We start from the raw sequence: 57671 nt of genomic DNA, 5'->3' as shown, positions 1-57671 counted from the left end.
ATATTTCTGTTGTCTTTATTTTGTATTTCTGCTGCAAAGGTAAGGAAAAAGCCATGCAACTCGGTTGCAAAATGCGAAAAGGGCACGAACAGGAGACCTGTCGGTACACTCTATTCCAAAAATATGAATTGCGAATGATAGATTATGAATTAAAATAAGTATCTTTGCACAATACTATTGCAGGTACAGAACTATCGATGAGCGAAGATTTTGATATAAGAGAAGAGACACTGACAACTGCCGAAAGGGAATTTGAAAACGCACTCAGGCCATTGAAATTTACCGATTTCAGCGGACAAAAGAACGTGGTAGAGAACCTTGAGGTATTCGTCGAGGCGGCCAAGTATCGCGGCGAACCGCTCGATCATACCCTTCTGCACGGTCCTCCCGGATTGGGTAAAACCACATTGAGCAACATCATTGCCAACGAGTTGGGCGTGGGATTTAAGATAACCAGCGGCCCTGTGCTCGACAAACCGGGCGACTTGGCCGGCATCCTTACTTCTTTAGAGCCCAATGATGTACTGTTTATCGACGAAATACATCGTCTGTCGCCCGTCGTGGAGGAATACCTGTATTCGGCAATGGAGGACTATCGCATCGACATCATGATCGACAAAGGGCCTTCGGCCCGCTCCATACAGATAGACCTGAACCCCTTTACCCTCGTCGGAGCCACCACCCGCAGCGGACTGCTTACCGCTCCGTTGCGTGCACGTTTCGGTATAAACCTGCATTTGGAATACTATGAGCCCGATACATTGACCAAAATTCTGAAACGCAGTGCCGGTATATTGAAGGTACCCATAGACGATGACGCCGCCATAGAGATTTCTCGCCGCTCCAGAGGTACCCCCCGTATTGCCAATGCATTGCTTAGAAGGGTGCGAGACTTCGCTCAAGTGAAAGGAAGCGGGCGAATTAATACCGATATAGCTCGATTTGCGCTTAAAGCACTTAATATCGACCGGTACGGACTGGACGAGATAGACAACAAAATTCTGCTGACCATCATCGACAAATTCCGTGGCGGACCGGTCGGAATATCCACCATAGCAACGGCCATCGGCGAAGATACCGGCACCGTGGAAGAGGTTTACGAGCCGTTCCTCATCATGGAAGGCTTCATCAAGCGTACTCCCCGCGGACGTATGGCTACCGCATTGGCGTTCGAGCACCTCGGCAGAACGCCTTATGCCGGTGAATTTATGGAACCTAATTTATTCGGATAAAAATATGAGAACGGGTATATTTGTGGGAACTTTCGATCCTTTTACAATAGGACACGCATCGATCGTGCGCAGAGTTTTACCGCTGTTCGACCGTCTTGTCATAGGCATAGGCACAAATGAGCGGAAGAAATGTATGCTCAGCAGGGAAGAACGTCTCGACGCGATAACCGCTCTATACCGAGAAGAACCTAAAATTACGGTGAAGACATATACCGATCTCGCCGTAGACTTCGCCCGTCGAGAGGGAGCACAGTATATCGTTAAGGGCGTCAGAACAGTGGTCGACTTCGAATACGAACGCATACAAGCCGACATAAACCGCCGGATAGGCAACATAGAGACACTGCTTCTTTTCGCCGAACCACAGTTGGAAAGCGTTTCTTCGAGTATGGTGAGAGAACTGAAAAACTTCAACAGAGATATTAAAGAGTTTATTCCATGATAAGTTACAATGCGGATGGCGTGAGTATGCCGAAGATAAAGAAGCGAGAAACCACGGCTTGGATCAAAGCAGTGGCAGCGACTTACGGCCGTAAAGCAGGCGAAATAGGCTACATGTTCGTAGATGACGCGAAGATACTTGAGGTAAATAACCAATATCTGGGGCACGATTATTACACCGATATCATCACTTTCGACTACAACGATGGCGATACAATAAACGGAGACCTTGTGATTTCGCTCGATACAGTGCACAGCAATGCCGAGAAATTCAACAAAAAATACGAAGAAGAACTGCACCGCGTGATTATTCATGGCATACTCCATCTCTGCGGCATCAACGATAAAGGTCCGGGAGAACGCGAGATTATGGAAGCTAACGAGAACAAAGCGTTGGCATTACTACGCAGTTTGCAAGAAAAGAAATAGGTAGTTGTCTGAGAAAAACACGATACTCGTCTACAATAAACATCACACATGGCACCGGTGAAAGCCACAACGATGCTTGTTAAAAGAAGAAACCCCTCCTCTTTTTACTTATAAAAAGGAGGGGTGTTTCAATATAACATGTTCAAATAATAAAATGCCCGATGAAGTTATCGGGCATTTATATTCCACATTTATTTCTTGGTTACAGTAAGTACTGCGTTCTTCGGATCGGCTGAAAGGTCAAGCGTAAGTACGTAGGTATCGCCATCATTCAGTGTTGATCCATCTGCCAGATAGATATTTCCGTCATCATGACCGGGGGTACCTTCACCAATTATGAACGGAACAGGATTGCCCGTGACGCGATACTCGCTGCCCGCCTTGCCTTTAAACTCTACTCCCCAGCCCGCCTGACCGAAGAACTTGAAGTTTACCGAAGACGGATTAAGCTGCTTGCCAACAGTAAATGTTAGCTGATAAACTTTGCTGCGTATCTGCGCCATGCACAATGCATGGTCGGTATCCGTCCACCATCCCTGACCTTGTATGAATGTATAAGACGGTTTGGCCAGCCCATCGCTACCTATAATCCATACAGCTCCCGTTCCATCAGCCTGCAACTTAGCCGGTTCTCCGGCAGAAACAGCCCACACCTGCAATGCTTTCCGCGTGTAATTGGCCGTAATGTGATAGGTTCCGGTTACGGCATTAAACTTGTAAGTTCCATCGCCATTGCTTGTAAAGAAGTCGGGATCGTAGTACCAATCGTTATCTGTCAAAGCATCATCGCCGATAAACTTATAGTTATAACCCTGCACCAAATTGCCGTTGAAAGTATTGGCGGCTTCGGTAAGTACGATTTCTAAATAACCGGAATTAGGATCGTAAATCGGCGAATAAGCGTATGTAAGCGTATTGAACGTTACTTTAAAACTTCCCGAATGGGCATTTACAAACGATATGTTATCCGTAACGCCTTGCGTAACACCGTGATTACCCTCGCCGAAAGTAATTTCATTGCCGTTCGCACCCTGCTTTGGAGCAATGATATAACCCTGAACAGTATTTTTACCGAGGGAGTTTACTGTAGTTGAAAACAGGAAAGGGTTCGACGCATCGGGCAACATAGTATATCGAGTACCGTCGGATGTTATCAACGTAAGCGAGCCATAATGCGGACGGGTAAGCAGTATGTCGACCGTTTTCTCTGCCGTTGCGAAACGAATATTCTGCAAGGTAAGTTTCAACTGCGCATTGCCGTCGGGCACAACTTTATAATAAGGTACAAACAATTTCAAGCGGTAATCGCCTTCGGTCTTGGTTCTGACGGTCTGCTGCGCAACCTCTTCGTTGCTATAGAGTAGGGAACCTTTGAGCGTAGACAAAGGAACACCGCCGTTATCCGTACATTTCACATCAATTATAATACTGTCGCCGAACATTGCAGGAGCCACTTCTGCAACAGTAAGCACGGGAGATCCTTCACCTCCATCATCATCCTTGCTGCACGAGATTGCCAATAAAGTGCAAAGCAGTGCCATGAATAAATATCTTAAATTCTTCATATCTTCAAAATTCTATTGTTATTTATCCCATTTGCATGATACTACAGAGCCTGCCGGAACTCTGCAACGGAAATGATTTTGCCCGTCGCTGATCGTAACATTGCGGTCTGTATCGCCGGTATTCAGCATAATTACAGCCTTTGTTCCATCGGGGTTAAGAAATTCCACATGTGAGAAATCGCTCAATTGAGTACTGTCTGAAGTGACTCCGATGCGCACTGCGCCCGGATTAATCACGCTCGACATGTGGCATATAATAAAGTAATGTGAGTTGTAATGCAACTGCTTATATCCGTTTTGATCGATATCTACTGCCCCGAAACAAGTCTGGCAGCCTCCGTCAAGGTTAGGTCCCATCTTCTTGTCGAGCATTAAATTCCAAACCAAAACAGCTTTGCAATAGCGTGTAACGGTAGCAAACGTAACGTCGCGCATATCGTTGAGCAGGCGCGCCGTTAGGTTGCGTCCGTCGTTCCATGTTCCGATGGAGGTTTCAGAGAATATCAATTCTTTGGTAGGTGCCTTTGCATGAACGTCGTCGAGTTCCTCCGGACTCCCGCCATAGTTATGATAGGCAGCCCCTACTACATACTCCGAACCCTCAAAGGAGCTACCCAAAGCATTGTATATTTTTATGGGATAATCATTTTGGCTAAATGAATTGTCGTAATTAAAATTATGGTCGAAGAGATATATCTTCGTCTTCAGGCTGTTCTTCTTAAACGTTGCAGCCAGCACTTTTACGAAATCCGCCTCCTCTCTCCACGGGATATACGTCGACGCACAGTTCGCTTTATTCAACGGTTCATTCTGGGGTGACACGGCATAAATATCTATTCCGTTGTCTTTCATGCCTTGAATAAACTTCACGAAATAATCGGCATACGTCTGATAATAATTCGGATTGATATGCCCATCGGTCCATGAATCATGGGAAGTCATGCTTATCAAGTCCTTTACCTTCATCCATTTCGGACAAGTCCAAGGTGCTGCAATGATCTTAACGTTAGGATTGATGGCTAATATTTCTTTCAATATGGGGATTACATAGTCGGTCTCGTCTTTATAAAAACGGAAATTCTCCAATCCTTCTTTATCGCATAACGTGTATTCGGTACTTGAGAAATCGCTGCAACCGATAGAGATACGAGCGTAGCTTGTACCGAATCCTTCGGTAGTAGAATATGTACGTTTCAAGAAAGCGGCACGGTCTTCCGCCGTCATATGGAGCAAATTATAACAAGAGGAATAGGTAATGGCAAATCCGAATCCATCCATTGTCTGGTATGTTTTGCTCGGATCGATCCGGATTGTAGTAGGTGCCATGTTGCTTCCCGTATAAACATCCGCACTTGTCTGGTACAACATATCGGCACCATTCGATGTTGTCGTGAAAACAATAGCCTTGTTTGCTGCCGGCGTTAAATTGGGATTATCGGGATCTGTCTTATATTCTTCTAACGAAAGCGATGAACTGCTACACGCTGTAAGTGAGAAGAAAACGGCACTGATGGCAATGCCGAAAACCTTAAAATTATTTTTTATTGTAACCATATTCGTAATATATTAATAACCGGGGTTCTGTTGTAAATTATTATTTTGATCGATTGCCGCTTGTGGAATAGGCAACAGATATGAATTCTCATCATACATACGCTTCAACTCCAACCTACCACTGTCGCGAGTTTTCAATGTATTCATTACTTGTTCGACCTTGTTGTTTCGGCAAAGATCAAACCATCGTTCGCCTTCGAATGCAAGCTCGAGCCGCCGTTCATGTAATACGGTCTCGATCATTACGTCTTTCGAAGCCTTCTTATCCGCCGTCAGCTTCGGCAACTTTGCTCGCTCTCTTATCATATCCACAAGAGCCGCACTTCTTGTAAGGTTGCCCAAATAAGCTTGTGCCTCGGCTTCAATGAGAATAATATCGGCAAGTCGCAGGAAATACACATTATTATACCCCGAACGCAACTTATACATAAACGGATAATGATTTGCAGGATAATAGTTGCTCCACTTACAATCATAGTACACAACCGACTGGTTTAATCGGATTGTGTCGTTCTCATTTTGAAAGTCTTTTAGGATATCACGCGACGGTGTTACCCATTTAGCCCACGTAAAGCTATTATCATAGTTTTCAAGACAACGGCCATACATCCACGATTCCCAATTGCCGCCACCGGTTGTCCAATGAGCTTCTAATATTCCTTCGGAAGTGTTCCGCTTCACACAGTCTTTTGCAACGTCATCCCATCCCCACAATGTAACGAATTCCGGTTCGAGTTCCAATCCGGAGGTATTGATAACGTCTTCTGCATACTTTACGACTTTCGAATAATCTTGTTTAGGTTTCTCGGCATATACCTTGGCCAACATGGCTTGAGCCACTGTCTTTGTCAGGCGAGTTCTGTCCGTTTTGTCGAAATCGGGGGCATTTTCGACAGCGTATTCTAAATCATTTATGATCTGTTGATAGCATTCCTCCACAGTGGAACGTGGCGGAAAATAAGTGGGATATACTTCATGAATATTCTTTGAAGTGATGGTTTTGCCAACTGTTGTGATTACTGGAAACGAGCCCCAATACCTTGCCATCCTGAACATCATGAATGCACGAAATATCTGTCCCTGTGCTCTCATCTGCTTATATTCCGTATCGGTAATGTCTCCTTTTTCTTTCAATTCCTCAATACCGTTGATAAGAACATTGCTCTTAGCTATATCTTCGAGGTATCTATTCCAATCTCGCAGCAAATCGGGATTACCTCCGTCAAGAGAATTCGTTTCAAAGGGAACCACTTCTGCACCGGTAGTACCTACATAAGCATTGTCCGAATGGCAATCGGCAATCAATAAGAAATCGAGATGCAAGTGCTCCTGTCGTGAACGGAACACTTCGTATAAAACTTTTAATTGACTTTGTGCTGCTGCTTTATCAGCCAATACCGCCGTCGTTGTATCTGTCTGTTTGCCTTCCGTCAATTCTGAAGGATCGGATATCGGCTCATAATTCAGCGAACAACTGCCAAGCAAAGCCGTCAACACTCCTAGTATAAGTGTTCTGTTATATTTTGCTTTCATATCTTTTATCGTATTAAAATTCTACTTTTACTCCCATAACGAATGAACGGTTCAGGGGATATGTCCCCCAATCAAGACCTTGTACCGTTCCGCTATTACCATACTGATTAAGCTCGGGATCAAGTCCGGAGTAATTTGTAATAGTAAAGAGATTTGTTGCCGATACGTAAGGCATGAGTTTGGTAAGCCCGAATCTCGAGATAATAGAACGGGGTACATCGTAAGAAAGAGAAACGTCTTTCACTCTCAAGTAGCTGCCGTCTTCCAAATAATAGGTAGAATTATGCTGTACAAATCCCACCTTGGGTATATCTGTCTGCTGTCCGGGGATACGCCAACGGCTCAATACCTTGGTCGTTTGGTTCTTTCCGTCGTACATTCCCTCGGTTTCCATGCGCGAAGCATTATAAACATCATTCCCTACACAGCCTTGCAGTAAGATACTCAAGTTAAAACCTTTCCATCTGAAAGTATTCGTCATGCCGAACGTAAAGTCGGGATTCGGATCACCTATAAACGTTCTGTCGGAAATAGAAACCACTCCGTCTTTATTAACATCCCTATACATCAACTCTCCTGTTTCGGGATCGACGCCATCGGAAATATATCCATAGAAAGAACCCATAGGATGTCCGGGCGTATTCAACACAACATATTCATTAACAGTCTCCGATGTCATCGCATCATAATACTTCTGAGTAAGAGAGAGCTCTTTCAACTTATTCCGGTTAAACGAGATATTGAAATCGGTATCCCATGCAAATGTGCCCACGAGATTTTTCGAACTAACGGTGAATTCCCACCCTTTGTTTTCCATCGCTCCGCCATTATAACGGAGTATTCTTGCAGCAGCACTGCCGGCAGGAAGCGTTGCCGTCATAAGCATATCCTTCGTGTATTTGTAATAATAATCAATATATAAGGTGAGTCGGTTATTAAACATCGTGACATCTAACCCAATATCGGTCTGCGAAGTGGTCTCCCATGTTAACTCAGGAGCACTTAGCGTGTTCTGAACACGATTAGGAACAGCATTCGTATCATTCCCTGTTCCGAACCATTGCACACGCTCTATTCTGTAAGTTGCTAAGTAACTATAGTCTCCGAGTCCGCTTTGATTACCAGTCTGTCCCCATCCTCCACGCAATTTCAGGTCATTGAGCCACGTTATATCCTTCATAAACTCCTCGTTAGTGATACGCCATGCCGCAGAGAACGAGGGGAAATATCCCCAGCGATGACCGGGGGCAAGCTTCGAACTTCCGTCGGCACGCATATTAAAAGTGGCCATATAAGTATCATTCCAATTATATTGCATACGTGCGAAGTACGAAAGTATAGCCCAATCGGCTGCCGAACTCCCCGTTCCGTCCCAACTTATTTTGTTGGCAGCATTGAGTGTTTGTATGTCTGGTTTCGCATAGTTAGTGCCACTCATGTTGCTTTGACTCCATTTACTCGACGTCCACGAAGAGCCTATCATGGCATCGAAACCATGACGTCCGAAATTCTTTTTCCAATTAAGCACATTGTCAAAGGTAAGCAATGTGTTTGTCGACCGAGTATCGCTGCCGCTGCCTTTGGTATCTCTGCCATCGTGTGTCTCGAACGGATCGACAAATTCCGTAGCGACACCGTTCGCCCGATCCAGACTTAACGATGTTGTAAGATTGAGTTCCGGCAAAAATTTGATCGTTGCTTTACCCGTAGCTATTATTTTATTATACTTAGTTTTTGCGTTTTGTGTACGTGACAGGCTCTCCAACGGACTATCCATATTTACTCCATAAAAGGTTGTATAATACTGTCTCGGGTTCTCCGGATCCCATATTGGGGCGTATGTAGGTGTATTAATGATTGCTGTAACTACGCCGGCACGGTTAGATCCATTACCTGAAAAGATACCTACACCTTTCCACACATAATCAGAATAGGCAACACTTCCGTTTAATCTCAGCCACGGACGGATATCGTTCTCTACTGCAAGCCTTACGTTATAACGCTTAAAGTTCGATTTACCGATCACTCCGTTCTCGCCTGTGTACCCCCCCCCCAGATAATAGCGCAGTTTGTCGGTACCACTCGTAACGGAAAGTTGATAATCTTGCACGTTTCCTACGCGATATACCTCATCCTTCCAATCCGTACAATCTTTCAGATTATCAGGAAGATTTAACTTGGTAACACCACGTTCGTTCATTTCATTTATCAGCTCTTTGTACTGTACGGCATTTAAAGGCTCCCTATTATCACGAACCGTATTAAAAGCATAGTGTGCATTCAGACTTACTTTGGTAACACCGGCCTTGCCTTGTTTCGTGTTAATAATGATAACGCCATTGGCTGCTCTTGATCCATAGATGGCCGCAGACGAAGCATCTTTAAGAATATGTATCTCATCGATATCGTTTGCCGACAGGAAATCGACATCCGTCATCGGTACACCGTCCACCACATAAAGCGGATTATTACTTCCGTTCATAGAAGTTGTACCACGAACTCTGATTGTCGGCGAAGAACCGGGCTGTCCGTTGGCCTGTGAAACCATGATACCGGCAGCTTTACCTTGTATACCAGCAGTAGCCGAGACAATCGGACGCGACTCAAGATCCTTTGTCGATACCGATGAAACCGCCGTAGTTACATCCTTACGCCTCACCGAACCGTAGCCGATAGCCACAACCTCGTTAAGCATATTCACCTCACTTTTTAAGATCACTTTCATGCCATTGTCGGCTTTCTGGTCTTTTGTGGCATAACCGATGTAAGAAAAACGCAATGTTGCGTTACGTTCAACCTCGATGGAAAACCTTCCATCTACGTCTGTAACCGTTCTGTTTTGCGAACCAACTTCTGAAACAGTGGCTCCTACCACCGGTTCATGGTCGTCTCCCATCACCTCGCCGGTAATCCTTGTCTTCTGTGCCGATACGGATACCGAAAATAACAAGGCAAAACACAACAGCACAAAAGACCTGATTGCAGTTAGATTGTTTGTTGTCTTCATAAAGAACATGTTATTATTTTAAAGTTAATAGTTAGTCATTATCTTTCATTCGGGTAAGACATTGCATGTTACAAAGATAAACACAAAAGCAAAAAATTATACTTTCCTATATTATTTTGGTGGTTATTTATTCGATCATATTATAAATAAAGCACTGATAATCAGGAATAAAAACAAACATACTTTCTTTTAAAAAGTGGTAGAAAAACCGCTTCTTATCGGATAAAAAACACGTTCTAATCTTAACAAAACTTCTCTTTCAAACGCATACGCTACTTTATCCACATCTTTATTTCATACTCTATCGATACATAAAACGATACTAATTACAAGAAAACAAATAATACCGAAAATAATAAAGGACCATAAGTTTATCTATTTTCACTATCATTTATCATTACTTCCGTAACAATCTGCCTGTTAGTTTAACACAAATATTACAGATATGGCAGCATGACAATAGCATACTGTCATTGTTATTTCTTCCAGAAAATACCTTTCCGTTTTTTATATACCAAAGGTGTATGCCTTATACAAGATAGGTATATGCTCAACAGAATATAGGTGTAAGATAAACAGTTACCCTTCTTTAAAATAATGGCCGAATGTTTGTTCATATCAACCCCATTTACTATCTTTGCATTGAGCCTTGGTTTACAATGTCGAACTGCAAGGCATATCACAATATACCAGCCAAAACAAAATATTCAACCAATCTTCATTCACAATGAAATCGTTCTTCATACTTATCATATTTCTATGTTTACCATTACATTCAAACGCGCAAAACGAGAATATAAATAACCTATATCGCCAATTGGACGATGCTGTAGCCAACTCGGCCGTATTCGTCAAACAACGCGAAAAGCGAATTGCAACGCTTAAAAATTCCTTACAACAAACCAAGAACGCCGAAAGTATTTATCAACTCAACTTTCGTTTATTCGAAGAATACCGCTCTTTCATAAACGACTCTGCCATTGCATACATTAAAAGGTGCATTGACATTTCCCACAATGTCGGCGACAAACACCGCGAAACTTATTGTATGATTCTCATTGCCCATCAACTTACAACCGGAGGCATGTATTTCGAGGCATCCGAAATACTGGAAAAAATGAACAAAAGCATGCTTGGCAAAAGAGAATTGGGCATCTACTATAAAACCAAGAACTATCTTTACAATGAACTTGGATACCACAGTAATATCCCCGAAGTGCAGAAACAATACTACCGAAAGGCCTCCATATACAGCGATTCCATGTACTATCAGGTCAACCGGCATAGCATAGATTATCTCGAGGTAAAAGAAAGAACTCTTATTTACAATAATCAATATGCAGAAGCTCTCCACATAAACAACCAACTTTTGGGCATGGCAAAGCCTCTTTCTCACAAATATGCCATCGCCGCATATTATCGGCAATTGATATATGAGCACATGGGAAACACGGAAAGAATGAAATACTGGCTGGCAAAATCGGCCATCTGCGATATACGTAATGCCATTATGGACCAAGCATCGCTATGGACTTTGGCCCGACAACTGGATAAAGAAGGCGATATCGACCGCTCTTATCGATACATTAACTATGCATGGAATGCGGCTAACTTCTTCGGTACGCGCATACGTAACTGGCAAATATCGCCGATAGTCCACTATATCAGCAAAGATTATCAGAAAATCATCCGCAGCAAAAACCGCATTCTTTCCATTTTCACCGTTACTGTAAGTCTTATGTCGGTATTACTTTTGTTCCTGCTTTACTATGTTAACAAACAACGAAAGCATTTGGTGATGGCACGCAACACACTGAAAGAGGCCAACGAAAGTCTGGAACAACTTAACCGAAAACTGTCGGAAAGCAACCGAAAACTGGATGCTACCAACCATAAACTATCGGACACGAACCATAAACTCAATGAAAGTAATCGAGTAAAAGAGGCTTACATCGGACGATTTATCGGTATGTGCTCACTGTATATTGATAAAATGGATGACTTGCGTAGACAAATCAACAGAATGATGCTGAATAGGCAATACGAGAAGGTGATGCAGATCACCAAATCGGCCGATATCAAAAATAAGGAAATAGATGAACTCTATGTAAACTTCGATGCTGTGTTTATAACGTTGTTTCCTAATTTCGTAAACGATTTCAATGCACTTCTCAAGCCCAAAGACCGCATCCATCTGTCCAATCCTAATAAACTGACCACACCAATACGCGTGTTCGCCCTCATCAGGCTGGGTATAGACGACAGTACGAAGATAGCCGAATTTCTACATTATTCGGTAAATACCATTTATAACTACCGTGCCAAAATCAAGAACAGCGCCATCGGTGACCGAAATATGTTCGAGAAACAGATAAAAGAGCTGGGAAACATAAAAGATACCGAAACAACACAAGTTTTATAGACCATGCATTTATATCGTTTGGGCCATGCATATAACGAATTTATATGCATGGCCCAAACGACATAAACATAATATCTATAGCAGTTCGGAAAACAGTTTTATCGGCATTACCGCCATCAATGCCCTTATCATCTTTTCCATTTAACCGCTTTATGCAATAAAAATGGTTTATTCGCCTACCAGCTCCACCGCCTTTTGTACGATATGATTGCTGCGGTTCATGATCTGGAAATACTCGGTCATATCCCATAAATCGCGGGCTACAAGCGCTTTCATCTGCTGACGGAGCATGGGCAGAGTCTGCTTGAGTTCTTCGGGTGTCTTGGGTTTAATCTTCTGTTTCTCCGCTTCTATCAGCATTTCATCAATGACGGATTGCGGTATATCGAAGTTAGCATCAAAGTCTTTGAACGTCGGATACTTCTTCTTTAGTTGTCGGCGGTTGTTGTCGATGTATTTCAAATTAGCATTAATAATGATACTCTTTGCTGCTATCTGCCGATGGAATGGGGTATATTGGGCGGTATCTAAAGGTACGAAGAAGTCGGGCATGATGCCTCCGCCGCCGTAAACTACCCGATGACGGCGCAAAGTGTAATATTTAAGCGAGTCTGACAGATGTATGCTGTCTGCACTATATAACTCCCCGTGCTTAAATCTGTTCTCTATATCTTCGGCATAGCTCTTTCTATCGCCTTTTTCATAAGGCTTTTGGATGCATCTCCCCGATGGAGTGTAGTAATGGGCTATGGTAAGACGGATCATGGAACCGTCGCGGAATACTATCGGGCGCTGCACCAATCCCTTACCGAACGACCGTCTGCCTACCACTTGCGCGCGGTCTTGGTCTTGCAGAGCACCCGTAACAATCTCCGAGGCCGAAGCCGAATACTCGTTGATAAGCACAAACACCTTGCCCGTAAGCAGTTTTCCATTGCCTCTCGCACGGTATCCTTCGCTATTGGCACGGCGGCCTTGGGTATATACAATGAGATCGTTGCGCTGTAAAAATTCGTTGGCAATGCGGATAGCAGCCAGCATATACCCTCCTCCATTATCCTGAAGATCGAGAATAAGGTCTTTCATTCCGTTGCGTTTCAGTGAGTCTACGCCGGCCATGAATTCATCGTATGTGGTTGCTCCGAAGCTCCCGATACGGATATAGCCCACTTCCGGACGTATCATGTAAACGGCATCGATGGTCTTCACGGGTATTTTGTCACGCGTAACCGTGAAATAAAGCCTGTCTTTAATGCCACGTCGAACGATTTCAAGGCGAACCTTAGTGCCTTTCTTACCACGAAGGCGGCGCATTATTTCCTCACGTTCCATCTTTACACCTGCTATGGCAGTGTCGTTGACTGCCACGATACGGTCGCCGGCCAATATTCCTACTTTCTCCGAAGGGCCGTTCACTACGGGTTGGATAACAAGCAACGTGTCTTGTATCATATTAAATTGTACGCCGATACCCTCGAACGAGCCTTGCAAAGGTTCGGTTAACGCCTTGGTTTCCTTAGCCGTAGTGTAAGAAGAATGCGGATCGAGTTTCTCCAGCATGCCGCGTATGCCGTCTTCCACAAGCTTATTTTCGTCTACAGGTTCTACGTATAGATTGGCAATAGAGTCTTCTGCCGCTATTAATTTGTACAACGGATTTACGTCTTTGCCATTGATACGGATTTGAGAGATGGCAGACGATGCCAATAGAATGGTTATGGAGGTTATGAAAAATCTTCTCATAGGATGGTTGTTATAATTGGATAAATACCCTGAATACAATTTCTTTAGTCGATAGGAGCGGTGTCTGCATCGGGCAGATCTTCTTCTATCACAAGATTATCTATAATAAAATTCTGACGTTCCATGGTGTTCTTCCCCATGTAATATTCGAGCAGTTTCTGCACTTGGTCGTTCTTGTGCAGCGTAACCTGCTCTAAACGCATATCAGGACCTATAAAATGCGCGAATTCATCGGGCGAGATCTCTCCCAATCCCTTAAATCTGGTAATCTCGGGATCGGTTCCGAGGTCTTTTATTGCTTTCTGCCGTTCTTCCTCACTGTAGCAATAACGGGTGATAAAGTCGCTTTTTCGTTCGCCTTTTTTGAGCTTTGCATCAGCTTCTTCTATCACTTGTTTATCGCGTATCTTGGTTCTGCGGTTACGAACACGAAAGAGTGGAGTCTGAAGAACGAACACATGTCCTTTCTTGATGAGCTCCGGAAAGAACTGAAGGAAGAATGTAATGATGAGAAGCCGTATATGCATGCCGTCTACATCGGCATCTGTAGCTACTATCACCTTATTATATCTTAAAGTATCGAGACCTTCTTCGATGTCAAGTGCTGCCTGTAAGAGGTTAAACTCCTCGTTCTCGTAAACCACTTTCTTGGTTAGACCGAACGAATTGAGTGGCTTTCCGCGTAACGAGAACACTGCCTGTGTGTTTACATCGCGACTTTTAGTAATACTGCCACTGGCAGAATCGCCCTCTGTAATAAAAATGGAACTCTCTTCCTTACGGTCATTTTTGGTATCGGAGTAGTGTATTCGGCAGTCTCTCAGCTTACGATTGTGCAGATTGGCCTTCTTTGCACGCTCGCGGGCAAGTTTGGTTACGCCTGCCATAGCCTTGCGTTCCCGCTCGCTTTCCTTAATCTTATTCTCCATAACCTCGGCAACATCGGGATGAATATGTAAGAAATTGTCGACTTCCTTCTTCAAGAAATCGCCCACATATTTATTAATAGTCTCGCCATTCGGTGCCATTAATGTCGATCCGAGCTTGATCTTCGTCTGACTTTCGAATACTGGTTCCTCGACATTTATGGCAATTGCCGCCACTAAACCGTTACGAATATCGATGTATTCGTAGTTCTTGTTGTAAAACTCCTTAATGGTACGGGCGATATGTTCCTTGAATGCGCTCTGATGAGTGCCGCCCTGTGTGGTGTGTTGGCCGTTTACAAACGAGTGATATTCCTCTCCGTACTGGTTAGTATGGGTGAACGCCACCTCTATGTCTTCACCCTTGATATGAATAATGGGGTAAAGACCGTCGTTAGTCATATTGTCATTGAGCAGATCTTCCAATCCGTTGCGACTCAAGATACGCCTGCCATTATACATAATAGCAAGTCCTGAGTTCAGATAAGTGTAATTTCGGAGCATTGTTTCCACGATATCATCGTGGAACTGATAGTTCAGAAAGAGCGTATCATCGGGTTCGAAATAAATAAAAGTACCGGTTTCATCGGTCGATTTCGAAGTTTTATCGGTCTTCTTTTCACCACGTTCGAAAGTTATATCGCGCACCTTCCCCTCACGGAACGACTTTACTTCGAAACGGGAGCTCAATGCATTTACGGCTTTCACGCCCACTCCGTTCAATCCTACGCTTTTCTTAAATGCCTTGGAGTCGTACTTACCGCCGGTATTCAGCACGCTCACCGCCTCGACAAGTTTGCCCTGTGGTATTCCGCGACCATAGTCACGCACGGTAACCCGCAGGTTTTCCTCGATATCTATCTCGATTCGTTTGCCTGCATTCATCTTGAATTCATCGATAGAATTATCGATTACCTCTTTCAAAAGTACATATATACCGTCTTCGGGCAGCGAGCCGTCGCCCAAACGTCCGATGTACATACCCGGGCGAGTACGCACATGTTCCATATCCGACAGATGCCTGATATTCTCATCCGTATAAGATACGGACTGTATATCTCGGTTTTCGTTCAATATATTCTCGTCTGACATAAAATACTCCTACAGTTTTTTCCTATAACAACGGCGGCGCTTATGGTTTACAGGTTCCAGAGGGCCCCATTGGCTCTGCACATTTTCGTTGCTTTCCATCTCAACTTGGCTCTCTCCCCACTTGAAACCATAGGCCTGATAGCGGGGTATAAGGTCGGCAAACATCAATGCATTGGCGCCTTTCGCACGATATTCCGGCAATATGCCGAGCAAAAGCAAGTCTACCCCTTCGGTTTTATGAAACTTGATAGCACGTAACAAATGCCACCAACCGAACGGAAAGAGCCTTCCTCTATGGCATTTCTGCAAAGCACGCGACAGCGATGGCAGCGTTATACCCACCCCCACAATTTTCTTATCGGCATTCCAATCTTCGATAAGTGTTATCAAATTCAGATCTGCAAGCGGAAAGTACATCTTTACATACTGCTGTATTTGCTTATCAGACAGTTCGGAATAGCCATATAGGTCTTTGAAAGTAATGTTGATGATATCAAATATTTTCTTGCCAAGTCCGCCTTTTACCACTTCTTTCCGTGTGGGTTTCTTCACATGAAGGTTATACCTATCTTCGACCATCGAGGCTATTTTCGTGTATTTTTCGGGAACTGTCGGCGGTACTTCAAGGTAGAACTCCACGTAGTCGTTATCTTTTTCATAGTCCTCCATCGCCTCCATGTGCTCCGGATAGTACGGATAATTGTAAATGGTGGCCATGGTACCGAGTTTATCGAAGCCCCACGTAAGCATTCCCTCGGGATCCATATCGGTAAATCCGAGCGGTCCGACAACTTCATCCATACCTTTTTGCCGGCCGAAATCCTCCACTGCTCTGAGCAAAGCAGCCGAAACTTCGCGATCATCTATAAAGTCTATCCAACCGAAACGTACGCTCTTACGCTTCCATCTCTCATTCGCGCGATGATTTATAATAGCAGCAACGCGCCCACACAGCCGCCCTTCCTTGTATGCCAAGTAGTATTGAGCCTCACAGAAGTCGAAAGCAGCGTTCTTGTCCTTGCTTAGTGTGTTTACATCGTCGGTGTAAAGAGTGGGCACATCATACTTATTGCCCTTATAAAGGTCGTAATGAAACTCAATAAATGCTTTTAGTTCTTTCTTGTTTTCGACCTTCTTAATGGTTATTGATGACATTATATAATGATCTTAATAAAGCTTTAGCATACAAAGGTAGTCTAAATTGAGCGAATAACAAAGAAAAAAAGATTTTTTATTCTTATGCGTAAGACACAGCATTACCTATGAGGAATAAGACAATACTCGATATCCGTTTCAAATAAATAATGTGCCGACAGGAGATTTATCGGCACATTATTAGTGTTGAAAGCCGTTCACAGAACCTCTGCCACTATTAATCGGGCATCAACAGCCACTCACAGAGCCCTTCGCTAAGTATTCTCTTATTTCTTAAAAGCGCTTTTGTTAGATTTCGTTTCTGGCTTTCCTTTATTTGAACACTTGCTTTACAGGGCGACCGATCCACGATTGCGGAGGCGTAACACCAAGAATGTAAGCTACCGTAGCAGGCACATCGAACTGCATCATTACCTCTTTAAATTCGCCGCCTTTCTTCACGTTCTTGCCACATATAATATAAGGTGTAAGCATTTCTTCGAGAGATAATCCCCCGTGTCCCTTGTCCTTGCCACCGTGATCAGAGGTAATCATAATCACGGTATCATCATAGATACCGGCATCTTTCAAGGCCTGTACTAGTTGCCCTATACAAGTGTCTATCCGCTGCATAAAAGCAAAATACTCAGGAGATCCCCATCCTTTGATATGTCCAGTCTCATCCAGACCGGCATAATAGACAGTAAAGAAGTCTGGTTTTTTTGTCTTAATATAAGATATAGCTTTCTGAGTAAGAGGTTCACAGGCATTTCCGGGACTTAGGGTATATTCATGATACGACACTGTAGTAGAGTCGATGAGATAAGGAATGACGTCCCAATCACAGATACAGCCAGTCTCTACAGTAGGCTTTTGCTCTCGAATAATGGAATAGATAGTAGGACAAATCCCTCGACTATTTACTTCCACCGGAGGTATTTCCGGTTTTCTGGAGTTCCATTGGGTATATCCGTGCATTTCAGTGGATATTCCCATGAAAGTGGTAGCCCAGTTGATTGCGGAAGCCGAAGGTAGCATAGAGCGTTTCTTCATCGTGTAGCATCCGTTCTCCATCAGATTGTGCATGTTAGGAACATGGTCGGCTTGCTGAAAAGCCCAGGAAGCCCAACCGTCAATAGCTATCATCAGCACATGCTTAGCCTTAGGTTTCGCGGCTAAGTTAGGCATGACAGCCGATAAAAGAAATAAACAAATAATAATTCTTTTCATATAACCAGATTATTAATTAGGATATTATTGTTTTTATGGTATAAATTACAGAAGAAAACTCTTTGCTCATGTATGCTTATCAGACTAAAAGGAAAGAAAGAAAACAATTAGTCTACTACTGTAATTCTTTGAATTTCTTTCATCTATTATAATCCCACACAACTATTATTTTCTGTACAAAGATAAATAAAAAGGAAATGTATATCCAAATAATTTTACTGTTTTTTTACTTTTGAAAAATAAATTCACAAGTAAACATGCTAACAATATCCGGCGTGGGTATTATGCTAACAATTCTCAGGCGGTAGCTTTTGATACCTAATATACAGTGCGGCAACTCCCTTTGCGGGAACTTTTTCAAGACATATTGCATGCAACAGCATGGCTGCATGCAATTTTTAATTTGATTTCCTACACATTAGCAGCAGACGATTGCCAGTTGTATCGGTGGTAGCAAAGATATATATATCGCCTCCATCCTTCAACTTCAGCCGTTTACGTAGCTCTGCAACCGACATAGGAAAGTTTCTTACCGCAATATTGGCATACGAAATACCATTCAAGGCATGACGCAAATCTTTCTTGTTCATCGATGATACGGACAATATTCGAAAGCTCCTGCCGGGGAAACCGCTTAATTTATCTGTAGAAACGAATAGGTGCGAGTTGTGTGAAACGCTTTTCAGTGCATACGCAAGGCACAACTGTGCAAAACATCCGGTTTTCATGATAGAGACATTGGGCTCATACAGCCACATTCCCGCCGCTAAAGGAGCTGACAAAACGGGTACAGCGTTTCTGCCATCGACACGATACAAGTAATCGAAAACCTCGCTATTGTTCACGCAGAACACATGAACATCGCCCGCAACAACACGTTGCAGCACCAGCAGAAGTTCCCTACATTCGTTATTCACAGACACGATATGCACTTCGGAGACATTCTTCAAATCAGCTACAGCCTTGTGCCAGTCGAGCATAGGCGATAGTTTAACAAGCACATACCCTGCTTTCGTCACAAGTTCTTCGGCTATCTGCAGCACATTCGGCATACAGTCTTCGATGGCATACGTCTTGCTTCCCTGAAGATTTCGGCGTGCCGGATCGAGATAAATGATACCGGCAGACTCCATACCATGCAAAAACGCTACTCCGTCACTGCACATCACGTCTGCATAAGTCAACCCTAAAAGGGCGAAATTGTGGTTTGCCGCCTCGCATAGATGTTGCTGACGTTCCACATAACACGCATGAAAATCATCGAACAAATTGCTGTTTTTCAAGGATTTGGCAATAAAAGAAAAGTCGACGCCAAAACCTCCTGTCAGGTCTACAAAGTCATATTTTCGCCTTTTCAGTGTCTCTCTGTTGCCGCACAACCGCACAGACAATGCCCCTTTATACCGCGCCGCCTGCTCCGAGGAACACTGTTCCATCGATATATGCGGCGGATAAACAATACCTTCCACTGCCGCCCAAGAGGGCAATTTGGTGCGTGCTTTCTGCCTGCCTGCTATCTGTTCGAGCGCAAAAGGCATGTCCACATCGGGAAAGCGCGCCGCTCTGAGCGCCAAATCCCGCACATCCGCATTTGCAAAACGTTTGATAAAGCGCGTGGTGGCAGTATTTGTCATGAGAGTATGCGTACCGATTTCATCCGAAAGATATATTCAATCCCAGCGCTCCTGCTATGCGGAAAAAGGTCGAAAGCTGCATATCAACCTTCCCATTCTCTAAGGATGAGATGTATTCACGCTTCTTTCCGACCATTTCGGCCAACTGTTTTTGTGTTATATTCTGCCTCTTCCGCTCCTCTTTCAATAGCTCGGAATAATACCATGCCTTAGCTCTTGCCTCGAAATCCTCGCGTGACGGCGTACCCGGAAGGCCGTACTGTTCATTAAATCTGTCATCTGTTTTAGGAAAAGATGCTAAAACTTTTTCATTTATCTTCAACATATTTATTCCTTAATTAGTCAGGTAAATACTCCGCTTTCCTTATTTCAGCCCTGTATTGTTTACTATCTTTTTTCAAAAAACGAAACTTCTCTTATCTTCCTTCCCATCGCAAAGGTAAGCTATTTATTACATGTTCCCAAATTAAAGTAAGGAATTTATTACTTTCTATCAAGCAAGCGTCTACTCTATTACGCGGTAATAACGCTTGGCCTGTGCCCTTGTACAGAAATTGAAATGCCACCATTCGGTACGCAGAGGCATGAAACCGGCATAACGCATTACAGCTCTAAGAAGCTCACGATTACGTTTTGCCTGTTTACTAATACGCTTGTCGGCCACGAGTTGTGCCTCTTTATCGATGTGTGCCGCCGCACCCATGTAGTCTATCTTGGTACCCATATCGAGCGTATCGCCCTTTATATCGCATAAAGTTATGTCTACTGCCATGCCATAATTGTGCATACCGCCGCCGTGAGCGGGGTTGCTGACATAAATATTCTTAGGAGTGTTTTTCACTTGATCCCACATCTTTTGCTGGATAGACATAGGTCTGGCTGCATCGTACACCTTCAAACTAAGGTCCGGACGCAATTCCTTCAGCCGCTTTTGGGCACGTGCGAGTGCCTTAGCAGCCGTAGGATAAAGAAACGCCTCGCGCAAATCATCATAAAGTACAGTGCCGGTAAAATTATCGGGACGGGCATACATCAGCGATACGAAGATAGAAGGTTCCTCTTTCTTCACGTTCACATATCCCCTCTTTTCGAGCAACAACGCCGTTTTACTCAACTTCTGTTGAGCTTGCGCGAGGTTTATTCCTACTACGAAGAACAGGAATACGGCAATCGGTCTTACTTTTCTTTGCACACCTCGATAGCTTCCAAAGGATCATTTGTGGTAATATAATCCACACCGAGTTTCTTCATTTCTCTCATATCCTTTGCTTTATTCACCGTCCATACGTTCACATCCATGTCTAATCCATGAGCTTCATCCACCCAATGTGGGTTATCTCGAAGCACACTTAGGTGGTAATCGATGCCCGTTATGTTATCTATATAGAGCATAGCCGGCGTAATATCGCCATTCAGATAAGCCACACGAGCCTTCGGAGCACACTTCACAAGTTCTTTACACGCCTCAAGACTGAACGATATATACTCAACCTTTTTGGCTACGCCATACTTTTTAACAGCCTTAACCGTGGCACGTGCCGCCGCTCGATTGGCTTCTAACTTGTCATGTTTCTTAATTTCGATGATCAATTTCGTACGGCTTTTGGTCTTTTTCATTATCTGTAAGAACTCTTTCAGTTCGGGCATCTTCTCACCATTGCTCAAAGTAAGGTTCTTACACTGTGCATAAGTGGCTTTTTGAAGGGTAATACCCTTGTACGAAGGATCATGATTAACCATTAAATGCCCGTCAGTCGTAAGCCATATATCGGTCTCCGAACCGTAAATATTCAAATCAAGAGCGTTCTTGAGCGATGCACGCGAGTTCTGCGAAGCGCCTTCCGTATCCCAGTAACCACGATGAGCAATGACCTTAGTTTGCCCACATACATCCATTGCCATAAACAATGCCGCCATTAAGAAAATAAATTTAACTTTCATTGTATATTAGAATTTTAACGTTACAAAGATAAAAGTATTCGGGTGAACAGCAAAGAAATAACGCGAAAAAATACCGTTTACTGCTATTCCACCGAATATCTTCAGCTGCCATCTTGCTCGTTCGTCACTCTCGAACACTTTCACCGTGCAAAGCAGCCATCCCTCCTATCGGGCATAAATAGTACATCTACCGAACACAGAGCATGTGCCTAAGCGAAATAGGCATATCATATTCCGCAGCCGCTTGTACTATGTGTTTCCGGAAAATCGCGCCTCTTTTCATGCCGAAGATGCGAAGAAAGAGCGTATTTCCCAATACCGGCTACCGTCAGAAGCGATAAACAAGACCGACTTTTATTTCGAACGTGTTGGCTCTTACGTTCTCATGATACTTGTAATACGTAGTCCGAACGAAATAACTGCCGCTCATTTCGGCGCTGAACCTATCTTTCAATCTGAACACAAACATCGGATTTAACACCATGAGGCTCGCTATAGAGCGGTCGCCCTGCACGTTATAATACAACGGATCAGTAGAAGATAGGTCTTTAGTTTCGTATCCTTTCCAAGTAAAGATACGATAATAGTCTATATTGAGCACCATACGCAGCAAACGGGGGAACTCCATAACCGTGTTGGTTTTAAAGCTAAAGCCGCTTCCCATGTTGTAATCGCGGTCGATAACATTGTAATAATCGCTCTTAGAACCACCGAGCATGATGCCATCGAAGAAGATGCGTTGCTCCAAACGCGACAGGTTAGCCACGGCAGGAAAGCGGAATACAAGGCCCGGACCGAATGCCACGGCCTCTGAGATACGGTAAGGAGTGAGTGAAGTTCCGTCTTTTACGGGCATGCTATTATAGAAATTAAAGTGCTGGAAGATACCGAATTCGGTCTTAATTCGCTTTCCGGTAACCACAGGTGCACTCCATAACCGCCCTATCAGATGGGCACTGTTGAGCAAGGGCTGATTACCGCTAAGCCCAAGTGTGAGGTTTGCCGAAAAATAATCGTAGGGTTTGTTCGTTTCTTCACTAAATATATCGCCGTATTCCAAGTAAACATTCACATACGGATTATGCTCTCCGCGGAACAATCCCCCGTCATCAGCAAGGTATCTGTTACCGAACGAGAGCGATAACTCTACGGGTATCTGCCCGAAGTCGTGGTAAAGATAATTCTTGTTTCGCACTCTATAAGCCTCACCCCGTACCAGTCGGTTAAATCCTTGCATGGGATTCACGATGAAGGCGGCCGCTTCACGCAAGAAACGTCCTAATCCTTGCGTGCGATCATTAAGGATCATGCGGGATATTCTGTTGGTTATTTCGCCGAGACATGTACCCCCTAACGATGTTGCCATCCAATCATTGATGGCTGGGGGCTCACATTCGGCAAGCATCTCCCACATAAGACTGCCGCCTATAGCATAGGGCATCGACTCCCAGAAGGACAATCCGTTGCTGCGAGCCGAATTGAAATAGAGGTTTCCGTGATAGGGATGGGCGAACAAGTTGGTAGCAAAAGGATCGTTATCCCATACGAAACCCGTCTTGAAGTTGTTGCGTATAGTGTGGATATTTACCTGTGCAAAGTCTTCATTCATTATGAAACGATCGAAACCGAATACCAATGCATTGATGCCGGTTGCCTCGGCTGCGGCAATCCAATAGCGTTTCTTTAGAGGCAAAGCCATGCGTTCGTCGGTGCCGGGCTGTAGGGTATCGGCCGTTAAAGGATCGCCATTGAGCGAACGGTCCACCTTGTTACGTTGGTAACGGAACGAAAGTCCCACCTGTGCAATCAGCCTTTGTCGGTAATGTTCGTTATGGTAATAATGGCGAGTATCGCCATATCCCACCGATGCGAAGGCTCCCAATCGGCGGTTGATCTGGTAGTCGATATTGACATGTGCCTGCAGCGAGTAAAGTCTTTCGGGCTTATCAGTGCTGTTCCTTTCGAATGTTTCGATGTGATAGTAACCGATATCGCCGCTTACAGTCCACTTGGGAGAGAGACGGAAATACTGTCCGAGACGGTAAAAAAGCGTTCCGGAGAACTTACTGTCAAGTCCCATGTAGTGTGTTCCTACGCCTATTATGCTGTAGGTACTGCGGTTACGAAAGCGGAGTGCACCGTTCAGCTTCGACGTGTTGCCCGCGAATGCAAGGAAATCGATATCGGTTTGCGGATTAATATTGACAAGTCCGAGCTTTCGGGCCTGCGTATCGCGGGTGAAGTTGATGATGCCGACCTGCATGCCACGCGGGTGCGTCTGCGCTACATTGATAAATCCCAGCTGCAATCCATGCAATGTATCGGTGTAATTATAGGTTCCTGCCTGCACTCCATGTACATTTCCCGAGCTTATATTGGCAATGCCGGCAAGCTGTATGCCGCGTCCGACACCCATAGAAATATTGGTTAGGGCGCTTATCTGCATGCCTCGCAGCGGTGTAAGTAAGATATTCGAGAAACCGGAGAGCTGTATACCGCGCACAGATGCAGCTATATTAGACACACCCGATAACTGTAAGCCGCTTATTCGTCCTCCCACGGCATTGAAAAGGCCGCCTATTTGTGCGCCATGAGCATCGTTTTTCGTCGATGCCATAAGCAGTTGCAGCTGGAAACCGCTCAATGTATCGGCACGGCCCATAATCCCTACATTTGCATTTCGTACTGCAAGAGAGTCTTGAGAACGGTGCCCGATGGCGACAGATATATTGGGTATGCGGCGCTGAGCGACATTCGACAACGATATGAGCAACAGCAACAAAGCCATGAACAAGCGGATATGTTTCATACAAATACGGTTTAAAGACAACAGACTGTCTGTCTATTTAAATCAAAAGGCATGCCTAACGATAATATTCGGCATACCTAAATATATAGCTCTTTACCGACAAAAATAGTAAAATGAATTGATAAATACAAATTTCCGGCAATTTACATGAAAAAAATATGGTATATGCTGAACATATATGTGCCGTTATACGGATAAAAATAGGCGGAATGATAGAAATATCTTAAAGGTAAAGGGATAGAATGATAACGGCGCAAAAAGAGCTGGGCACAAGAATGTTTAAAACAGAATTACAGGATACGTTTCTTAGAATATCTGTCTAAAGCGCTTAGAGTAACTGTCTGCCCCTCTTAGATATGCTATCTGAGGGAGACAGACCTATAGTCTGCTGATAGAACAGTGATAATCAAGAGGCGATGGATACGTCGAGTTCGGGATATTTCCGGCGCAGACAGGCCAGCTTCTGCATGGTCTTTGCCATGAAATCTTTATATTCCGTGCTGTCCGGATCAAACGGTTTGTGCCTCAAGGCCTCCTTGATAGGTCGCCATTCTGCTATAAAACGTTCGGTCTCTTCGGCAAAATAACACGCGGAAAACCGTTCGTATATGTAGGCTACAGCTTGGTCGTTGGGGTGCAACATATCCTCTTTGTAGAACCTGTAGTCGCGCAATTCGTCGTTTACAAGTTCGTAGGCGGGGAAATAACTCACACAGTCGTAACGCTCAGCCAGCGCATCTGCCGCCAGCAGAAGGACGGCTTTCGAGAGTTGGCTGCCGTGATAACCGTATTTGCGATACCGTATAGGGCTAACGGTAACTATGACTTGTACCGCTGGATTGCGTTCTTGCAGCGCCTCTACGGCCTTGCAAAGGTAACGGGTACACGCTTCAACGCTTAAACTTTCCTCCTGAAAGAGGCTTTGGGGGCGCTTTTGGCAGTTGTCTACAATCTCTCCGGTCTCCTTAAATCGATATACGCGGTTGGTACCCAGTGTGAATATCGCCGTTCGAGGGGCCTCTCCGCGGTATCGTTCCACGGTGTGAAGAACGGAAGCCGGATTGTACATCACGCCGAAAGGGTTCACCTCGGCACGAAACTTCTCTTCCTGAAACCGCTTGCCCATACTTTCAGCAAAGCAAGAACCTACAAATAACATCCGTTCGAGCGGCTTTATCTCGAACTTTCCTTTCGGTATATCGACGATAGTTCTGAATTCCATACTGCAAAAATAAGGAAAATTCCGATGACAGCCTGCACAGAACGGATAAAAATACGGCCGTGGCAGTGCCGACGCCTCTACGGTTTGTAGAAACGATATACCACGGCCAGCTCTTTTCTTCGCGACAGATCGCCCGGATTGCTGCCCGGTTCACCTTCGGGAACCTGTAGACCTTGTCGGCCGTAATAAGCCTTCCAATAGTCGGTTATGCGGCCGTTACGATCATGAAACGACATGGGTATCGGCTTAAAAATAAGCTCTCCGTTGACATCTACATACGACTTTTGCACCAATTCGCTGCAATATATGCGGTCGTCATCGGGCATGAAATTGTAATCATACGGCTTGCCTAAGTGGGTTAGAGCGCGACTCACCGAGCGCGATACGCCCGTGGTATCGCGCAAACGGCTTGCCAATACCAGCGACAGGGATGCGTTACGGCTGTTGCGTTTCATAAAACTGTCGATCTCAGTCAGCACCACTCCTTGTCTTACAGCCTCCAAAGCATACGGCGAATTGCCACGATAATGAACGATGGCCACATGATCTATATTCAGATTTTCGGTGCCCTCGGTTACATCCGTGATAGCATTACCTTTGACAGCGATACAAAACAACAGGTCTCCCTCGCGCAACATGGCGTATTTGCCCGTACTTTCAACGGGTATATTTGTGCTGCATGCAAGCAGAAAAACCTGCAACAACAAAAGAAATATACGTTGCATAGTGTATTCGTTTAGACAGAAAAAGGAGTCGGCATAGGCGGTTTTCCGATGATTAACGGCCTTGCCGACTCCAGTATATTATTTATAAATCGATGTCGATAGAGCATCCTGCCGTCACCCAAGCGCCGGGCTGAGGCACATTGCCCACATCTACATACTTTTTACCGGATAGGTTGTTCGCCTCTACATACAGCTTATATCCGGCATCGTTCCACGACATTCGGGCGTCAACGATACTGTACGGCCGATACGTCTGTACCCGTCCTTGCACATCGGTATAGCTTCCGGTACGGTCGGCAAAGCGATATGCCAGCGTCATATTGAGCTTGTTCCACACATGCAACTGCATGCCGGCCACGATTTTATGCCGAAGGAATTCCAGTACATAGCGACTCTGCAAGCCGTCGTGTTCCTGCTTATTCTGGTCGATATAATGGTATGCCACGTCTACGCTGCGCAGGAAATGCTGCGAGGGCCACAGTCTGTCGAAGTCGAACCGCAATGCAGCCTCGATACCTGTAGAGTTTATCGTTCCGAAGTTTACCGAATGCCACTCGCCGTTGGGCCCTTCGGCAGTGTAACGTATCCAGTCTATCAGGTTTTTACAATGGTTGTAATACACGCTTGCAGTGCCCGAAACGCCGTCGGAGCGGTATTTCAATCCGCCTTCGAGCGCCGACAACTCTTCGGGTTTCAGGTATTTGTCGGCCTTATGTCCCCCTACCGAATAGTACAGTTCGGTAACAGAAGGCATACGAAGCGAGGAGTTATATGATGCAAAGAGCTTGAAATGATCGTCCAATCTATACGAAACGTCGGCGCCGGGATATACGCGCATGTTCATTTCAGCCCACGAATTTTTGGTGGCGATGATACCCATAGAAAGGGTAAAACGGCGGAGCAACACGTTATGTTCTACAATGAAACTGACATTGGTGCGGTTCAATCCGCGGTCGTAGCTGCGGTCTGTACCGTGAATGCGGTGCGGGCGGGCAAGCTGTTCGCCGAGGTTACCGCTCACAAGGTCTTCGTTTCGCAGCTCTGCACCTACTGCCGTCCGCCCCAAGGCCCAGTCTGCATAAGCGTTAAGATTTACACCATACACATCTGTACGGTTGTAATTGAACGGATATTTGTGGGGTGCATCGCGGAAAAGTTCAAAGCGATCCGTGCTTCTATTCCAATAGAACGACGGACGGAAATAGAAACTACCGCTCTTAACCTCGGCCTGCAAGGCGGTAAAAGACTTGAAAGTGTGCTCGAATTGGTCGTCCCATTTAACGCCATAGAACGTATTTGAACCGAAATTTTTGCTGCTCAAACCGGCATGCCAACTTATTTTAAGATCGCCATCCCGATAGTTTCCCTGATAAAAAGCCTTGGTTCCGCGGTAATCCGCATTAAGTGTACCGGCCTTATTGCGGCTGTATCCGTCGCTTCGGGCATAGCTTCCCGAGAACTGATTGCGCCATTTGCCGTTCACGATGTTGGCGCGCAGGCCACCCGAAGCGTAGCCATACGAGCCGCCTTCGGCATGTGCAGTGGCGCTGCTCCTATCGGGTATGCGCGTTATAACGTTGATTGCGCCGAGTAGAGAGGATGTTCCGTAGACACGACCGGCCGGTCCTTCCAAGACTTCTATGCGCTCTATTTCGCTTAGGTCTACGGGAAAATCGAAAGAATTATGCCCTGTTTGCGGATCGCAGATATTGATACCATTGAGCAGGATGGCTACCTGTTCGTAGTTTCCGCCACGCATACCCACGTCGGATTGCGCTCCGATAGGCCCTCTTTGCCTTACATCCGCCCCTATGGCGTACTTCAAAAGATCGTTAACACTTTGTACGGGGGCGGCGGCAATATCCTCTCGCCTCAGTACAGTTACCATTCGTGCCGACTGTTGGGCAGTCAGCGGTGCGCGAGAGCCCGTAACTACGACCTCTTCCAGCTTCACTTCTTGGTGCTTCAGCGTATCTTCAGCCAACACGGGCCTAATGCTGATGCCGTCTGCCTTGGCATAAGTAAGGGTGCTGATGCTCAATACACCGACGATAACCTCCCTGCCTAAGGCTGCAAAAAGCGAATATCCCTTGCGTGAGAAATGCTTGAAACGCAAAGGTTCGCGCTTGTTAAAACTAAAACTTTTCATAAATCGCCCGCAAAGGTAGCAAAAATAGGCTTGCCATCCAAATAATCTGCGTGCGCACTTTACCGCACACGTCGGTGCCGAGCAAGGCATGCGACACGGTTACGGCATAGCTATTTCGCTGACGGGACGGCCGTTATCTGCGCTTATAAGAATTGAGGATAAGGCGTAGAGATAGTTTATAATTGATGTAATTCCAAATCCAGTTGAGCAATACCACTACTTTGTTCCTCACACCCAATATGGATCGCAAGTGTACAACGAGCCAAAGCAGCCACGCAAACAACCCTTTAAACTTGCAACCTGCTATCTCTGCCACCGCTTTATTGCGACCTACCGTGGCCATGGTGCCGAGGTTCCGATAACGGAAAGGCGCCATGCTATGCCCATCGGCTGCGGCTTTCAGGTTTGCAGCCAAGTTACGAGCCTGCTGTATGGCCACTTGGGCAAGCTGAGGATGCCCGTCAGGATAATTCGGATCGGCCGTCATGATGCACTGGTCGCCAATGCTGAAGACGTCGTTCAGTCCTTCTACGCGGTTGAAAGCATCTACTTTCAGCCGTCCTCCGCGCCCGATACACGCTTTATCGATACCGCCTATCTGCGTTGCACGCACGCCGCTCACCCAGATAACGGTTTCGGCAGGGATGCTGTTCCCATCTTCCAACACCACAAGATTATCCTTATAATCCACCACGCGCTTGCCGAGTATGAGTTTCACCTCCATATTTCGAAGGTAACGTTCTGCCGAGGCAGACGATTCGGGCGACATGCTTTTGAGCAGCACATCGTCGGCATTAACCAAGTAAATATTCATCAGACCGGCATCGAGATCATGGTATTCGCGCGGCAGAACCATGCGCTTCATCTCCGAGAGCGCGCCTGCAATCTCCACACCCGACGGGCCTCCGCCCACTATCACTATGTTGAGCAGCTGCTGCCGCTCATCGTTATCGGTCGTACTGATGGCCTTTTCGATGTTCGAAAGAATAATGTTGCGGATGCTCATTGCCTCAGAAACGGTTTTCATCGGGTAGGCTTCGTGCTGTATATGCTCGTTGCCGAAGAAATTGGTTGCCGCTCCGGCGGCCATCACCAAGTAATCATACTCCACTTCTCCTATGGAAGTGTGGAGCACTTTATGCGCTGTATCGACGGAATTTGCCTCGGCATAGCGGTAAAAAACATCCCTCCGATTTTGGAAGAGACGGCGGAAAGGAAACGAAATCGAGCTGGGTTCGATGCCTGCCGATGCCACCTGATAGATCAATGGGGGGAACTGATGGTAATTGTTCTTATCGATCAGCACGATCTGAAATCCGGAATGTTTCAGCCTTCCGGCCAGTTCGATGCCGCCGAAACCACCGCCTACGATAACTATTCTCTTCTGTTTAGTTCTTTGTATATTGAGACTCATACCGCTATACCTGTTGTTTAAATTTCTTTATAAAGAGGGCTACAAAAAACATACCAAAACAGTATGGATAACAAATGTTATCATCGGCGCCGACAAAGCGGCACTCTAACGCTATCAGACCGTATATGCGTGCGGTTTATCCCTATGGTCTATCGTAGATATAGCATAGGGATAAACCGCATGAATATTGCGAAAAGGGTTCGTTCAGCCGTGTTTTAAGGCTTTTTCCGCTTGCGTTTTCGTTCTGCAAGCACCCCGAACAGCACCGCTAAAAGCAGAACTACGTAAGACAGATAGGCCACCGTTTCGGTTTTCTTGATAGATGTAGGATGGAAATCGAGTTCTACCCGATGGTTTCCGGCCCCCACCCGAAGTGCACGCAAGATATAATCGACACGACCGAGAACGGCAGGTTTGCCGTCTACAGTGGCCGTCCACCCGGGATAATATATCTCTGAAAACACAATGATGCCGCCCGTATCCGAATTTACATCGTAGATCAGATGGTTCGGTTTATAGTCTTTAAGCGTAACAATCGACGTTTTACCCTGCATAACCGCATTGCCTAACTGCTCTTTAAACCTCATGTCGGCCACACCTTCGTGGCGCAAATCGAGTTTCCCAATGGCGTCTAACTCCTGATTAGCGTTATTCACATAGCTCAATTTATCTATAAACCATGCGTTACCATAGGCATACGGGTTCAGTATGGGCACCGTTTGTCCGCCTTGCAACGGAAGAATAAAGTACTTGGCATTCAGCATATTCAGCACCGGATATATGCTGTCGCCGTTCACTTTGGTAATATCGCCTTGGGCTTTTGCTATGGCTGGCATCATTGCCTGCATCTCCGGAGAGATATAGGCATCTATCATTTCCTGATAACGACGCAGCTTTGCGGCATGATAACCGCCGATACTCTTGTGATAATAAGAGGTTTCGTTCTCGTTGAACGTATTGGACGCGAGGTTCAGCACGCGGTAATCGAGCGATTTGTCCATCAGTATTTGGCGATCGGTCGGCGTCATTGTTTGCGGTGTATCGCGCACACTCCGCTCTACAAACATAGCATCGTTGAGATAACGCTTATTAACTTGCCACATATCTATTAGGCATAACACCGCTATAATGCCGATCATCCACTCCGAACGCAACTTCTTGGCTTTGAAAAGCAACAGGAGTGCCGTGCCCGCAACGATGATCCAGAACGAACGCCAACAGTCGGCAACGAACACAGCCTTGCGCATTTCGCGCAGATTATCGAGCAACGGATTGAGATATTCGGCGGGAATGTTCTTCATAGAAGCCAACTCTGAAGACGATACGAAGTCGGAGAAGAACACCGAGGGCATTAGTGCAAATAGCAAAGCAATGCCGCCTGTAAGCGCAAAACTGACATATACGTACTTTATTTTTACGGTCAACAGTTCCGGTTCGTCTGTTATTCTCTTCAAAGCCATCATGGCTAACAGCGGTATAGTGAACTCCGCGACCACTAAAACGGATGCCACCGTGCGGAATTTGGCATACATAGGCACGTAATCCAAGAAGAAATCGGTAAACGGCATGAAGTTACGTCCCCACGAGAGCAATACCGAAAGCACGGTAGCCGCAAGGAGTGCCCACTTCATGGGGCCTTTTACGATGAACAGACCTAAGACGAACAGCATCAATACGAATGCTCCGACATAGACAGGGCCGCTCGTTCCGGGCTGTTCGCCCCAATACTGTCCGAGTTGCTGGTATATTTCATTAAACTCGGGATTGGCCTTTTTCATCGCCGTTTCGTTCATCGACAACGGTACCGAGGCACCTCCTTTGGCATTGGGCACAAGGAGTGTCCATGTTTCGCCCACCCCGTAGCTCCACTGCGTGATGTAATCACGGTCGAGACCGCTATTGGTTTGGTTCGACACATCTTTCTTCACGAGTTCGCTCTTGCCGCGCATACTCTCCTGACCATACTGCCATGTGTGGTACAGGTTGCTCAAATTGAGGCAGATACCCACGGCTGCACCGGCCATACATACCAGCGTTGCCTTACCGAAACGTGCCAGTCGGTTGGTTCTGACGGCATCTATAAGATAGGCAATAATCATGAACAAGATGACGAACAGGAAGTAATAAGTCATCTGAACATGGTTGGCTTTCACCTCGAACGCCGAGAACAGCGCCGTAAGAATAAATCCCCAAAGGAACTTGCCCCTATAGGCAAGCACCACACCCGCTATCATCGGGGGCAGATAAGCAAGCGCCATCACCTTCCAGATGTGCCCCGCAGCGATGATAATAAAGAAATAACTGCTAAACGCCCATATAATGGAGCCCAGCACGGCGAGCTCTTTACGGAAGTCGAACGCACAAAGCAAGATGTAAAAACCAAGCAGGTAAGCAAACACATACCATACGTTTTCGGGCAACCACAGATGGTATACGTCCATTACCTTACCCAAAGCGTCGCTGCTGGTGTACGACGGAGCGGTCTGATAAGTAGGCATTCCGCCGAATACAGAGTTGGTCCATCGCGTGGGTTCGCCCGTTTGTTCAAGATATTCCTGCTGTTCGTGCCCCATACCTCGCCCTGCAGCGCTGTCGTGTCGGTAAAGTATGCGGCCTTCAAGGTCGGCCGGCATGAAATAGGCAAACGAAATAACGGCAAACAATGCTACGACTGCCACGTCGAGCCAATACTTTTTCAATGCTTCCATTTAGTATAAACGTTTGTTATATTGTGCGCAAAGATAAGAAAAAGTTAAGAGATTTTTCTTATTTTTGCAGGTAAAATAGGGTATATATTATGAAAATAGGAATAATAGTTGCAATGGATAAGGAGTTTGCACAGCTCCGTTCGTTGCTCTCAGACAGCCGTACAGAACACCGGAACCATAAGGATTTCGTGCTCGGAACCATCGCCCAAAACCGGATTATCATGCAGCAATGCGGCATAGGAAAGGTAAACGCTGCCATCGGAGCTGTAGAAATGATCGACAATTACCACCCTGATCTCGTTGTATCTTCGGGGGTTGCAGGCGGCGCCTCGACCGCCTTGAACGTTACGGAGGTAGTTGTAGGCACGGAATATGCCTACCATGACGCCTATTGCGGTAGCGAATGCGAGTACGGACAGATAATGGGAATGCCGCCGAAATTCCGTTCACCGGAGCAATTCACGGCTATTGCGCTCGACATTCGTTGTACTACACCCATTCATGCAGGCCTGATAGTGAGCGGAGAATGGTTTGTAGACAGCCGTGAAAAGATGGTGCAAATACTCGATAAGTTTCCTGAAGCCTTGGCAGTGGATATGGAAAGCTGCTCCATAGCGCAGACTTGTCACATTTATCATACACCCTTTATATCGTTCCGCATTATCAGCGATGTGCCTCTAAAGGATAACAAAGCCGCACAATATTACGACTTTTGGGAACGAATGGCCGAAGGTTCCTTCAACGTAACCAAGCAATTCTTGGAACGCTTGGCACTTTAATTATCGATATTATAAACATTCAAGGCATACATTTCTCCCCCATAGGTATGCCGCATGCACTACAAGCCATGTTTAGGAGAACAAACAACAATGGATAAGATACCGAGTTTTACAATCGACCACAACAAACTGTTGCGGGGAATTTACGTAAGTCGCAAAGACAAAGTAGGCGGAGAAGTCGTTACAACGTTCGACATACGCATGAAAGAGCCTAACCGCGAGCCGGTTCTTCATAACGGAGCTATCCACGCTATGGAGCATCTGGCGGCGACATACCTAAGGAACGACGCCGAATGGAGGGACAAAATCATCTACTGGGGGCCTATGGGATGCCTCACAGGCAACTATCTGTTGCTGAAAGGTGACCTAAGTAGCCGCGACATATTGCCGTTGATGAGGCGTACATTCCGCTTCATAGCCGAATATGAGGGCGAGATACCGGGCGCAAAGGCCAAAGATTGCGGCAATTACTTGCTGCACGATTTGCCTATGGCACGCTGGGAAGCCCGTAAATTCCTCGAAGAAGTGCTCGAAAACATAACGGATGCTAACCTCGAATATCCCGAATAAAGATAAAAGGGCAAATCTAAAGGTAAAGGAATAGAAAGGTAAAAAGATAATAAATAATACACCTATCCCCAACAGACAATGGTCGCGGTATTCCCGTTGATGAGGTAAAAAGATAATAAATAATACACCTATCCCCAACAGGCATACCATCTATCGGCAACAGACACGGCAAATAAAGATACAAAAAAATCCCTCTATCCATTACAAACATGGATAGAAGGATGGGTATAGATACAATATTTTATAATCAATCGTTGAGCTTGGCAACGATAAACTCGCGATTCAAGCGTGCGATATTCGCAATAGATTCGTTCTTGGGGCACTCTGCTTCGCAAGCACGGGTATTGGTACAGTTACCAAAACCGAGCTCCTCCATCTTCATTACCATGGCTTTAGCACGACGAGCTGCCTCGGGACGCCCCTGCGGAAGTAATGCCAACTGGCTTACTTTCGAACTTACAAAGAGCATGGCCGAACCATTCTTGCAAGCTGCAACGCATGCCCCGCAACCGATACAAGTAGCACAATCCATGGCTTCGTCGGCATTTTCTTTCGGTATGAGAATGGCATTGGCATCTTGCGGCTGCCCTGTACGTACGGAAACATAACCGCCTGCTTGGATAATCTTATCGAAAGCGCCGCGATCTACCATACAGTCTTTAATGACAGGGAAAGCTGCCGAACGCCACGGCTCGACAGTTATCACGTCTCCATCGCTGAACCGACGCATGTAGAGCTGGCATGTAGTTGCACCGGTAGCAGGCCCATGAGGGTGTCCGTTGATATAGAGCGAACACATTCCGCAAATTCCTTCGCGACAATCATGGTCGAATACAAACGGTTCTTTGTTATCCTCGATGAGCTGTTCGTTCAAAATATCCAACATTTCGAGGAAAGATGTATCGCCGGGAATATCTTTCATCTCGAACGTATCGAAATGACCTTTAGCCTTAGGTCCATTCTGACGCCACACTTTAAGTGTGAAACTTATATTTTTGTCCATTGTATTATCTTTATGCTATTATGGAATTAACTCTTATAATTTCTGGTCTGAACCTTAATATATTGGTAATTGAGGTCTTCTTTCAGCAACTCGGGAGCCGCCTCGTCGGAACCATTGTATTTCCAACATGCTACGTACATGTAGTTTTCATCATCGCGCTTAGCCTCGCCTTCCTCGGTCTGAGACTCTTCACGGAAATGTCCTCCGCAGCTTTCATTACGGTTCAACGCATCATAAGCCACCAACTCGCCCATCGTGATAAAGTCGCGCAAGTGGATTGCCTTGTCGAGTTCTACATTCAATCCTTCCTTACTGCCCGGGATACGCACATTGTTCCAAAACTCTTTACGGAGTTCTTTCATCTTCTTCAAGCCCGTTTCGAGACCTTCTTTCGTGCGCCCCATGCCTACATACTCCCACATGATGTGACCGAGCTCTTTATGAATAGAATCCACGCTGCGGGTTCCTTTGATAGACATAAGTTTATCGATCTGTTCCTGTACGGCTTTCTCGGCTTCTTCAAATTCAGGAAGATCGGTTGAGAAACGGGGTACCGTAATCTGATCACTCAGGTAGTTCTGCATAGTATAGGGAATAACGAAGTAACCATCAGCGAGCCCCTGCATCAGAGCAGAAGCACCAAGACGGTTGGCACCATGGTCTGAGAAGTTGCATTCGCCAAGGGCAAAAAGCCCCTTGATGGACGTCTGTAGTTCGTAATCTACCCAAATACCACCCATGGTATAATGGATAGCCGGATAGATCATCATCGGATTTTCGTACGGATTTACATCGGTAATCTCTTCATACATATCGAAAAGGTTACCATAACGCTGCTCCACAACACTCTTACCAAGGCGCTGTATGGCCTCTGAAAAGTCGAGGAATACGGCCAACCCGGTATTGTTTACACCGAAACCTTTATCACAACGCTCTTTCGCTGCACGTGATGCAACATCACGGGGAACTAAGTTTCCGAATGCAGGATAACGACGTTCCAAATAATAATCGCGGTCTTTTTCCGGAATATCTTTGCCCTGAAGTGTTCCTGCCTGCAAAGCCTTGGCGTCTTCAAGTTTCTTCGGAACCCATATACGCCCATCGTTACGGAGCGATTCAGACATCAATGTCAACTTGGATTGCTTATCACCATGCACCGGAATACAGGTAGGATGAATTTGCACAAATGCAGGATTAGCAAAATAAGCCCCTTTGCGATAACATGCTACAGCTGCAGTGCAGTTGCATCCCATGGCATTGGTAGAAAGAAAATAAGTATTTCCATAGCCTCCTGTTGCAATACATACCGCATGGGCCGAAAACCGGACAAGTTTGCCAGAAACTAAGTCTTTAGCAATAATACCACGAGCCCTGCCATCAATAATGACAACGTCTTCCATCTCATATCGGGTATAAAGTTCGACTGTACCTTCATGAACCTGACGACTCAATGCAGAATAAGCACCGAGAAGCAACTGCTGACCGGTCTGTCCTTTGGCATAGAACGTACGACAAACTTGCACACCACCGAAAGAACGGTTGGCAAGCATACCTCCATATTCACGCGCAAAAGGCACACCTTGTGCCACACATTGGTCAATGATATCGGCACTTACTTCTGCCAAACGATACACATTCGCCTCACGCGCACGATAATCTCCACCTTTGATCGTATCGTAAAAAAGACGATATACGGCATCGCCATCGTTCTGATAATTCTTTGCAGCATTGATACCTCCTTGTGCTGCAATGGAATGAGCCCGACGAGGAGAATCCTGTATACATAAGTTAATTACATGAAAACCCATCTCACCGAGTGAAGCAGCGGCAGATGCGCCTGCAAGGCCGGTACCTACAACTATTATATCAAGCTTGCGTTTGTTTGCAGGGTTAACCAATTTCTGATGAGCTTTATAGTTAGTCCATTTCTCAGCCAAAGGGCCTTCCGGAATTCTTGAATCTATTTGATTAGCCATAATTTATATTTTTACAGTATTATTAAGCATGACAAAGACTTGGGGCACATCCGAATGCGAATGCTAAAACCACAATAAGGAAACCAAGCATCAAAAGAGTAGAATAAACAAGACCGATCATTTTCCAACGATTGAACCAAATCTTACCGTTTACTCCCAATGTTTGCATTGCACTCCAAAAACCGTGAGAAAGATGAAACCAAATGGCTACAATCCAAATAACATAGAGCACTACATACACAGGATTAGCAAAAGTATCCTGAATGTAAGCAAAACCGTCAGAAGGAGAATGTGCTCCCATCAAACCGAAGATTTCGGCAAACATCATGTTGTACCAAAAGTTAAACACATGTAACAATAAGCCGAGAAGAACGATAATTCCCAAAACAAGCATGTTCTGCGAAGCCCATTCTACCTTTCCTGGTCTTGCCACAACTGCATAACGTTCTGTTCCACGGGCAATACGGTTCTGCACTGTCAGGATAAATGCATATACAATGTGGCATACGGCAAGTGCTGCCAAGCCGATTGTAGCTACCACTGCATACCAATTGGCACCGAGCAGTTCACAAATCTTATTATAGGCTTCTCCCGAAAAGAGTGCAACAAGATTCATGCACAAGTGGAATGTCAAGAATAGAATAAGTGCAACACCGGTAAGCGACATTACTACTTTCCTACCAATAGTCGAATTGATTAACCACATAAATGATTGATTTTTAAATATTTAATTGTTATAATAATCGTATTAACATACAGACATGACTTATCTTATATCCATAAAATCAAACTGCCACAATACCTTATTGTAGGTATTGCAAGTACATCAATGGACTGCAAAAATACTACATTTTGATGATAATTCAAAGCAATTTCTATAAAATTTACCCGAGTTCTGCACAAGTTTCATACAACAAATTTGTTCTTGTCGATGGGTTACGAAAGTTTTAGATAACAATATAGAGGTAAAATAGCATCTTCATACATACACTTATATGTTTTCATTACTTTCTTCTCACACCGTCATAACAGCAAAAAAATATTGATTATAAGACCGTTACGGCAAAACAGAAGCTGGCAGCATAATAACAAAATCTCGTGTGAACAAGATATTTTTTCATCTTACACCCATCTCCCAATGGACGTATATATACTTTCTATCAACGATACAGCATAACAGAAAAAAGCCTATACCATTATTCTATAATAAATATATTTTACTGGAAGAATATCCAACACATGCCTTTTCATTATATCAGTGACGTTTTCATTGCAAGTAGAACAATTATATTTTATTGATAAACAACGATTTATAAGGATACTAACAAATGACAGAATATGTATATATTTTCATTTTGTTCATTCTTTTATTATGAACCAGCGTAAAAATTCGATTTAAATGCTTACTTTTGCCGAAAATAATAATGATGATATTTAAGTATGATGTGATTGTCGTAGGAGGAGGTCATGCAGGATGTGAAGCTGCAACTGCTTCGGCAAACATGGGAGCCGACACGTGTCTTGTTACCATGGACATGAATAAAATAGCACAAATGAGTTGTAATCCTGCCGTAGGCGGTATTGCAAAAGGGCAAATCGTACGCGAAATCGATGCCTTAGGAGGACAGATGGGACGCGTAACCGACGAAACAGCTATACAGTTTAGAATGCTTAATAAGGGCAAAGGTCCTGCCGTATGGTCACCGCGAGCTCAGTGTGACCGTGAGAAATTCATCTGGAAATGGAGGCAAATCCTTGATAATACCCCAAACCTATCTGTTTGGCAAGACCAAGCTAACGAACTTATTGTAAAAAACAACGAGGCTGTAGGCATCAAAACAATATGGGGAGTGGAACTTCGCGCCAAAAGTATTATTATTACTGCCGGTACTTTTCTAAATGGTTTGATGCACATAGGCAGACATCAAGTTGCAGGCGGACGATGCGCAGAGCCGGCTGTACCCAACCTTACAGAAAGTATAACTCAATGGGGTATCCGAGCAAAACGGATGAAAACCGGAACTCCTGTACGCATAGACAAGCGAAGTGTGCACTTTGAAGATATGGAAATACAACCCGGCGAGAATGATTTTCATCAATTCAGTTACATGGGTAATTATCGTGTATTGAGACAACTGCCTTGCTGGACATGCTACACTACCAAGAAATGCCATGATATTTTACGCCAAGGACTTGCAGATTCTCCCCTTTTCAACGGGCAAATTCAAAGTGTCGGACCGCGTTATTGTCCGTCTATAGAAACTAAACTTGTTACATTTCCTGACAAAGATCAGCACCCATTATTTCTCGAACCGGAGGGAGAAGATACCAACGAAATGTATCTAAATGGATTTTCTTCGAGCATGCCGATGGGTATTCAGTTAGAAGCTATCCATCAAATTCCCGCATTAAGGGATGCAAAGATTTATCGTCCGGGGTATGCAATAGAATATGATTATTTTGATCCTACGCAACTCAAACACTCGTTGGAATCGAAGATAATTGCAGGATTGTTCTTTGCAGGACAAGTAAATGGTACCACCGGATACGAAGAAGCAGGTGGACAAGGACTCGTGGCAGGCGTAAATGCTGCGCTGCATTGTACGAATGCAGAACCTTTCGTGATGAAACGAGACGAAAGTTATATCGGTGTACTTATCGACGATCTCACAACAAAAGGTGTAGACGAACCATATCGCATGTTTACTTCTAGAGCAGAATACCGCATACTGTTAAGACAAGATGATGCAGATGCTCGTCTAACAGAAAAATCTTATACGCTCGGGTTAGCAAAAAAAGACCGATATGATTGGTGGATTGAAAAGAAAGATGCAATAAAGCACATTTTAAATTATTGTAACAACACCTCCGTGAAAGCAAAAGATATAAACTCTGCACTCGAAGTCATTGGTACGACTCCACTCAGAATGGGCTGCAAAATTTCCGACCTTATCGGAAGACCACAGGTAGGATTAAAATATTTGGCAAATTTCATTCCCGAATTGAAAGAAATTATCAATACTCCAACGAACCGAAAAGAAGAAATCATCGAAGCATCCGAAATAAATATCAAATATAAAGGTTATATCGAACGCGAAAGAATGATAGCAGAAAAAATGCGACGACTGGAAGATATTAAGATAAAAGACCGCTTCAAATATAAGGAACTTCATGAGCTATCTACTGAAGCCCGACAAAAATTAGAACGAATAAACCCAGAAACATTGGCACAAGCAAGTCGTATACCGGGGATATCCCCAAGCGATATCAATGTTCTTTTAATTCTCTTAGGAAGATAAAGGATGTGAATTTAAAGGATAAATAGTTTCACGTGAAACAACAAAGTAATAAGATAAATTTATAAACAATTAGAAATGAATAACAAACTGTTACTCGACAATCTGCGTTGTATACCAGATTGGCCGATAAAGGGGGTAAATTTTAGAGATGTGACCACCCTATTTAAAAACGCTAAATGCCTAAAAACGATCTGCGAAGAGATGTATGATCTCTATAAAGACAAAGGTATTACCAAAATTGTAGGAATAGAAAGTCGAGGGTTTGTCATGTCTTCAGCAGTAGCAATCAAACTGAACGCCGGCATTGTTTTGTGTAGGAAGCCCGGGAAATTACCTTGTGAAACTGTACAAGAAAGCTATGCAAAAGAATATGGAATAGACACCATTGAAATACACAAGGATGCAATAGACAAAAATGACATAATTCTTTTACACGACGACTTACTTGCAACGGGAGGCACAATGAAGGCGGCATGCGACTTAGTTAAGAAATTTAAGCCTAAAAAGATATACTGTAATTTCATCATAGAGTTAACTAATGAAGGATTAAATGGCAGAGAATCTTTCGACAAAGATATCGAGATTACTTCCTTGATACAGATTTGACCTCCGCTTTTTGCACGATATTCACAAATCAAAATATGCACATAAGAACAATACTATAGACTTCTACCCATTCAACAAAGAGCATGCAACTTTTACAACTCGAACATATACAAAATAAACATATCCGTAACACTACACGCATTTTATGTTTCACGTGAAACAAAGATGCCCGCATAGCCTTTATACAAAGGACATATAAGATGACAAAAGAAGAAAACGAAAAGCGACTGACACACTTAAAAAGCATTGTTTTAAGTATGCCTGAAAAGCCCGGAAGCTATCAGTTCTACGACGAGAACCACCACATAATATATGTAGGCAAAGCAAAAAGGCTTAAAACTCGCGTATCTTCTTACTTTCATAAAGAGGTTGATCGTTTCAAAACCAAGGTCCTTGTTTCAAGAATATATGATATATCTTACACTGTTGTCAACACAGAAGAAGACGCACTTCTACTGGAAAACAGCCTTATCAAGAAATACAATCCCCGCTACAATGTACTTCTGAAAGACGGAAAGACCTATCCCAGCATCTGCATAACCAACGAATACCTGCCAAGGATATTCAAGACAAGAACGATAAACAAACGTTTCGGCACTTATTACGGGCCATATAGCAACCTTTCAAGCATGAACGCGGTGCTCAATCTCATCAACAAACTCTACAAACCTCGTACATGTAGGTTTCCTATTACACGTGAAGGGATTGCAAATCACAAGTATAAAGCGTGCTTAGAATATCATATCCATAACTGTAATGCGCCATGCATCGGCAAACAGAGCTACGAAGAATATCAAGAAAACATTAAACAAGCCCGCGAAATTCTTAAGGGAAACACTCGTGAGGTGAGCAATTATATCTTCAAATTAATGCAGGAGAAAGCTGCTGAATTAAAGTTCGAAGAGGCCGAGGCATTAAAACAAAGATACACACTAATTGAGAATTTCGTTGCTAAAAGCGAGGTCGTAAGCCATTCCATCAACGATGTAGACGTCTTCACCATCGTAGACGACGACCTGAAAAATAATGCCTACATCAACTATATTCATGTAAAGAACGGCACCATCAATCAGAGCTTCACCTTTGAATATAAGCGGAAACTGGATGAGAACAACAAAGAATTGCTGATAACTGCCATTCCTGAAATCAGAGAACGGTTCAAAAGCACCGCCAAAGAGATCATCGTACCTTTCGAAATGGAATGGAAAATCAAAGACGCCACTTTCTTCATTCCTCAACGGGGCGATAAAAAACATCTGTTAGAGCTATCTGAGATGAACGGCAAGCAATATAAATTCGACCGCTTGAAGCGATCTGAAAAGCTAAATCCCGAGCAAAAACAGACACGTTTAATGAAAGAATTACAGGAGAAACTCAACCTCCCGAAGCTGCCATACCAAATAGAATGCTTCGACAATTCCAACATATCGGGCACCGATGCCGTGGCCGGATGCATCGTATTCAAGGGGATGAAACCCTCTAAAAAGGATTACCGTAAATACAATATCAAAACTGTAGATGGACCAAACGACTATGCTTCCATGAAAGAAGTGGTAAGACGCAGATACAACAGGATGAAAGAAGAAGGTACACCCCTACCCGATCTTATCATCACAGATGGAGGGAAAGGGCAGATGGAAGTAGTTAGAGAGGTGGTAGAAGACGAATTAGGACTGCAAATCCCCATTGCCGGGCTGGCTAAAGACGACCACCATCGCACCAATGAACTGCTTTTTGGGTTCCCACCCCAAGTAATCGGCCTAAAAACAGACAGCGAATTATTCCATTCCCTTACGCGTATACAAGACGAAGTACATCGTTTTGCCATCACTTTCCATCGCGACAAGCGCTCCAAGCATGCCCTCCACAGCGAGTTAGACGATATAAAAGGAATCGGTACAAAGACGAAAGAAACGCTTATCAAGGCATTCAAGACTGCAAAGAAGGTAAAAGCAACTGATATACAAGGACTTACAAAAGAAATAGGTGCATTGAAAGCCAAAATTATCTATAACCATTTTCACCCCGAAAAATACATTAAAAAATAAACGTTCCCACCCGTCAAAAGCAATAAAAATATGAAACGATTTGCTCACATTCTACTACTTACTTTTCTGATGGCTACATGCTGTCAAGCAGAATGCCGTGCCTATCGCAATCAGCAGCCCGATACGGAAAAACAAACGCCAATCGTTACAAACGATAAAGTAAAGGAAAATACAAAATATAACCTGCGGGCAAATGGCACAGACGAGCAACAGACGCCTCAAAGCGTTCTTGATGATACCTCCGAAAGACTGCAAACAGAAACGCTGCGCCCACAACGTATCCTATCCAACCACGGTCCCAATCCTCAACGACCAAACGAAAAGCTGCCATTCGGCAATAAACATAACTCATTAACTATCAAAAGAAAAGCAGGTTATGGATATTTATTAATAACGCCCATCCCTGCAAATGCCTCAAGCGATTATTATGTTTTCGCCTTGCGGCATATCATTCGTTAGACATAATTCCCTTTTTGAAACACCCTTAAAACGGCATGCAAAACCTGCTTGCCCATCCAATTATTTACCTCAAAAAGATAATATAAATTATGGCTAACATAAAATCATTGAAGATGGCCGATGCCATTTCTTCCAACAAGAACATCGAAATCAAGAAATCATTGTGGCTCGGAACAAAAGTAACCTATACAAAAACCGGCAGTCCTGTAAAGATATCCATCCTTCATTTTACTGGAGAAGCCGGTGAAGAACTGGTAAGATTGCTTCATCTCCCCACCGCAGAAATGGCTGAAAAGATGAAAGGAAAAGCACCGTTCAGTCCACAGAGTCTTGGCAATATACGTATAGAGCTCTGCCATTCGCACGATAATCAGTTTGCAGCCGCTATGGCTTTCCGCTATGCCGACTTCAAATATATACCCGCAAGCGAGGCTAAAGTATGCGAAGGCACCAATGCCGAAACGCTCATAAAGCTCTTTAAAGTGTAATTCCCAATTGAGATAAAACTCACAAATCCCGCCGACACAGGTGTTGTCGGCGGGATTTTCGCGTTATAATTTGGTACATTTGTCAAAAAACAATATCTTTGTAAAATGAGAATTGTGATACAAAGAGTTAGCTGTGCGTCGGTAACGATCGGCGAAAACGTTAAATCTTCCATTGGCAGAGGTTATCTCATCCTCTTGGGTATCGGCGAAAACGACACGTCAAACGATATAGACTGGCTCGTTAAAAAGGTTATCGCCCTGCGTATCTTCGATGATGAACAGGGCGTAATGAACCGCTCTATCATCGATGTTGGCGGCGAAATCATCGTTGTAAGCCAGTTTACATTAATGGCAAGTTATAAAAAAGGCAACCGTCCATCGTGGTTACACGCCGCCAAACACGATATTTCAATTCCGCTATACGACGAATTTTGCCGTAAAATGTCGGTAGCATTGGGCAAACAGGTAGGCACAGGAACGTTCGGAGCCGATATGAAAGTGACGCTTACCAACGACGGACCGGTAACCATTTGCATGGATACGAAGCAGAAAGAGTGAGCAGGCATCTCTTCCATTCCCTCCCCAAAAGAGAGGAAAACAGTATGCCTTGCAGACTTAAAAGCCATATCTACAACGGCATTTGCCCCACATTCAACCGCCGACAGTATCACATATCGGACATTGCTACGGCATAAACCGTTTATAACACTAAATAATATTCCGCAATATGACGATAAAAGAGGCACAAGAAGCTGTAGACCAATGGATAAAGACCATAGGTGTACGCTATTTCAGCGAACTTACCAACATGACCATCCTTACCGAAGAAGTGGGCGAACTGGCCCGTGTAATGTCGCGAAAATACGGCGATCAAAGCTTCAAACAAGGCGAAAAAGACAATTTGGGCGAAGAGATGGCCGACATACTTTGGGTACTTATCTGCCTTGCCAACCAAACCGGCGTCGATCTTACCGCCGAACTGCAGAAGAGTTTCGACAAGAAAACCGCGCGAGATGCCCAACGTCACAAGAATAATCCAAAACTTTAAACTTTAAACTTAAAAGCAATTATTATGGCAATTACAAAAGACATCGATGCTCACGAGCACCACCATCACCACCACGCACCGCAAACAAACAAGTACGAAGAGGCGCTTGCCCTTTACAATACCAATATCAGCGATGCCGAAGTGCACGAAGCAGTAAAGAAAATCATCGCAGAGAAAGTACACGAAAACGATAACATCGAGACCAAGAAGTTCCTTCTTGGCAGTGTAGAACTCACTTCGCTCCATACAACAGACTCAAACGAGAGCATTCTGGCACTCGTAGAAAAGGTGAACAAGTTCGATACGGAGTACCCAAACCTACCGCATGTGGCCACTATTTGTACATATCCCGTATTTACGGAGCTCATCTCACAGAGCTTAGAGGTAGACGGTGTGGAGATAGTCAACGTGTGCGGCAACTTTCCATCGTCGCTCAGTCGCATGGAAGTGAAGGTTGCAGAGACATCATTAGCCGTAAACGACGGCGCTACAGAGATAGATATCGTGATGCCGGTGGGCAAATTCCTAAGCGAGGACTACGAGGGAGTGTGCGATGACATTGCAGAAATGAAGCAAGCATGCGGCGAATGTCCCATGAAGGTCATACTTGAAACGGGCGATCTCGGCAATTCAAGCAACATAAAGAAAGCCTCTATCCTCGCTATGTATGCCGGTGCCGACTACATAAAGACCTCTACAGGCAAGGAAAAAGTCAGTGCAACGCCCGAAGCCGCATACGTTATGTGCCAAGCCATCAAGGAGTATTACGACAAAACGGGCATACAGATTGGTTTAAAACCCGCAGGAGGCATCAATACAGTGATGGATGCACTCACCTACTACACCATTGTAAAAGAAGTGTTAGGCGAGAAATGGCTCACCAACAAGTGGTTCCGTCTCGGCACAAGCCGTCTCACGAACCTGCTGTTGAGCGAAATCGTTGGCAAAGAAGTAACGTTCTTTTAACCACATAAGAGAAAAATGAGGAAAGTGGAGCGGGGAGGTTTCGTCTTATAAAATAAGAAATCAGACAAAAGGGGCAACCTTCCCCCACCCTTTCACCAAAAGAATAATCGCGATATGAGCACATGTTCCCATAGAAATTTAGCTCATTCAAACGGGACCATCTCCCCATCTTTCATCCGAAAGAATTATATGTAACCATCCCTAATCGCCAATCCCTCTCCTCTAATCACTAATCTCACATCTTATAGATATACCATCTAAAGCCCTTACATTGCCTATCCGAGACGGTCAGACAGGCAATGTAAAAACATCATTTGCAACACATTCACAATAAATAGAGGCACTCTCTCTTTCCTTATTCATTCATCATTCATCCGTGCTTTAGCTCTTCCGTTCGATTACAAAGTCGAGATAAGCCTGAAGAGCTTGCTTAATCTCGCTGTTCAAAACCTTTTCTTCGATGAATTTCTGTGCCTCGGCATGGAATTTCCACATACACTTATCGGCATACTCTATACCTCCGTGCTGCTTCGTAAATGCCACCAAAGCGACTATCTCATCGGCAGTTATGCTACGTTCTTTTACCTTCTTGGCAAGTTCCATCATAGCTTTGTCGCCCGTAGAATTAAGCGCATAGATCACCGGAAGCGTCAACTTTCCCTCCGACATATCGTTTCCCGTAGGCTTACCTACCTCCTTTGAGTCGTAATAATCGAAGATGTCATCGCGTATCTGGAATATGATACCGAGGTTCTGACCGAATTTTTTGGCTGCTTCTACATCGCTTTCCGACGCATGGGCAGACTGTGCACCGATACCGGCACAAGCTTCGAAGAGCGCTGCGGTTTTCTGTTTAATCACTTCATAATACACTTTTTCGGAAATCTCTTGGTTCTGTATGTTCGACAGCTGTAATATCTCACCGTCGGAAAGCGTGCGACCGAGCTGCGCAAGATACCGCACAATGGTCTCAGAATGCGTATAAGACACGTAAAGAAGCGCCGTTGAAAGAATATAATCTCCCACCAATACGGCCACTTTATTATTATAAGTGGCATTGACAGAAGCCTGCCCGCGCCGCTCGCCGCTCTCATCTACCACATCGTCGTGTACCAAACTCGCCGTGTGGAGCAACTCTAAACCTACGGCAGCATTCTGCGATACCGATGTTATATCTCCAAAATTCTTCGCTAAAAGTAATATCAACATCGGTCGCATACGCTTTCCGGCACGCTTGCGTATATGTTCCAACGCCTGCGAAAGCAGTCCGCTGTCGTGACTGAGCGACTGATTGAATAATTTGGTAAAATCTTCTAACTCCGAATAAATAGGCTTTTTGATGAGGGATAAATAATCCATATCACGTTCAAATTTTGTTACAAAAATACGCATTTTATCGGTAAATGTGATAAATTTTTAGTAATTTTACGCGATAAACATATAATTATTATGGACAAACTGTTTCTTCTTGACGCCTATGCGCTTATATATCGCTCGTATTATGCCTTCATCCGTTCGCCCCGAATCAACTCTAAAGGGCTGAATACTTCGGCGATCATGGGGTTTGTAAATACACTCAACGAGGTGTTGACCAAGGAAAATCCTACGCATATTGGTGTGGCTTTCGACCTCGGAAAGACCTTTCGCCACGATGCTTTCCCCGAATATAAGGCGCAGAGAGAAGAAACACCCGAAGATATCAAGCTCTCTGTACCTATCATCAAAGATATCTTGAGGGCTTTCAACATACCCATTCTGCAGGTAGAAGGCTTCGAGGCCGACGATGTGATAGGCACCTTGGCCAAGAAAGCGGGCGCCACGGGGGTAGACACCTACATGCTCACGCCCGATAAAGACTACGGTCAGCTCATCGGGGAACACGTTTTTATGTACCGACCTCGGCATGGCGGCGGCTACGAAGTGTTGGGCGAAAAGGAGGTGGAGGCCAAGTATGGCATCACATCTCCGCTACAAGTCATCGATCTGTTGGCCCTTATGGGCGATTCGGCCGATAACTTTCCGGGCTGCCCCGGCGTGGGCGAGAAGACTGCAGCCAAACTTATCAACGAATATGGAAGCGTTGAAAAACTGTTAGCCCATACAGACAGCCTCAAAGGAAAAATGAAAGAGAAGGTGGAGGCTGCCGTTGAAGACATCAAAATGTCTAAGTTTTTGGCAACTATCCGTACCGATGTGCCCATCAACCTGAACTGGGAAGAATTGAAACACGTGGCACCCGACGAGCATAAATTGCGCGAACTCTTCGCCGAATTGGAATTTAAATCGCTCGCAGACAAAATATTTAATAAATCTGAAAATAACAAAAAAGAGCCTAACTCGCAGCTCGATCTCTTTCAAGAATTTATGCCCATCGGCCCTGAAGAGCCAAAATATTCGAATTATGAGACCGTTAAAACGGTGCAACATGAATATAAACTTATTGAAAACCAAACGGATATCATCGATATATGTGACTTTTTTAGGACAAAAAGTATTCTAAGTTTAGACACAGAAACCACATCTACCAATCCTATCGATGCCGAATTGGTGGGATTGAGCTTTGCCGTAGAAGAAAAAAAGGCATTTTATGTGCCCATTCCTTCTAATCGTCAAGAAGCACAAAAGATTGTTAATATATTCAAACCCATATACGAAAGCCCCGATATCCTTAAAGTGGGACAAAATTTGAAGTACGATCTCGAAGTGCTGCACAATTATGGTGTTACGCTTAAAGGCAAAATGTTCGACACCATGTTGGCACATTACGTTATCCAACCCGAACTGCATCATAACATGGATTATATGGCCGAAACGCTTCTCAATTATCGCACAATTCACATAGACGAACTGATAGGGCCTCGCGGAAAGAACCAGAAAAGCATACGCGAGCTCGATCCGAAAGAGGTATATGAGTATGCTGCCGAAGATGCCGACATCACTTTGCGACTCAAAAACGTGCTCGAAACGAAGTTAAAGGAAATGGAATGCGAAGATTTATTTTGGAACATCGAGATGCCTTTAATGCCTGTATTGGCCGAAATCGAAATGAACGGCGTAGTTATCGATACCGGCTCGCTGCGCGAAACATCGGCTATTCTCACGAAAAGGATGCAAGACTACGAGCACGAAATATACCAACTTGCCGGCGAAGAGTTTAACATTTCATCGCCAAAGCAGGTCGGCGACATTCTTTTCGGTAAGATGAAGATTGTTGAGAAGCCCAAGAAAACCAAGACAGGCCAATTTGTTACAAGCGAAGAAGTGCTGCAACAACTCGAAAACAAGTCGCCCATAGTGGCCAAAATCCTTGAATATAGGGGGCTTAAAAAGCTGCTCGGCACATATGTCGATGCCCTCCCGAAGCTCATTAACCCACGTACAGGCCACATACACACCTCGTTCAATCAGGCTATAACGGCCACCGGTCGCCTTTCTTCGTCCGATCCGAACCTTCAGAATATCCCTGTAAGGGGCGAAGACGGCAAAGAAATACGCAAATGCTTTATTCCCGAACCCGGCTGTTTGTTCTTCTCGGCCGACTATTCGCAGATAGAACTGCGCGTGATGGCACATCTCAGCAGCGACAAAAATATGATCGAAGCCTTCATGCACGGCTATGACATCCATGCAGCCACGGCAGCCAAAATCTATAAGAAGCCCATCGAAGAGGTGACACGCGATGAAAGAAACAAAGCAAAGCGTGCCAACTTCGGCATTATCTACGGCATCACGACCTACGGACTGGCACAGAGATTAGACATAGACAACCGTGAAGCCAAGGAATTAATAGAAGGATACTTCGAAACTTTCCCGCAAGTGTACGAATACATGGAAAGGGCTAAGGCCGATGCACGTGCCAAAGGATACGCCGAAACGCTCTTCCACCGCCGTCGTTACCTGCCCGATATCAACTCACACAATGCCACTGTGCGCGGTTATGCGGAGCGCAATGCCATCAATGCACCCATTCAAGGCAGTGCAGCCGATATTATCAAGGTGGCGATGATACGCATTTCCGACCGCTTCAAGCGTGAAAATATCCGCTCGAAGCTCATCCTTCAGGTGCACGACGAACTCAACTTCTCGGTCTATCCCGATGAAAAAGAAAAGGTAGAGCGCATCGTTCTCGAAGAAATGCAGAACGCCTATCCCCTACGGGTGCCTCTCGTCGCCGACGCAGGATGGGGCAGCAACTGGCTCGAAGCGCATTGATAAGAACAGCTTTTAGACCAAAATTAAAGGCAAGATAATTCTAACTATACTAGTAGATTATACTGCTATAACCCCTATCCTGCCATTTTCAAAAAATTATACCGGCAAGTTCTTTATGCAAATATGCATTTTTATTACCGATAGATTGGCTATTTATGCTCCTTAGATAATAGGCCTAAGGGGTATAAACACCGCATCTATCAACCTCATGCAGGGCATCAAACGATGCCATACGCAGCAAAAAGCAACCTGTTTGTTTTGATTTATCTCTTAAAAGCACTACCTTTGCAGCAGATAGGCGGCAGCTCGGCAATTTCAAACAAAGTTGATTACGACCGATTTGCACCATCTTTACAACAGATACAAAATTGTTTTTTAAGACATGTCATTAAAATGTGGTATCGTTGGACTGCCGAACGTGGGCAAGTCAACACTATTCAATTGCCTGTCGAGTGCCAAGGCACAGGCGGCAAACTTCCCTTTTTGCACGATAGAACCTAATATCGGTGTGATTACAGTGCCCGATGAACGGCTCAACAAGTTGGCCGAAATCGTACATCCCGGCCGTATCGTGCCTGCTACCTGCGAGATTGTAGACATCGCGGGCTTAGTAAAAGGAGCGTCGAAAGGCGAAGGTTTGGGAAACAAGTTCCTCGGAAATATCCGCGAAACCGATGCTATTATCCACGTACTTCGCTGTTTCGACGATGATAACATCGTGCGCGAGGGCGGTACAAGTGTCGATCCGATCGAAGATAAAGAGGTTATAGACACGGAACTTCAGCTGAAAGATCTCGAAACAATAGAGGCCCAACTGAGCAAACAGCAAAAGATAGCAGCGACGGGCAATAAGGATGCCAAAATCGCCGTAGCGGTATTGGAGGCCTACAAAGCAGCACTCGACAAGGGACAGAATGCACGTACCGTAACTTTCGAGAGCAAAGAGGAGCAGAAGGTGGCGCACGATCTGTTCTTATTGACTGCAAAACCCGTGCTTTATGTGTGCAATGTAGACGAGAACAGTGCCAAGAATGGCAACGAATACAACCGAAAGGTCGAGGCTATGGCTACCGAAGAAGGCGCCGAAGCACTTGTAATTGCAGCAAAGACCGAAGAGGATATCGCTTCTTTAGACAGCTATGAAGACAAGCAGATGTTCCTCGAAGAGCTCGGACTTGCCGAGAGTGGCGTAAACAGACTTATCAAAAAGGCCTATTCTTTGTTGAACTTGCAGACTTTCATTACCGCCGGAGAGATGGAAGTAAAGGCATGGACGTACCATAAAGGGTGGAAAGCGCCGCAATGCGCAGGCATTATACACACCGATTTCGAGAAAGGTTTCATCCGTGCAGAGGTCATCAAATACGAAGATTACCTGCAATATGGCAGCGAAAGCGCCGTGCGCGAGGCCGGTAAACTGGGCATCGAAGGCAAAGAATACGTAGTGCAAGACGGCGACATCATGCACTTCAGGTTCAATGTGTAGCAGCGTCGCACAGTTTACGGATTAGGGATTAAGGATTAAGGAATAGAGATTAACAGTCATATATTGGATATGGATGTCTTTTACTTTCGGAAATTAGAGGTATATCAAAATGCGAAAAACTTGTCAAGATACATCTGTAAACTGCTAAAGACATACCCTCTTGAAGAACGTTTCGCACTTTGTGACCAGCTTAGAAGAGCCGTAATGTCCGTTCCTATCAATATTGCAGAAGGTTTCGGACGCTTCTCTTCCAAAGAAAAAGCCCATTTCATTGAAATTGCTTACGGTTCTCTAACTGAAGTATTGTGCGAATTAGAATTATCTGTTGATGAGCAATATATATCACAAGAAGACTTTCAAAAGGCAGAAGACCAAATAACTGTCATCGCCAAACAGCTATCAGGCTTGCACGCATCCGTAATCCGTAATGGAAATTTCAATAATTCAACATCCCACAAAAGCATATAAACCCTAATCATTCACCCCTAATCACTCATCTGAAAATATATGGAATATATTTTATCCTTTATCCTTTGGAACCCCGACCTATATGCATTCAAGATCGGAGGGTTCGGTATTCGGTGGTATTCCCTGTGCTGGATCGTCGGAATAGTGCTTGCCTACTTCCTCGTGAAACACCTTTATAAAGAACAAAAAGTAAAAGACGAGTACTTCGATCCACTCTTCATCTACTGCTTTATCGGCATTCTGGCGGGCGCAAGACTGGGACATTGTCTGTTTTACGAACCCACCTATTTCCTCAGTTCGTGGGACCATATCGTAGAAATGATACTGCCCATCCGCCACATGGCCGACGGCTCGTGGAAATGGATAGGCTATGAAGGGCTGGCATCCCATGGAGGTACGCTCGGATTAATGATAGCTTTGTACCTTTATTACCGCAAAACGCACATGAATTTGTGGCATGTACTCGACGATATCGCCATTGCCACGCCCATCACAGCGTGCTTCATCCGGCTCGGAAACCTAATGAACAGCGAGATTATCGGCAAGGTTACCGATGTTCCGTGGGCGTTCATCTTCGAACGGGTAGACAAAGTACCGCGCCATCCCGGGCAACTTTACGAGGCTATAGCCTATGCCTTGTTCTTCCTGATAGGCTGGTATTTCTACCGAAAGCGGCCCGAAAAGGTCGGCACAGGCTTTTTCTTCGGACTCTGTCTTACGCTGATATTCTCTTTCCGCTTTATCATCGAGTACACTAAAGACGTGCAGGAAAGCTTCGAATCAGGCATGCTGATCAACATGGGGCAACTCCTCAGCATCCCTTTCATCGCCATCGGAATAGCCTGCATGATAGGCGGAAAGTGGATGAACCGCCTCGGCGCCAAAGGATAAGCATTCATATCACGTTCGCATATACGCACAAGGGCACACCTGAACAATAAACCTTGCAGGTGTGCCCTTACTGTATAAAAGCGAAAAAGCATAGAAATAAAAACGCTACTCCTTTTACTCATTCCATTCATGTTACGCGCCTGTCACGGTCCGGACCTACTGTAAAGGACGATAAATATACCCTCTAACCGCGACAGACGATACGCCTATGACCGACAGGCAGCATATCTAAAGCCGATAAACGGCAGGTACAAGCCTCATACTTTTCCGCTACAGGCCGATAACACGCCACACGAAGAAGTATCCGCAGCACTATTATCATCGCCTTACACGGCAAATAACAAGCTCAACGCCCACGAAAAGGAATACCGGCACGGCGGAAATAGAGCACATCTTCTGCGCTGTTCGCCATACGTTCGAGCGGTATAGCCTCGTTATGATCGTTCAGATACACATAAGGACGAGGCATGTAAGCCGTATCGCCCACCGAGTTACGACTATTGAAATAAGGCGTGCGGATGCCAGCAAGGTCTATCAACGTATGGAAAACAGATAAATTCGTAGCCACGGGTTTGCCCTCGTTAGACCGCAGAATGCCCGACCGCGCGGGCTGAACGGCCATATAGCGGGGCGAGAGCCATACCATAAAAGGCACATGCAGCTCGAAAGCGGAAGGTATGGGCGAGGCATGAAGAAAGAGCCTTCGGCGATCGTCGAAGATATTCTCACCGTGATCAGACGTATAAAGCAATGCCGACATGGCTCGGGTGCCCTTTACACGGCGCACGACTTCGCCCAAGAACCAATCCGTATACCGTATAGTATTATCATAGGCATTGAGCAACGACGGGCGATTGGATGCTTCTGCTTCGCTTGCATCGTCGGGACGGAAGTGCGACATCGCCTCCGGATAACGTTTAAGATATTCGAAATGCGATCCGTAAGTATGGAGCACAATGAGTTGTTTGTGCCGTTTTTTCGCCAAAACCTTATCTATCAACGGCAACAGGTCGCCATCGTAAAACTCTTTGGCCTCCGCTGCAGTCTGCCTGCTACGCCCGTTTGGCGTCTCTTTAATGAACTTCCATTCGTCTGCTTCCTCACCAAAAAAGTCGATAAACGAATGGTTCGGCAGCTGATTAGAGAAGAAAACGGTGTGGAAACCGGCCTCTTTAAAGGCCGTAATGAGTCCTTTTTGCTTATATATATTATCGTAATCGACCGCCGATACTGCCGATATCAGCATCGGAACGCTCTTGTGTGTGGTATTCGATTGCGTAAGAACCTTGCTGAAAACAAACAGTCCTTTCGTGGCAGACAGTCGGGGGGTGGTATTTCGCCGGTACCCGTAGAGCCGGAAGTCGGCAGCCCGAGCGGTCTCTCCTATTACCAATACATACACTTCACGCTCGCTACGTTCGTGCGTGGGATGCGCCTTAAAAGTGAAATTGCGCGAGGTTTCCGCATAATGAGCCGTGGCATAAGTCCGCTCAATCGCCAATTTCACGTTATAGAACACGTTGATAGGATACAAATCATTCCTTACTATGAAACCTCTGTTTACCGAGAAGAACAGACAGGCCGCACCGACAGCAAGCCCGAACACGGAAGCAAAGCGCGCTCTGCGCATAAACCGGCGGTCGAGTTCGAGCCCTTTCCATGCCGAAACAGAGGCCAGTACGAGCAGCGGAACATAAACGAGAATAACGAACACGATACTCGGCAACAGGTTATCCAACAGCTCCATCGCCTCTCCTGCATTGGTAGTAAGAAGGTTTAAGAACATATCGACCGCGATAACCGAATGCCCATAAAGGTATAGCAACACGATCTGAAAGGCCGAAAAGAAGATCAATGGGAACAAAACCCACACTGTACGCCCCGTATTGCGCATGGCCGTAAGTGCCAAAGCATACGCCGATACGGGCAATATCACGTTCGTTAGCCGACTTATCAAGGGCACCTGCTCGGTAAAAGACAGGCAGATATTAGGAAAACTCAATACGAAAAGCGCCAGCCAAAACACGGTCTGCGGCGCATAGCTCTTGCTGATGATATGTTTAAAATGCCTCATTGATGTTGAATAAGAAACCGGATTGCCCGCTTTTTCCCAGCCCGTAATCCAGTCGGATGTTCATGTTTTTCTTGAATTCCCATCGGTATCCCAACCCAAAGTTGGGCAACATGTGGCGCCAACGCATAGCTTTAAACTCGGGAAACACAGTTCCTGTGCCTATCCATGCTACAATCCCGTTGCGGTGCCAAATGTGCTGACGCAGTTCGGCTTGTATCTCTAACTTGTTTTTGTCGCGGTATCGTCCGTTATAATAGCCCCGCATAGAGTGCGAACTGCCCAGCATCGCCATATCCGTCCACCCTATATGTCCGGATTGCAAGGTGCCTAAAGCCTGCAAAGCAAGTGTGCAATCGCTCCATAAAGGCTGGTAAGTAGAGGCTTTGAAGTCGGTTGTCCAGAATTTACGCCCCCCGTCCGACGTTCGTACACGCAGCATTTGGCTCAAATAGATGTAGCACCCGTGCTTCGGAGATGTCATTATATCGCGGGTATCGAGCACGAATACCAGCCCCGTACCGACATTTGTCGCCCGTACAGCCTCGTTATTAAGCAGTTCGGGACGCTCTATTTTCCGCGCATTTACAAAACGAAACGCCAATGCAGGACCTGCATATAAGCTGTTGGACAGATGAAAAAGGAATTTACCTGTGGCATCTACCTGAAATCGGTTCATGGTACTCTCGTTACGCCCGTTATTTCCATTATCGTAACCGATGCCCCAGAATTTGCTTGGGAACGAGTAAAACGAGGCATCGTACTCCATTCTGTAACGCCTGTGCGGGAAGATATGAACGCCTCCGACGCCTATCATATAGAAACCGGTAGTAGATATATCGCCGTAAAGCGATACGTTCGAGGGCGGCAGAAGCGAATCGCGGGCATCGCTGTAATATAGTCCGGCAGCAATCAAGCCTATCCCTAATTTGGTATCAGTATCGTAATGAGGCCCTCCGATGACGCTGAAATCGAACTTCCCGTGGTCTTTTCCTTTGTTAGACTGCCCGAAGTAATCCAACAGACGCTTTATTATTCCCTGCTTTTTGTCCGTTTTAACGGTATCGGTCTTCGTGCTGTCTGCCTTAAAGCCTGCTTCTGTCTGCGCTAGCAATGCGAGAGAAGAGAATAAAAGGAAAAAAATAAATAGATTTTTCCTCATAACAAAAGTATGCAACTATATGGTTAAAACACCAAACGCACGTTGTCTATCCAAAACGTGTTGCCCGGCGAACCGATGAAGGCACCACCGTTACTCGACGAAAACTGCAATACCAAGTGCGTCGGAGTATCATCCTCGGAAGCCCAGCCCGTCTCTTTAACCTGCACACTTTTACCTTTGCTGTTCCTTGCATAGTCGGTCGACCGCAGTCCCATCAGCTGTGCATCGTACTCGGGGTGATTGTGTATGTCGCCATACATAATGCGATAAGTGGCGTTCTCCACCCAGTCTTTGGTGCTGTGAGCATACTCTATCACCATCGTACCTACGCGCTTTGCCGTAATATTCCCCTTGGCGTCTTCGGTACGTTTCTGCAATAGCAGCACCGTAACGGCACAGTCTTTGCCAGAAACAGTAGATACTTTACTGAAACCCGTCTGCTTTATGCGGTTCGGACTACCCGATAACGACACACGGTAGTCGTATCTTAAAGCCTTCGGACGCTTGTTGTACGGTATTCCCCAGTTCAAACTCTTCTCCCCGTCCTTAGTTCCGGTGATGGGTTCCTGTATATCTCCGAGGAATATAGAGCCTGCCGCCAAGACACTGATATTCATTAAACCCAACACTTTCACATGCTCTACGTGCGTCATCAGCTTGGCACAATAGCCGTTGCCATGCGTATCACGGTAGACAGATTGATTTGTTTTGACCACACCCATTACCTTTGCCATCACATTAGAAGTGGCCCAAGGCGATTTCCCCATATTCTTATAAGGGATATTCCCGTCTATCGTCCGGCTCGGACCTATTTCATACAGCGTCTTGGCATTACCTCCGATGATGCCAGACTCCTTGATATTCCGCACTACCCAGTGGTCCATATTGCCATAAAGAACAGGCTCTATTTTCTCTTGTGCTGCCGTTTTCAAAGAAAACACAGCACTTATGATTACCATAACAAAATACTTCATCCTCGATTATAATTGATGGTTCGGAGCATATATGCCCCCTTTATTATTTTCCTTCTACTATTTTTTTGATGTCGTTTAGTTTATTCAGCGCCTCTACAGGTGTCAGATTATTCACATCCAAGCCCAATATTTCATCGCGAACTTGGCAAAGTATCGGATCATCTAATTGGAAGAAGCTCAATTGCATGCCCTCCCTACTCTGCTCAATTTTCCGTGCAGTGGGCTTACCCACCGTGCCTACCTGACTGTTATCGG

Annotated in this window: 45 protein-coding genes (2 of these 45 running past the window's edge); 18 read left to right on the top strand and 27 right to left on the bottom strand. The window is 45.0% G+C overall.

The window, feature by feature from the left end:
• Positions 1–2: a 2-nt sliver of a heavy metal translocating P-type ATPase gene (locus BN3912_RS04020; RefSeq protein WP_023984210.1), read on the bottom strand. Its footprint begins 1891 nt before the window's first position; a 2-nt sliver of its 1893-nt coding sequence is all that appears in the window; its start codon straddles the left edge of the window (only 2 of its three bases are visible, at positions 1–2); the stop codon falls past the left edge of the window.
• A gap of 195 nt (positions 3–197) precedes the next feature.
• On the opposite strand from BN3912_RS04020, the gene ruvB reads away from it, so the two are divergent.
• From ruvB to ybeY, 3 genes are read left to right on the top strand one after another with little or no spacing between them, the layout of a single operon-like run.
• Positions 198–1232 carry a Holliday junction branch migration DNA helicase RuvB gene (gene ruvB, locus BN3912_RS04015; protein ID WP_004369209.1) on the top strand — a complete coding sequence of 345 codons (1035 nt, stop codon included), beginning with the start codon at positions 198–200 and terminating at the stop codon, positions 1230–1232.
• Positions 1233–1236: 4 nt separating this feature from the next.
• Complete coding sequence (coaD, locus tag BN3912_RS04010) at positions 1237–1674, top strand: pantetheine-phosphate adenylyltransferase (RefSeq protein WP_023984209.1); 438 nt, start codon at positions 1237–1239, stop codon at positions 1672–1674.
• The gene (gene ybeY / locus BN3912_RS04005) at positions 1671–2102 is read left to right on the top strand and encodes an rRNA maturation RNase YbeY (protein ID WP_004369207.1); all 432 of its coding nucleotides are present in this window, start codon (positions 1671–1673) and stop codon (positions 2100–2102) included. Before coaD ends, ybeY begins: the two co-directional genes overlap by 4 nt.
• A 191-nt stretch (positions 2103–2293) precedes the next feature.
• Here ybeY and BN3912_RS04000 read toward each other — a convergent pair whose 3' ends face one another.
• The 4 genes from BN3912_RS04000 to BN3912_RS03985 are packed head-to-tail and all read right to left on the bottom strand — an operon-like array spanning position 2294 to position 9761.
• The gene (locus BN3912_RS04000; protein ID WP_023984208.1) at positions 2294–3667 is read right to left on the bottom strand and encodes a DUF5125 domain-containing protein; all 1374 of its coding nucleotides are present in this window, start codon (positions 3665–3667) and stop codon (positions 2294–2296) included.
• Positions 3668–3685: 18 nt separating this feature from the next.
• Positions 3686–5221 (bottom strand): glycoside hydrolase family 30 protein, encoded by a 1536-nt coding sequence (locus tag BN3912_RS03995; RefSeq protein ID WP_023984207.1) that lies wholly within the window; start codon positions 5219–5221, stop codon positions 3686–3688.
• 12 nt (positions 5222–5233) lie between these two features.
• Entirely contained in the window at positions 5234–6754 is a 1521-nt protein-coding gene (locus BN3912_RS03990) for a RagB/SusD family nutrient uptake outer membrane protein (RefSeq protein ID WP_023984206.1), read from the bottom strand.
• A 13-nt stretch (positions 6755–6767) separates the two neighbouring features.
• A complete protein-coding gene (locus tag BN3912_RS03985; protein WP_074024999.1) occupies positions 6768–9761 on the bottom strand; it encodes a SusC/RagA family TonB-linked outer membrane protein in 2994 nt (997 codons plus the stop codon).
• Between the two features lie 817 nt (positions 9762–10578).
• Between BN3912_RS03985 and BN3912_RS03980 the strand changes: the two genes are divergently transcribed.
• Positions 10579–12183 (top strand): DUF6377 domain-containing protein, encoded by a 1605-nt coding sequence (locus BN3912_RS03980; RefSeq protein WP_023984204.1) that lies wholly within the window; start codon positions 10579–10581, stop codon positions 12181–12183.
• A gap of 168 nt (positions 12184–12351) precedes the next feature.
• Here BN3912_RS03980 and BN3912_RS03975 read toward each other — a convergent pair whose 3' ends face one another.
• The 14 genes from BN3912_RS03975 to BN3912_RS03910 form a co-directional block, all read right to left on the bottom strand.
• Complete coding sequence (locus tag BN3912_RS03975) at positions 12352–13926, bottom strand: S41 family peptidase (RefSeq protein WP_023984203.1); 1575 nt, start codon at positions 13924–13926, stop codon at positions 12352–12354.
• Between the two features lie 44 nt (positions 13927–13970).
• A complete protein-coding gene (locus tag BN3912_RS03970) occupies positions 13971–15944 on the bottom strand; it encodes a DNA topoisomerase IV subunit B (RefSeq protein ID WP_023984202.1) in 1974 nt (657 codons plus the stop codon).
• A 9-nt stretch (positions 15945–15953) separates the two neighbouring features.
• Positions 15954–17099 (bottom strand): hypothetical protein, encoded by a 1146-nt coding sequence (locus BN3912_RS03965; protein WP_004369196.1) that lies wholly within the window; start codon positions 17097–17099, stop codon positions 15954–15956.
• Positions 17100–17411: 312 nt separating this feature from the next.
• Positions 17412–18308 carry an alkaline phosphatase family protein gene (locus BN3912_RS03960; protein WP_023984201.1) on the bottom strand — a complete coding sequence of 299 codons (897 nt, stop codon included), beginning with the start codon at positions 18306–18308 and terminating at the stop codon, positions 17412–17414.
• Positions 18309–18706: 398 nt separating this feature from the next.
• Complete coding sequence (locus BN3912_RS03955) at positions 18707–19942, bottom strand: THUMP-like domain-containing protein (protein ID WP_023984199.1); 1236 nt, start codon at positions 19940–19942, stop codon at positions 18707–18709.
• Positions 19943–19961: 19 nt separating this feature from the next.
• Entirely contained in the window at positions 19962–20267 is a 306-nt protein-coding gene (locus tag BN3912_RS03950; protein WP_023984198.1) for a helix-turn-helix transcriptional regulator, read from the bottom strand.
• Positions 20268–20447: 180 nt separating this feature from the next.
• On the bottom strand, positions 20448–21134 hold the full coding sequence (locus BN3912_RS03945; protein ID WP_023984197.1) for a M15 family metallopeptidase: 687 nt from the start codon (positions 21132–21134) through the stop codon (positions 20448–20450).
• On the bottom strand, positions 21119–21883 hold the full coding sequence (locus BN3912_RS03940) for a glycerophosphodiester phosphodiesterase family protein (protein ID WP_036859383.1): 765 nt from the start codon (positions 21881–21883) through the stop codon (positions 21119–21121). Before BN3912_RS03940 ends, BN3912_RS03945 begins: the two co-directional genes overlap by 16 nt.
• Before the next feature lie 328 nt (positions 21884–22211).
• Positions 22212–24692, bottom strand: a complete 2481-nt coding sequence (locus BN3912_RS03935; protein ID WP_023984195.1) for a DUF3943 domain-containing protein — start codon at positions 24690–24692, stop codon at positions 22212–22214.
• A 406-nt stretch (positions 24693–25098) separates the two neighbouring features.
• The gene (locus BN3912_RS03930; RefSeq protein WP_036859380.1) at positions 25099–25914 is read right to left on the bottom strand and encodes a GSCFA domain-containing protein; all 816 of its coding nucleotides are present in this window, start codon (positions 25912–25914) and stop codon (positions 25099–25101) included.
• A gap of 77 nt (positions 25915–25991) precedes the next feature.
• Positions 25992–26639, bottom strand: a complete 648-nt coding sequence (locus BN3912_RS03925) for a YiiX/YebB-like N1pC/P60 family cysteine hydrolase (RefSeq protein ID WP_023984193.1) — start codon at positions 26637–26639, stop codon at positions 25992–25994.
• A gap of 82 nt (positions 26640–26721) precedes the next feature.
• Positions 26722–28788: a TonB-dependent receptor plug domain-containing protein gene (locus tag BN3912_RS03920; protein WP_023984192.1), complete on the bottom strand. Its 2067-nt coding sequence runs from the start codon at positions 28786–28788 to the stop codon at positions 26722–26724.
• A gap of 133 nt (positions 28789–28921) precedes the next feature.
• Positions 28922–30202 (bottom strand): NAD(P)/FAD-dependent oxidoreductase, encoded by a 1281-nt coding sequence (locus BN3912_RS03915; RefSeq protein ID WP_004369183.1) that lies wholly within the window; start codon positions 30200–30202, stop codon positions 28922–28924.
• A gap of 215 nt (positions 30203–30417) precedes the next feature.
• Positions 30418–32910: a YfhO family protein gene (locus BN3912_RS03910; RefSeq protein ID WP_023984191.1), complete on the bottom strand. Its 2493-nt coding sequence runs from the start codon at positions 32908–32910 to the stop codon at positions 30418–30420.
• A gap of 89 nt (positions 32911–32999) precedes the next feature.
• On the opposite strand from BN3912_RS03910, the gene BN3912_RS03905 reads away from it, so the two are divergent.
• Together BN3912_RS03905 and BN3912_RS03900 are read left to right on the top strand one after the other, a co-directional pair.
• A complete protein-coding gene (locus BN3912_RS03905; RefSeq protein ID WP_023984190.1) occupies positions 33000–33689 on the top strand; it encodes a 5'-methylthioadenosine/adenosylhomocysteine nucleosidase in 690 nt (229 codons plus the stop codon).
• A 90-nt stretch (positions 33690–33779) separates the two neighbouring features.
• On the top strand, positions 33780–34259 hold the full coding sequence (locus tag BN3912_RS03900; protein WP_023984189.1) for an S-ribosylhomocysteine lyase: 480 nt from the start codon (positions 33780–33782) through the stop codon (positions 34257–34259).
• A 247-nt stretch (positions 34260–34506) separates the two neighbouring features.
• Here BN3912_RS03900 and BN3912_RS03895 read toward each other — a convergent pair whose 3' ends face one another.
• Genes BN3912_RS03895 through BN3912_RS03885 form a run of 3 tightly spaced genes read right to left on the bottom strand, consistent with a single transcriptional unit; the run spans position 34507 to position 37944 of the window.
• On the bottom strand, positions 34507–35262 hold the full coding sequence (locus tag BN3912_RS03895) for a succinate dehydrogenase/fumarate reductase iron-sulfur subunit (protein ID WP_004369178.1): 756 nt from the start codon (positions 35260–35262) through the stop codon (positions 34507–34509).
• A 26-nt stretch (positions 35263–35288) separates the two neighbouring features.
• A complete protein-coding gene (locus tag BN3912_RS03890; protein WP_023984188.1) occupies positions 35289–37238 on the bottom strand; it encodes a fumarate reductase/succinate dehydrogenase flavoprotein subunit in 1950 nt (649 codons plus the stop codon).
• A 22-nt stretch (positions 37239–37260) separates the two neighbouring features.
• Complete coding sequence (locus BN3912_RS03885) at positions 37261–37944, bottom strand: hypothetical protein (protein WP_023984187.1); 684 nt, start codon at positions 37942–37944, stop codon at positions 37261–37263.
• 721 nt (positions 37945–38665) lie between these two features.
• On the opposite strand from BN3912_RS03885, the gene mnmG reads away from it, so the two are divergent.
• From mnmG to deoC, 8 genes are all read left to right on the top strand, one after another.
• The gene (gene mnmG / locus BN3912_RS03880) at positions 38666–40537 is read left to right on the top strand and encodes a tRNA uridine-5-carboxymethylaminomethyl(34) synthesis enzyme MnmG (RefSeq protein ID WP_023984186.1); all 1872 of its coding nucleotides are present in this window, start codon (positions 38666–38668) and stop codon (positions 40535–40537) included.
• A 75-nt stretch (positions 40538–40612) separates the two neighbouring features.
• Positions 40613–41143 (top strand): adenine phosphoribosyltransferase, encoded by a 531-nt coding sequence (locus BN3912_RS03875; RefSeq protein ID WP_023984185.1) that lies wholly within the window; start codon positions 40613–40615, stop codon positions 41141–41143.
• Between the two features lie 200 nt (positions 41144–41343).
• A complete protein-coding gene (gene uvrC, locus BN3912_RS03870) occupies positions 41344–43191 on the top strand; it encodes an excinuclease ABC subunit UvrC (protein WP_036859377.1) in 1848 nt (615 codons plus the stop codon).
• A 30-nt stretch (positions 43192–43221) separates the two neighbouring features.
• A complete protein-coding gene (locus BN3912_RS03865) occupies positions 43222–43650 on the top strand; it encodes a hypothetical protein (protein ID WP_023984183.1) in 429 nt (142 codons plus the stop codon).
• Positions 43651–43739: 89 nt separating this feature from the next.
• On the top strand, positions 43740–44138 hold the full coding sequence (locus tag BN3912_RS03860) for a hypothetical protein (protein ID WP_036859374.1): 399 nt from the start codon (positions 43740–43742) through the stop codon (positions 44136–44138).
• A 105-nt stretch (positions 44139–44243) separates the two neighbouring features.
• Positions 44244–44696 carry a D-aminoacyl-tRNA deacylase gene (gene dtd / locus BN3912_RS03855; protein WP_004369162.1) on the top strand — a complete coding sequence of 151 codons (453 nt, stop codon included), beginning with the start codon at positions 44244–44246 and terminating at the stop codon, positions 44694–44696.
• Positions 44697–44865: 169 nt separating this feature from the next.
• Positions 44866–45186, top strand: a complete 321-nt coding sequence (locus tag BN3912_RS03850) for a nucleotide pyrophosphohydrolase (protein ID WP_004369161.1) — start codon at positions 44866–44868, stop codon at positions 45184–45186.
• A 24-nt stretch (positions 45187–45210) separates the two neighbouring features.
• The gene (gene deoC / locus BN3912_RS03845) at positions 45211–46152 is read left to right on the top strand and encodes a deoxyribose-phosphate aldolase (protein WP_023984181.1); all 942 of its coding nucleotides are present in this window, start codon (positions 45211–45213) and stop codon (positions 46150–46152) included.
• Positions 46153–46533: 381 nt separating this feature from the next.
• On the opposite strand, the gene BN3912_RS03840 is transcribed toward deoC, so the two are convergent.
• A complete protein-coding gene (locus BN3912_RS03840; protein WP_023984180.1) occupies positions 46534–47511 on the bottom strand; it encodes a polyprenyl synthetase family protein in 978 nt (325 codons plus the stop codon).
• Positions 47512–47601: 90 nt separating this feature from the next.
• Here BN3912_RS03840 and polA point away from each other — a divergent pair, with 90 nt between their 5' ends.
• From polA to lgt, 4 genes are all read left to right on the top strand, one after another.
• Positions 47602–50364 carry a DNA polymerase I gene (gene polA / locus BN3912_RS03835; protein ID WP_023984179.1) on the top strand — a complete coding sequence of 921 codons (2763 nt, stop codon included), beginning with the start codon at positions 47602–47604 and terminating at the stop codon, positions 50362–50364.
• Positions 50365–50746: 382 nt separating this feature from the next.
• Positions 50747–51850 carry a redox-regulated ATPase YchF gene (gene ychF, locus BN3912_RS03830; protein ID WP_023984178.1) on the top strand — a complete coding sequence of 368 codons (1104 nt, stop codon included), beginning with the start codon at positions 50747–50749 and terminating at the stop codon, positions 51848–51850.
• A 69-nt stretch (positions 51851–51919) separates the two neighbouring features.
• Positions 51920–52318 (top strand): four helix bundle protein, encoded by a 399-nt coding sequence (locus BN3912_RS03825; protein ID WP_023984177.1) that lies wholly within the window; start codon positions 51920–51922, stop codon positions 52316–52318.
• Positions 52319–52357: 39 nt separating this feature from the next.
• Entirely contained in the window at positions 52358–53209 is an 852-nt protein-coding gene (lgt, locus tag BN3912_RS03820; RefSeq protein WP_023984176.1) for a prolipoprotein diacylglyceryl transferase, read from the top strand.
• Positions 53210–53555: 346 nt separating this feature from the next.
• On the opposite strand, the gene BN3912_RS03815 is transcribed toward lgt, so the two are convergent.
• The 4 genes in view from BN3912_RS03815 to mutS are tightly spaced (at most 43 nt apart) and all read right to left on the bottom strand, a layout consistent with a single transcriptional unit that may run on beyond the window.
• Positions 53556–55283 (bottom strand): phosphoethanolamine transferase family protein, encoded by a 1728-nt coding sequence (locus tag BN3912_RS03815; RefSeq protein WP_023984175.1) that lies wholly within the window; start codon positions 55281–55283, stop codon positions 53556–53558.
• On the bottom strand, positions 55270–56442 hold the full coding sequence (locus tag BN3912_RS03810; protein WP_023984174.1) for a BamA/TamA family outer membrane protein: 1173 nt from the start codon (positions 56440–56442) through the stop codon (positions 55270–55272). Before BN3912_RS03810 ends, BN3912_RS03815 begins: the two co-directional genes overlap by 14 nt.
• 23 nt (positions 56443–56465) lie before the next feature.
• Positions 56466–57416, bottom strand: a complete 951-nt coding sequence (locus tag BN3912_RS03805) for a PCMD domain-containing protein (protein WP_023984173.1) — start codon at positions 57414–57416, stop codon at positions 56466–56468.
• A 43-nt stretch (positions 57417–57459) separates the two neighbouring features.
• A protein-coding gene (gene mutS / locus BN3912_RS03800) for a DNA mismatch repair protein MutS (RefSeq protein ID WP_023984172.1) crosses the window boundary here: on the bottom strand, positions 57460–57671 show its 3' portion. The gene runs 2452 nt beyond the window's last position; the window shows 212 of its 2664 coding nt (coding positions 2453–2664); the start codon falls outside the window, past its right edge — the gene reads right to left on this strand; its stop codon occupies positions 57460–57462.

This window comes from Prevotella phocaeensis (assembly GCF_900065875.1).
In the GTDB taxonomy this organism is placed as follows: domain Bacteria; phylum Bacteroidota; class Bacteroidia; order Bacteroidales; family Bacteroidaceae; genus Prevotella; species Prevotella phocaeensis.
Note: the sequence above shows the minus strand (reverse complement) of the source record. Positions and strands in the feature narration are given on the sequence as shown.

Coding starts and splice junctions, on each gene's coding strand:
- ruvB (WP_004369209.1), top strand. CDS start 198: ATGAGCGAAGATTTTGATATAAGAGAAGAGACACTGACAACTGCCGAA.
- coaD (WP_023984209.1), top strand. CDS start 1,237: ATGAGAACGGGTATATTTGTGGGAACTTTCGATCCTTTTACAATAGGA.
- ybeY (WP_004369207.1), top strand. CDS start 1,671: ATGATAAGTTACAATGCGGATGGCGTGAGTATGCCGAAGATAAAGAAG.
- BN3912_RS04000 (WP_023984208.1), bottom strand. CDS start 3,667: ATGAAGAATTTAAGATATTTATTCATGGCACTGCTTTGCACTTTATTG.
- BN3912_RS03995 (WP_023984207.1), bottom strand. CDS start 5,221: ATGGTTACAATAAAAAATAATTTTAAGGTTTTCGGCATTGCCATCAGT.
- BN3912_RS03990 (WP_023984206.1), bottom strand. CDS start 6,754: ATGAAAGCAAAATATAACAGAACACTTATACTAGGAGTGTTGACGGCT.
- BN3912_RS03985 (WP_074024999.1), bottom strand. CDS start 9,761: ATGAAGACAACAAACAATCTAACTGCAATCAGGTCTTTTGTGCTGTTG.
- BN3912_RS03975 (WP_023984203.1), bottom strand. CDS start 13,926: ATGAGAAGATTTTTCATAACCTCCATAACCATTCTATTGGCATCGTCT.
- BN3912_RS03970 (WP_023984202.1), bottom strand. CDS start 15,944: ATGTCAGACGAGAATATATTGAACGAAAACCGAGATATACAGTCCGTA.
- BN3912_RS03965 (WP_004369196.1), bottom strand. CDS start 17,099: ATGTCATCAATAACCATTAAGAAGGTCGAAAACAAGAAAGAACTAAAA.
- BN3912_RS03960 (WP_023984201.1), bottom strand. CDS start 18,308: ATGAAAAGAATTATTATTTGTTTATTTCTTTTATCGGCTGTCATGCCT.
- BN3912_RS03955 (WP_023984199.1), bottom strand. CDS start 19,942: ATGACAAATACTGCCACCACGCGCTTTATCAAACGTTTTGCAAATGCG.
- BN3912_RS03950 (WP_023984198.1), bottom strand. CDS start 20,267: ATGTTGAAGATAAATGAAAAAGTTTTAGCATCTTTTCCTAAAACAGAT.
- BN3912_RS03940 (WP_036859383.1), bottom strand. CDS start 21,883: ATGAAAGTTAAATTTATTTTCTTAATGGCGGCATTGTTTATGGCAATG.
- BN3912_RS03935 (WP_023984195.1), bottom strand. CDS start 24,692: ATGAAACATATCCGCTTGTTCATGGCTTTGTTGCTGTTGCTCATATCG.
- BN3912_RS03930 (WP_036859380.1), bottom strand. CDS start 25,914: ATGGAATTCAGAACTATCGTCGATATACCGAAAGGAAAGTTCGAGATA.
- BN3912_RS03925 (WP_023984193.1), bottom strand. CDS start 26,639: ATGCAACGTATATTTCTTTTGTTGTTGCAGGTTTTTCTGCTTGCATGC.
- BN3912_RS03920 (WP_023984192.1), bottom strand. CDS start 28,788: ATGAAAAGTTTTAGTTTTAACAAGCGCGAACCTTTGCGTTTCAAGCAT.
- BN3912_RS03915 (WP_004369183.1), bottom strand. CDS start 30,202: ATGAGTCTCAATATACAAAGAACTAAACAGAAGAGAATAGTTATCGTA.
- BN3912_RS03910 (WP_023984191.1), bottom strand. CDS start 32,910: ATGGAAGCATTGAAAAAGTATTGGCTCGACGTGGCAGTCGTAGCATTG.
- BN3912_RS03905 (WP_023984190.1), top strand. CDS start 33,000: ATGAAAATAGGAATAATAGTTGCAATGGATAAGGAGTTTGCACAGCTC.
- BN3912_RS03900 (WP_023984189.1), top strand. CDS start 33,780: ATGGATAAGATACCGAGTTTTACAATCGACCACAACAAACTGTTGCGG.
- BN3912_RS03895 (WP_004369178.1), bottom strand. CDS start 35,262: ATGGACAAAAATATAAGTTTCACACTTAAAGTGTGGCGTCAGAATGGA.
- BN3912_RS03890 (WP_023984188.1), bottom strand. CDS start 37,238: ATGGCTAATCAAATAGATTCAAGAATTCCGGAAGGCCCTTTGGCTGAG.
- BN3912_RS03885 (WP_023984187.1), bottom strand. CDS start 37,944: ATGTGGTTAATCAATTCGACTATTGGTAGGAAAGTAGTAATGTCGCTT.
- mnmG (WP_023984186.1), top strand. CDS start 38,666: ATGATATTTAAGTATGATGTGATTGTCGTAGGAGGAGGTCATGCAGGA.
- BN3912_RS03875 (WP_023984185.1), top strand. CDS start 40,613: ATGAATAACAAACTGTTACTCGACAATCTGCGTTGTATACCAGATTGG.
- uvrC (WP_036859377.1), top strand. CDS start 41,344: ATGACAAAAGAAGAAAACGAAAAGCGACTGACACACTTAAAAAGCATT.
- BN3912_RS03865 (WP_023984183.1), top strand. CDS start 43,222: ATGAAACGATTTGCTCACATTCTACTACTTACTTTTCTGATGGCTACA.
- BN3912_RS03860 (WP_036859374.1), top strand. CDS start 43,740: ATGGCTAACATAAAATCATTGAAGATGGCCGATGCCATTTCTTCCAAC.
- dtd (WP_004369162.1), top strand. CDS start 44,244: ATGAGAATTGTGATACAAAGAGTTAGCTGTGCGTCGGTAACGATCGGC.
- BN3912_RS03850 (WP_004369161.1), top strand. CDS start 44,866: ATGACGATAAAAGAGGCACAAGAAGCTGTAGACCAATGGATAAAGACC.
- deoC (WP_023984181.1), top strand. CDS start 45,211: ATGGCAATTACAAAAGACATCGATGCTCACGAGCACCACCATCACCAC.
- BN3912_RS03840 (WP_023984180.1), bottom strand. CDS start 47,511: ATGGATTATTTATCCCTCATCAAAAAGCCTATTTATTCGGAGTTAGAA.
- polA (WP_023984179.1), top strand. CDS start 47,602: ATGGACAAACTGTTTCTTCTTGACGCCTATGCGCTTATATATCGCTCG.
- ychF (WP_023984178.1), top strand. CDS start 50,747: ATGTCATTAAAATGTGGTATCGTTGGACTGCCGAACGTGGGCAAGTCA.
- BN3912_RS03825 (WP_023984177.1), top strand. CDS start 51,920: ATGGATGTCTTTTACTTTCGGAAATTAGAGGTATATCAAAATGCGAAA.
- lgt (WP_023984176.1), top strand. CDS start 52,358: ATGGAATATATTTTATCCTTTATCCTTTGGAACCCCGACCTATATGCA.
- BN3912_RS03815 (WP_023984175.1), bottom strand. CDS start 55,283: ATGAGGCATTTTAAACATATCATCAGCAAGAGCTATGCGCCGCAGACC.
- BN3912_RS03810 (WP_023984174.1), bottom strand. CDS start 56,442: ATGAGGAAAAATCTATTTATTTTTTTCCTTTTATTCTCTTCTCTCGCA.
- BN3912_RS03805 (WP_023984173.1), bottom strand. CDS start 57,416: ATGAAGTATTTTGTTATGGTAATCATAAGTGCTGTGTTTTCTTTGAAA.